Origin of the sequence: Sagittula salina (genome assembly GCF_017813235.1) — a bacterium.
GTDB classification, from domain to species: domain Bacteria; phylum Pseudomonadota; class Alphaproteobacteria; order Rhodobacterales; family Rhodobacteraceae; genus Sagittula; species Sagittula salina.
In genome coordinates, this window is record NZ_JAGISH010000004.1 from 100,747 (window position 1) to 157,374 (window position 56,628).

The 56,628-nt window shown below is 66.7% G+C and carries 52 protein-coding genes and 2 tRNA genes; 25 read left to right on the forward strand and 29 right to left on the reverse strand.

What is annotated here, in order from left to right; translation table 11 throughout:
* The first annotated feature begins 98 nt into the window (after window positions 1-98).
* The 3 genes from J5474_RS08730 (at window position 99) to J5474_RS08740 (ending at window position 3,153) form a co-directional block, all read left to right on the forward strand.
* Complete coding sequence (locus J5474_RS08730; RefSeq protein WP_209360505.1) at window positions 99-1,352, forward strand: mandelate racemase/muconate lactonizing enzyme family protein; 1,254 nt, start codon at window positions 99-101, stop codon at window positions 1,350-1,352.
* Between the two features lie 63 nt (window positions 1,353-1,415).
* Window positions 1,416-1,748: an ArsR/SmtB family transcription factor gene (locus tag J5474_RS08735; RefSeq protein WP_209360507.1), complete on the forward strand. Its 333-nt coding sequence runs from the start codon at window positions 1,416-1,418 to the stop codon at window positions 1,746-1,748.
* The gene (locus J5474_RS08740; RefSeq protein WP_209360509.1) at window positions 1,735-3,153 is read left to right on the forward strand and encodes an amidase; all 1,419 of its coding nucleotides are present in this window, start codon (window positions 1,735-1,737) and stop codon (window positions 3,151-3,153) included. The genes J5474_RS08735 and J5474_RS08740 overlap by 14 nt, the downstream gene beginning before the upstream one ends.
* A 237-nt stretch (window positions 3,154-3,390) precedes the next feature.
* Here J5474_RS08740 and J5474_RS08745 read toward each other — a convergent pair whose 3' ends face one another.
* Window positions 3,391-5,271, reverse strand: coding sequence for an acyl-CoA synthetase (locus J5474_RS08745; RefSeq protein WP_209360511.1), 1,881 nt, complete (start codon window positions 5,269-5,271; stop codon window positions 3,391-3,393).
* Window positions 5,272-5,411: 140 nt separating this feature from the next.
* Between J5474_RS08745 and J5474_RS08750 the strand changes: the two genes are divergently transcribed.
* The 3 genes from J5474_RS08750 to J5474_RS08760 all read left to right on the forward strand — a co-directional run bounded on the left by J5474_RS08750 (window position 5,412) and on the right by J5474_RS08760 (window position 7,710).
* On the forward strand, window positions 5,412-5,711 hold the full coding sequence (locus J5474_RS08750) for a DnaJ family domain-containing protein (RefSeq protein ID WP_209360724.1): 300 nt from the start codon (window positions 5,412-5,414) through the stop codon (window positions 5,709-5,711).
* A gap of 70 nt (window positions 5,712-5,781) precedes the next feature.
* On the forward strand, window positions 5,782-6,978 hold the full coding sequence (locus tag J5474_RS08755) for a class I SAM-dependent methyltransferase (RefSeq protein WP_209360513.1): 1,197 nt from the start codon (window positions 5,782-5,784) through the stop codon (window positions 6,976-6,978).
* 63 nt (window positions 6,979-7,041) lie between these two features.
* Window positions 7,042-7,710 carry an SOS response-associated peptidase gene (locus tag J5474_RS08760; RefSeq protein ID WP_209360515.1) on the forward strand — a complete coding sequence of 223 codons (669 nt, stop codon included), beginning with the start codon at window positions 7,042-7,044 and terminating at the stop codon, window positions 7,708-7,710.
* A gap of 83 nt (window positions 7,711-7,793) precedes the next feature.
* On the opposite strand, the gene J5474_RS08765 is transcribed toward J5474_RS08760, so the two are convergent.
* The 3 genes from J5474_RS08765 to J5474_RS08775 all read right to left on the reverse strand — a co-directional run bounded on the left by J5474_RS08765 (window position 7,794) and on the right by J5474_RS08775 (window position 11,981).
* On the reverse strand, window positions 7,794-9,542 hold the full coding sequence (locus J5474_RS08765; protein WP_209360517.1) for a hypothetical protein: 1,749 nt from the start codon (window positions 9,540-9,542) through the stop codon (window positions 7,794-7,796).
* Window positions 9,543-9,655: 113 nt separating this feature from the next.
* The gene (locus J5474_RS08770; RefSeq protein ID WP_209360519.1) at window positions 9,656-10,909 is read right to left on the reverse strand and encodes an NAD(P)/FAD-dependent oxidoreductase; all 1,254 of its coding nucleotides are present in this window, start codon (window positions 10,907-10,909) and stop codon (window positions 9,656-9,658) included.
* Window positions 10,910-10,913: 4 nt separating this feature from the next.
* Window positions 10,914-11,981, reverse strand: a complete 1,068-nt coding sequence (locus J5474_RS08775) for a methylglyoxal synthase (RefSeq protein WP_209360521.1) — start codon at window positions 11,979-11,981, stop codon at window positions 10,914-10,916.
* A 274-nt stretch (window positions 11,982-12,255) separates the two neighbouring features.
* Between J5474_RS08775 and J5474_RS08780 the strand changes: the two genes are divergently transcribed.
* Both J5474_RS08780 and J5474_RS08785 read left to right on the forward strand, forming a co-directional pair.
* Window positions 12,256-12,329, forward strand: a tRNA-Gly gene (locus J5474_RS08780).
* A gap of 215 nt (window positions 12,330-12,544) precedes the next feature.
* Entirely contained in the window at window positions 12,545-14,341 is a 1,797-nt protein-coding gene (locus tag J5474_RS08785; protein WP_209360523.1) for an ABC transporter transmembrane domain-containing protein, read from the forward strand.
* Between the two features lie 373 nt (window positions 14,342-14,714).
* On the opposite strand, the gene J5474_RS08790 is transcribed toward J5474_RS08785, so the two are convergent.
* Window positions 14,715-16,274, reverse strand: a complete 1,560-nt coding sequence (locus J5474_RS08790) for a bifunctional metallophosphatase/5'-nucleotidase (RefSeq protein ID WP_209360525.1) — start codon at window positions 16,272-16,274, stop codon at window positions 14,715-14,717.
* Between the two features lie 224 nt (window positions 16,275-16,498).
* Between J5474_RS08790 and J5474_RS08795 the strand changes: the two genes are divergently transcribed.
* The 3 genes from J5474_RS08795 to arsC are packed head-to-tail and all read left to right on the forward strand — an operon-like array spanning window position 16,499 to window position 18,256.
* Complete coding sequence (locus J5474_RS08795) at window positions 16,499-16,837, forward strand: DUF952 domain-containing protein (RefSeq protein WP_209360527.1); 339 nt, start codon at window positions 16,499-16,501, stop codon at window positions 16,835-16,837.
* Window positions 16,838-16,859: 22 nt separating this feature from the next.
* A complete protein-coding gene (locus J5474_RS08800; RefSeq protein WP_209360529.1) occupies window positions 16,860-17,918 on the forward strand; it encodes a quinone-dependent dihydroorotate dehydrogenase in 1,059 nt (352 codons plus the stop codon).
* On the forward strand, window positions 17,918-18,256 hold the full coding sequence (gene arsC, locus J5474_RS08805) for an arsenate reductase (glutaredoxin) (RefSeq protein ID WP_209360531.1): 339 nt from the start codon (window positions 17,918-17,920) through the stop codon (window positions 18,254-18,256). Before J5474_RS08800 ends, arsC begins: the two co-directional genes overlap by 1 nt.
* Before the next feature lie 414 nt (window positions 18,257-18,670).
* Here the strand turns inward: arsC and J5474_RS08815 are convergent, their stop codons facing one another.
* A complete protein-coding gene (locus tag J5474_RS08815; RefSeq protein ID WP_209360533.1) occupies window positions 18,671-19,573 on the reverse strand; it encodes a DMT family transporter in 903 nt (300 codons plus the stop codon).
* A 51-nt stretch (window positions 19,574-19,624) separates the two neighbouring features.
* Window positions 19,625-20,563, reverse strand: a complete 939-nt coding sequence (locus J5474_RS08820) for a fatty acid desaturase (RefSeq protein ID WP_425342873.1) — start codon at window positions 20,561-20,563, stop codon at window positions 19,625-19,627.
* 129 nt (window positions 20,564-20,692) lie between these two features.
* Between J5474_RS08820 and J5474_RS08825 the strand changes: the two genes are divergently transcribed.
* Window positions 20,693-21,547 carry a helix-turn-helix domain-containing protein gene (locus J5474_RS08825; RefSeq protein ID WP_209360535.1) on the forward strand — a complete coding sequence of 285 codons (855 nt, stop codon included), beginning with the start codon at window positions 20,693-20,695 and terminating at the stop codon, window positions 21,545-21,547.
* Window positions 21,548-21,680: 133 nt separating this feature from the next.
* Here the strand turns inward: J5474_RS08825 and J5474_RS08830 are convergent, their stop codons facing one another.
* From J5474_RS08830 to tolQ, 13 genes are all read right to left on the reverse strand, one after another.
* Complete coding sequence (locus tag J5474_RS08830; protein ID WP_209360537.1) at window positions 21,681-22,118, reverse strand: hypothetical protein; 438 nt, start codon at window positions 22,116-22,118, stop codon at window positions 21,681-21,683.
* Window positions 22,119-22,889: 771 nt separating this feature from the next.
* On the reverse strand, window positions 22,890-23,807 hold the full coding sequence (gene folD, locus J5474_RS08835; protein ID WP_209360539.1) for a bifunctional methylenetetrahydrofolate dehydrogenase/methenyltetrahydrofolate cyclohydrolase FolD: 918 nt from the start codon (window positions 23,805-23,807) through the stop codon (window positions 22,890-22,892).
* 205 nt (window positions 23,808-24,012) lie between these two features.
* The gene (locus tag J5474_RS08840) at window positions 24,013-25,689 is read right to left on the reverse strand and encodes a formate--tetrahydrofolate ligase (RefSeq protein ID WP_209360541.1); all 1,677 of its coding nucleotides are present in this window, start codon (window positions 25,687-25,689) and stop codon (window positions 24,013-24,015) included.
* Window positions 25,690-25,845: 156 nt separating this feature from the next.
* On the reverse strand, window positions 25,846-26,427 hold the full coding sequence (locus J5474_RS08845) for an MOSC domain-containing protein (RefSeq protein WP_209360543.1): 582 nt from the start codon (window positions 26,425-26,427) through the stop codon (window positions 25,846-25,848).
* Between the two features lie 16 nt (window positions 26,428-26,443).
* A complete protein-coding gene (locus tag J5474_RS08850; protein ID WP_245216356.1) occupies window positions 26,444-27,202 on the reverse strand; it encodes a methyltransferase domain-containing protein in 759 nt (252 codons plus the stop codon).
* A gap of 28 nt (window positions 27,203-27,230) precedes the next feature.
* Window positions 27,231-29,147, reverse strand: coding sequence for an ATP-dependent zinc metalloprotease FtsH (gene ftsH / locus J5474_RS08855; protein ID WP_209360545.1), 1,917 nt, complete (start codon window positions 29,145-29,147; stop codon window positions 27,231-27,233).
* Window positions 29,148-29,226: 79 nt separating this feature from the next.
* Entirely contained in the window at window positions 29,227-30,480 is a 1,254-nt protein-coding gene (gene tilS, locus J5474_RS08860; protein WP_342454018.1) for a tRNA lysidine(34) synthetase TilS, read from the reverse strand.
* A 203-nt stretch (window positions 30,481-30,683) separates the two neighbouring features.
* Window positions 30,684-31,508 carry a tol-pal system protein YbgF gene (ybgF, locus tag J5474_RS08865; RefSeq protein WP_209360547.1) on the reverse strand — a complete coding sequence of 275 codons (825 nt, stop codon included), beginning with the start codon at window positions 31,506-31,508 and terminating at the stop codon, window positions 30,684-30,686.
* 4 nt (window positions 31,509-31,512) lie between these two features.
* Window positions 31,513-32,046 carry a peptidoglycan-associated lipoprotein Pal gene (gene pal, locus J5474_RS08870; protein WP_209360548.1) on the reverse strand — a complete coding sequence of 178 codons (534 nt, stop codon included), beginning with the start codon at window positions 32,044-32,046 and terminating at the stop codon, window positions 31,513-31,515.
* Window positions 32,047-32,150: 104 nt separating this feature from the next.
* Entirely contained in the window at window positions 32,151-33,473 is a 1,323-nt protein-coding gene (gene tolB, locus J5474_RS08875; RefSeq protein ID WP_425342874.1) for a Tol-Pal system beta propeller repeat protein TolB, read from the reverse strand.
* A 241-nt stretch (window positions 33,474-33,714) separates the two neighbouring features.
* Entirely contained in the window at window positions 33,715-34,944 is a 1,230-nt protein-coding gene (locus J5474_RS08880; protein WP_209360550.1) for a cell envelope biogenesis protein TolA, read from the reverse strand.
* 9 nt (window positions 34,945-34,953) lie between these two features.
* Window positions 34,954-35,439: a protein TolR gene (gene tolR / locus J5474_RS08885; RefSeq protein ID WP_209360551.1), complete on the reverse strand. Its 486-nt coding sequence runs from the start codon at window positions 35,437-35,439 to the stop codon at window positions 34,954-34,956.
* A gap of 3 nt (window positions 35,440-35,442) precedes the next feature.
* Window positions 35,443-36,138, reverse strand: coding sequence for a protein TolQ (tolQ, locus tag J5474_RS08890; RefSeq protein ID WP_209360552.1), 696 nt, complete (start codon window positions 36,136-36,138; stop codon window positions 35,443-35,445).
* Window positions 36,139-36,443: 305 nt separating this feature from the next.
* On the opposite strand from tolQ, the gene J5474_RS23110 reads away from it, so the two are divergent.
* The gene (locus J5474_RS23110) at window positions 36,444-37,838 is read left to right on the forward strand and encodes a GGDEF domain-containing protein (protein ID WP_209360553.1); all 1,395 of its coding nucleotides are present in this window, start codon (window positions 36,444-36,446) and stop codon (window positions 37,836-37,838) included.
* A gap of 27 nt (window positions 37,839-37,865) precedes the next feature.
* Here J5474_RS23110 and ybgC read toward each other — a convergent pair whose 3' ends face one another.
* Window positions 37,866-38,279, reverse strand: coding sequence for a tol-pal system-associated acyl-CoA thioesterase (gene ybgC / locus J5474_RS08900; RefSeq protein ID WP_245216357.1), 414 nt, complete (start codon window positions 38,277-38,279; stop codon window positions 37,866-37,868).
* A 420-nt stretch (window positions 38,280-38,699) separates the two neighbouring features.
* Between ybgC and J5474_RS08905 the strand changes: the two genes are divergently transcribed.
* Window positions 38,700-39,914, forward strand: a complete 1,215-nt coding sequence (locus J5474_RS08905) for a TIGR03862 family flavoprotein (RefSeq protein WP_209360554.1) — start codon at window positions 38,700-38,702, stop codon at window positions 39,912-39,914.
* A gap of 1 nt (window position 39,915) precedes the next feature.
* Here J5474_RS08905 and J5474_RS08910 read toward each other — a convergent pair whose 3' ends face one another.
* The 3 genes from J5474_RS08910 to dgcN all read right to left on the reverse strand — a co-directional run bounded on the left by J5474_RS08910 (window position 39,916) and on the right by dgcN (window position 43,192).
* Entirely contained in the window at window positions 39,916-40,779 is an 864-nt protein-coding gene (locus tag J5474_RS08910; protein ID WP_209360555.1) for a D-amino-acid transaminase, read from the reverse strand.
* Window positions 40,780-41,066: 287 nt separating this feature from the next.
* On the reverse strand, window positions 41,067-42,029 hold the full coding sequence (dgcA, locus tag J5474_RS08915) for an N-acetyl-D-Glu racemase DgcA (RefSeq protein ID WP_209360556.1): 963 nt from the start codon (window positions 42,027-42,029) through the stop codon (window positions 41,067-41,069).
* Between the two features lie 161 nt (window positions 42,030-42,190).
* Window positions 42,191-43,192, reverse strand: a complete 1,002-nt coding sequence (gene dgcN, locus J5474_RS08920; RefSeq protein WP_209360557.1) for an N-acetyltransferase DgcN — start codon at window positions 43,190-43,192, stop codon at window positions 42,191-42,193.
* A 257-nt stretch (window positions 43,193-43,449) separates the two neighbouring features.
* On the opposite strand from dgcN, the gene J5474_RS08925 reads away from it, so the two are divergent.
* The 8 genes from J5474_RS08925 to J5474_RS08960 all read left to right on the forward strand — a co-directional run bounded on the left by J5474_RS08925 (window position 43,450) and on the right by J5474_RS08960 (window position 50,499).
* Entirely contained in the window at window positions 43,450-44,409 is a 960-nt protein-coding gene (locus tag J5474_RS08925; RefSeq protein WP_209360558.1) for an L-malyl-CoA/beta-methylmalyl-CoA lyase, read from the forward strand.
* A 196-nt stretch (window positions 44,410-44,605) separates the two neighbouring features.
* Window positions 44,606-45,994: a class I SAM-dependent methyltransferase gene (locus J5474_RS08930; protein ID WP_209360559.1), complete on the forward strand. Its 1,389-nt coding sequence runs from the start codon at window positions 44,606-44,608 to the stop codon at window positions 45,992-45,994.
* A gap of 43 nt (window positions 45,995-46,037) precedes the next feature.
* On the forward strand, window positions 46,038-47,420 hold the full coding sequence (locus J5474_RS08935; RefSeq protein ID WP_209360560.1) for a class I SAM-dependent methyltransferase: 1,383 nt from the start codon (window positions 46,038-46,040) through the stop codon (window positions 47,418-47,420).
* Between the two features lie 134 nt (window positions 47,421-47,554).
* Window positions 47,555-48,151: a LysE family translocator gene (locus tag J5474_RS08940; RefSeq protein WP_209360561.1), complete on the forward strand. Its 597-nt coding sequence runs from the start codon at window positions 47,555-47,557 to the stop codon at window positions 48,149-48,151.
* Between the two features lie 122 nt (window positions 48,152-48,273).
* The gene (locus J5474_RS08945) at window positions 48,274-49,236 is read left to right on the forward strand and encodes an acetyl-CoA carboxylase carboxyltransferase subunit alpha (RefSeq protein WP_209360562.1); all 963 of its coding nucleotides are present in this window, start codon (window positions 48,274-48,276) and stop codon (window positions 49,234-49,236) included.
* Window positions 49,237-49,346: 110 nt separating this feature from the next.
* Window positions 49,347-49,688, forward strand: coding sequence for a spore germination protein GerW family protein (locus J5474_RS08950; RefSeq protein ID WP_209360563.1), 342 nt, complete (start codon window positions 49,347-49,349; stop codon window positions 49,686-49,688).
* Window positions 49,688-50,227 (forward strand): DUF2953 domain-containing protein, encoded by a 540-nt coding sequence (locus J5474_RS08955; protein ID WP_209360564.1) that lies wholly within the window; start codon window positions 49,688-49,690, stop codon window positions 50,225-50,227. Before J5474_RS08950 ends, J5474_RS08955 begins: the two co-directional genes overlap by 1 nt.
* A complete protein-coding gene (locus tag J5474_RS08960) occupies window positions 50,224-50,499 on the forward strand; it encodes a hypothetical protein (RefSeq protein WP_209360565.1) in 276 nt (91 codons plus the stop codon). The genes J5474_RS08955 and J5474_RS08960 overlap by 4 nt, the downstream gene beginning before the upstream one ends.
* Before the next feature lie 8 nt (window positions 50,500-50,507).
* Here J5474_RS08960 and J5474_RS08965 read toward each other — a convergent pair whose 3' ends face one another.
* Together J5474_RS08965 and J5474_RS08970 are read right to left on the reverse strand one after the other, a co-directional pair.
* Complete coding sequence (locus J5474_RS08965) at window positions 50,508-51,158, reverse strand: GntR family transcriptional regulator (RefSeq protein ID WP_209360566.1); 651 nt, start codon at window positions 51,156-51,158, stop codon at window positions 50,508-50,510.
* Window positions 51,159-51,248: 90 nt separating this feature from the next.
* Window positions 51,249-51,953: a M48 family metallopeptidase gene (locus J5474_RS08970; RefSeq protein WP_209360567.1), complete on the reverse strand. Its 705-nt coding sequence runs from the start codon at window positions 51,951-51,953 to the stop codon at window positions 51,249-51,251.
* Window positions 51,954-52,062: 109 nt separating this feature from the next.
* Here J5474_RS08970 and J5474_RS08975 point away from each other — a divergent pair, with 109 nt between their 5' ends.
* Window positions 52,063-52,383, forward strand: a complete 321-nt coding sequence (locus tag J5474_RS08975) for a TIGR02300 family protein (RefSeq protein WP_209360568.1) — start codon at window positions 52,063-52,065, stop codon at window positions 52,381-52,383.
* Window positions 52,384-52,625: 242 nt separating this feature from the next.
* A tRNA-Ala gene (locus J5474_RS08980) sits at window positions 52,626-52,701 on the forward strand.
* 217 nt (window positions 52,702-52,918) lie between these two features.
* Here the strand turns inward: J5474_RS08980 and J5474_RS22760 are convergent.
* Both J5474_RS22760 and amrB read right to left on the reverse strand, forming a co-directional pair.
* Entirely contained in the window at window positions 52,919-53,272 is a 354-nt protein-coding gene (locus tag J5474_RS22760; protein WP_245216358.1) for a hypothetical protein, read from the reverse strand.
* 158 nt (window positions 53,273-53,430) lie between these two features.
* Window positions 53,431-54,792 carry an AmmeMemoRadiSam system protein B gene (gene amrB / locus J5474_RS08990; RefSeq protein WP_209360569.1) on the reverse strand — a complete coding sequence of 454 codons (1,362 nt, stop codon included), beginning with the start codon at window positions 54,790-54,792 and terminating at the stop codon, window positions 53,431-53,433.
* A 54-nt stretch (window positions 54,793-54,846) separates the two neighbouring features.
* Between amrB and amrS the strand changes: the two genes are divergently transcribed.
* Complete coding sequence (amrS, locus tag J5474_RS08995; RefSeq protein WP_209360570.1) at window positions 54,847-55,650, forward strand: AmmeMemoRadiSam system radical SAM enzyme; 804 nt, start codon at window positions 54,847-54,849, stop codon at window positions 55,648-55,650.
* Window positions 55,651-55,975: 325 nt separating this feature from the next.
* Here the strand turns inward: amrS and J5474_RS09000 are convergent, their stop codons facing one another.
* Entirely contained in the window at window positions 55,976-56,269 is a 294-nt protein-coding gene (locus J5474_RS09000; protein ID WP_209360571.1) for a hypothetical protein, read from the reverse strand.
* Between the last annotated feature and the right edge of the window lie 359 nt (window positions 56,270-56,628).

Here is a 56,628-nt window from a genome sequence, read left to right on the forward strand (position 1 = left end):
CCCCCCCCCCCCCCCCCCCCCCCCCCCCCCCCCCCCCCCCCCCCCCCCCCCCCGGTCGGGTCGCACGGCGACCCGAAACCCCTGACGGAGCCCCTGGCATGATCCTGCAAGACCTCGACATCATCGTGACCGCACCGCCCTACCCCGGTTGGGGCGGGCGCTACTGGATTCTCGTGAAACTCACCACAGCCTGCGGCATCACCGGCTGGGGCGAATGCTACGCCGCCTCGGTCGGGCCAAAGGCCATGACCGCCGTGATCGAGGACGTCTTCCAGCGCCATCTCGAAGGCGAGAACCCCGAAAACGTCGAACGCGCCTTCCGCCGCGCCTATTCTTCCGGCTTCACCCAGCGCCCCGATCTGACCGTCATGGGCGCCTTCTCGGGGCTGGAGATCGCCTGCTGGGACATCCTTGGCAAGGCCCGCGACCGGCCGGTGCACGCGCTCATGGGCGGGCTGATGACCGAACGCTTGCGCGCCTATACCTACCTCTATCCCCTGCCCCACCACCGGATGTCCGAATTCTGGACCTCCCCCGAACAGGCGGCCGAATCCGCGCTCGACTGCGTGGCGCGCGGCTACACGGCGGTGAAATTCGACCCCGCTGGCCCCTACACCATGCGCGGCGGCCACCAGCCCGCCATGGCCGATATCGCCCTCTCCGTGGCCTTCTGCAAGACCATCCGCGAGGCCGTGGGCCCGAAGGCCGACCTGCTCTTCGGCACCCACGGCCAGTTCACCACCGCCGGCGCGATCCGCCTCGGTCAGGCCCTCGAGCCCTACAACCCGCTGTGGTTCGAAGAACCGATCCCGCCGGACAACCTGCTGGAATATGCCGCGGTGGCGCAGGCCGTGCGCATCCCCGTGGCCACCGGCGAACGCCTCTGCACCCGCTCCGAATTCGCCACCGTGCTGCGTTCCGGCGGGGCAAGGATCCTGCAACCGGCGCTGGGGCGCGTCGGCGGCCTCTGGGAGGCGCGCAAACTCGCCGCGCTGGCGGAATCCTTCAACGCCGAAATCGCGCCCCATCTCTACGCGGGCCCGGTGGAATGGGCCGCCAATATCCAGCTTGCCGCCTGCATCCCCAACATCCTCATGGCCGAAACCATCGAGACTCCCTTCCATGCGCGGCTCATCCGGCACGCCATCACGGTGGAGGGCGGCTTTGTCACGCCCCCCACCGCCCCTGGCCTTGGCATCGACGTCGACGAGGCGCTGGCGCGCGCGCACCGCTATACGGGCGACGACCTGCACCTGCAGATGCGGGACGCGCCCTGCAACTATCACGGCGCGAATGCGTTTCAGGGGGGTGCCCCCGCCGCCGACACGCCCCCGGAACCGGGCGATTCGTGATCTCGCCTTTTGCCGAAGACCCCCCTATAGTCTGCCCAATCAATGAGGCAGTGAGACTGACTTATGGACCACAAAGCCCCCCCGGCCCCGCCGGAAGAAATGGAATCCAACGCCCAGAACGCCGCCGCCTTTCTCAAGACGCTGGCCCATGAAGGCCGTCTGATGATCCTCTGCCACCTCGGCGGGGGCGAGAAATCCGTGGGCGAACTGGAATCCCTGCTCGGTATCCGGCAGGCCGCCGTCTCGCAGATGCTCGCCCGCCTGCGCGAAGAGGGCCTCGTCATCACCCGCCGCGAGGGCAAGACGATCTACTACAGCCTCGCCAACGACAACACGAGCCGCGTCATCGGCCTGCTCTACGAAATGTTCTGCTCGGGTCCGGATGCCACCTGCTGAGCGCGGCTTTTCCGGCCCGGACCTCTGCGCCCTGACGGCGGTGGAGGCGGTTACCCTGCTGAAACGCCGCGCCGTCTCGCCCCGAGAACTGGTCGAGGCCAGCCTGACCCGCATCGCCACGACCTCCCCCGCGATCAACGCCATGGTCACGCCCTGCGCCGACCGCGCTCTGAACGCCGCCTCCAAGGCCACGCCCGACAGCCTGCTCGCGGGCCTGCCCATCGGCATCAAGGACCTCACTCCGGTTGCGGGCGTCCGCACCACATGGGGCACGCCCGCCCACGCCGACCATATCCCCGCCGCCTCCGACCCGCTGGTCACGCGGCTGGAAGCGCGCGGCGCCGTGGTGATGGGCAAGACCAACACCCCCGAAATGGGCGCCGGCGGCAATACCTTCAACGCCGTCTTCGGCGCCACCCGCAACCCGTGGGACACGCGGCTGAACGCGGGCGGCTCCTCGGGCGGCGCGGCGGCGGGGCTGGCCACAGGAGAGGTCTGGCTCAGCCACGGCTCCGACCTTGGCGGCTCGCTGCGCACCCCCGCGAGCTATTGCGGCATCGTCGGCCTGCGCCCCAGCCCCGGCCTTGTCGCCTCCGGCCCCGGCGTGGATGCCTTCGACCGCATGGGAGTCGAAGGTCCCATGGCCCGCACCGTCGCGGACGTGGCGCTCTTTCTCGATGCCATGGCGGGGTTCGAGGCCAGCTGTCCGCTCTCCCACCCCGGCGGCGCCTTCCTCGCCGCGCTCGACACCGACCCCGGCCCGATCCGCATCGCCTTCTCCCCCGATCTGGACCGGCTTCCCGTCACCGCAGAGATCGCCGGTGTTCACGCAACCGCCCTCGCCCGCGTCGCGGCCCCCGACCTCACCGTCGAGGAGATCGCCCCAACCTTCCCGGGCCGTGACCACGCCTTCCGCACCTTCCGCGCCCTCGGCATGTGGACAAAATCGAAACTCACCCCGGTCCGCGTCTCCGACCGCTTCAAACCCACGCTGAAGGCGAATATCGCCGAAGGCGCCGTCCTCACTCCCGATGACATCGCCACGGCGACCATCACCCGCACCCGGCTCTTCGCCACCATGCAGGCGCTCTTCGCCCAACACGATGTGCTCGCCTGCCCGGTCACCGGCCTCGCCCCCCTGCCGGTCGCTGTCGAATACCCGACCGAGATCGCCGGCACGCCGACGCGCGATTACCTCGACTGGCTCTCCTTCGCGTTCCTCGCGACGTTAACCGGCCTGCCCGCGCTGTCGCTGCCGGTTGGCTTCACCCCGGCGGGACTCCCGGTCGGCCTGCAACTCATCGGCCCCCCGCGCGGCGAAGCGCGCCTCCTGCAGGTGGCGCAGCGCCTCCAACAGGCTCTGGGCCTGCCAGGGACGCCAATCGACCCCAATCGCCAACACTGAACCGCGAACACCCGGCGCGCCTCTGCGACGCCAGAAAATGCTGCAAAGCCTTCGACCGCGACTGTCCACAATGGCAAAAGCGCGCGCCTTCAAGACCCGCGCCGCCCTTGCTTCTTTGGTTCGAAAATACCTCGTTGGGGGCTTGGGGGAAGCAGCGCTTCCCCCAATTTCCGCGCGCGCCGCAGGCGCGCGCGGATCGCCCTGGCACAGCCGGGGCGAAACCATTCGCCTAAAGCCTCAGGCCGCCGTTTCCCAGGGCCGGGTGAAGTCCCCAAGCACCTGCCCGACCGCGCCCTCGGACGCCCCCTCCAGAACCACCTGCGCCACCAGCCCGCGCGACTTGTCGTCCGCGACCGCGACCACCCGTGCCGACAGGCCGGCCTGCTCCAGCGCCGCGTTATAGACGCGCGTGATGGCGTGCTTGCGCAGGTCGGGCTTGAACACCTTGCCCACGGCGGTCTTCGGCAATTCAGGCAGGATCGTCATGTGCTTGGGGTGTGCCGCGCGTTCGTGCACATGCACCCTGGCGAAATCCATCAGTTCCTCTTCCGTCACTGACGCGCCGTCCACGAGCTCCACAAAGGCACAGGGCAGCTCGCCGGAATGCGCGTCCGGCTGGCCGATGGCCCCCGCGAAGGCCACCGCCGGATGCGCCAGCAGCGCCTCCTCGATCTCGGCCGGGTCGATATTGTGCCCGCCCCGGATGATCAGATCCTTCGCCCGGCCCGTGATCCACAGGTAACCATCGGCGTCGAGCTTGCCCAGATCGCCGGTCCGCAGGTAGCGGTCAAAGTGGAACAGGTCGGCGTTGCGCGGCGTCTCCGTATAGGTTCTGCCCGCATAGACACCGGGGTTCGACACGCAGATCTCGCCGATCTCGTCCACCGCACAATCCACCGGTTGTCCGTCCTTGACCTTCAGGATGCGCACGTCCGTATAGGGGAAGGGGATGCCGACGGAGCCGACCTTCTTCTCCCCTGCGGGCGGGTTGACCGACACCAGACAGGTCGCCTCCGTCAGGCCGTAACCCTCGCAGATGGTCACGCCGCAGGCGCTTTCGAACCGCTTGAACAGCTCCATCGGCATCGGCGCGGAGCCGGAGAACGCCGTCTTCACCGTCGAGATATCCGCATCCACCTTGCGCTGCATCAGCGCCGAAACAGCCGTCGGCACGGTGATGACAAAGGTCGTCTTCCAGCGTTCGCAAAGCTTCCAGAAGTTGTCAAAGACCCCCTCCCCGCGATAGCCCGCAGGCGTCGGGAAAACCACATGTGCCCCCGAACAGATGATCGCCATCAGGATGACGTGGCAGGCAAAGACATGGAACAGCGGCAGCGGACACATCACGCTGTCGTTCTCGTCGAACAGTAGCGTACCGCCCAGCCAGCCGTTGTACATCACCCCGGAATAAAGGTGCTGCGCCACCTTCGGCATCCCCGTGGTGCCGCCGGTATGGAAATAGGCCGCGACGCGATCCTCCGTGCTGTCGGCAAAGGTCAGCGTGGTCGGCTGCTTCTTCGTTTCCTTGCGAAAGCAGCGGTAGTCGGCGTGCGGTTCGCCCTCTGCCTTGGGACGGATCAGCGGCACGATCCATTTCTTCGGCGGCGTCAGGTAGCGGTTGAGGTCGACCTCCAGCACCGTGTGCACGGCGGGCGCGTGGCGCACCGCCTCGCGGACCTTCTGCGGCACATCGGTCTTCGGAAAGGGCTTCAGAGTCACAACCACCTTGGCGCCGGTTTCGCGCAGGATGGCGGCGATCTGTTCCGGCTCCAGCAACGGGTTGATCGGGTTGACGATCCCCGCGACCATGCCGCCCAGCAACGTCGTCACCGTCTCCATGCAGTTGGGCAGCACGTAGGCCACCACGTCATCCTCGCCCACGCCAAGCGCGCGGAACAGGTTCGCGGCCTGCGCCGTGCGGTCGCGCAACTGCGCCCAGGTCAGCGTCTCCGCCTTGTCCTGCGGCCCCGAAAGCAACTGGTAGCTGGTCGCGGCGCGGTCCGGAAAGCGCTCCGCCGTCCGCGTGAGTTGCCCCCAAAGCGTGCTGGGCACATCCCGTTCGCTCCACGGCATTTCCGTCTCGATGTTCCTGCGATCCTGCTGCGTGGCGAAATCCATGCCGCGTCCTCCCTCTGTCTCCGCGTCCAGTCTTGGCCGCCCCGTCCCTGCCGCGCAAGGTCAGAGAACGCAACGTGAGCGTCGGCGTGACGCAGCGTTTCCACCTTCCCCCGGCCCGGGCGGCATGGCACCTTCATAGCATGGACCACCCGCTGATCGACCTTATCAACGCAAAAATCCGGGCCGCCGAGGCCGAGGGCGCCTTTGACGATCTGCCCGGAGCGGGCAAACCGCTGCCGACCTGCGACGATCCGGAGAACGCGGTTCTGACCCGCATCCTGAAGGACAACGGCGCCGTGCCGGAGGCCGTGAGCCTCTCCAGGAACCTCGCCCGCCTGCGTGCCGAACTGCTGGAAACCGCCGACCGCACCCGCCGCCGGACGCTCCTGCAGGACATGGCAATGCTGGAAACCCGGCTGGAGATCGCCAGACGCCGCTAGCGCCGCGCCTCTGGCCATCCCCGCCGCATTGCGGCACAGATGGCATCAACAAGGGCACGTGGGGGCAGGCATGGTCACGGTCAAGGAACAGTACGAACATTTCCCCTATCCCGCGCGCGACCCGGCCGCAGAGGCCAGGCGACTGATCTCCGGCTCGCCCTCGCGCCCCTCGGAGATGGATCACTTTCTCTGGGGCGGGGCGCGCGACTGGTCGCAACGCCTGCGCGTGCTGATCGCCGGGGGCGGCACCGGCGACGCGCTGATCCAGCTGGCGCAACTGATGACGAACGCCGGCGCGCCCTATGACATGACCTACGTCGACCTCTCCGCCGCCTCGCGCGACATCGCGGAGGCGCGGGCCCGCGCGCGCGGCCTGACGGGAATCACCTTTGTTACCGGCTCACTGCTGGATGCGGCATCTCTCGGGCCGTTCGACTACATCGACTGCTGCGGTGTGCTGCACCACCTGCCCGATCCCGACGCGGGCTTTGCCGCGCTGCGCGCCGCGCTCGCGCCGGGCGGCGGCATGGGCTTCATGGTCTACGCGCCTTACGGGCGGTCCGGGGTCTATCCGCTACAGGAAGCCTTTGGCGCGCTCTTTGACGGCCTGCCCCCCGGCGACCGCCTGACCCGAGCGCGGCAGATCGTCGAGGGCCTGCCCAAAGGACATCCCTTCGCCGCCAACACCACGCTGATGGATCACGAACAAAGCGACGCGGGCTTCTATGACCTGCTGCTGCATTCGCAGGACACCCCCTACGACGTGGCCCGCCTGCTCGACACCTGCGCGCGCACCGGCTGGCACCTGCAGGGCTTCGTGCTGCCGGGGCTTTATGACCTTTCGCGCATCACCGACGTGCCCGCGGGCATGGCCCCGGAAACAGCCTTGGCGGTGGCCGAGAGACTGCGCGGCACGATCCGCAAACACGTGGGCTACCTCACGCCCTCGGACGAGAACCGCGCGCTGCCGAAACCCTCGCAGGCCAGCCTTGTACCGCGTTTTCAGCTGCCGAACCTGCCCCGCGTGGCGCAGATGATCGCGCAGGGCAAACCGCTGCCCGCCTCGCTGCCCGAACTCGACATCCGCATCACGCTCCCGCGCGAGGCCGCGCCGCTGATCGCCGCCGCCGACGGGCGCCGGAGCCTTGCGCAGATCGCCGAAGCGGCGGGGCTGGACCCGCTGCGCATGGGCGCGCTCTGGGGCAAGGTCGACCGCGAATTCACCGCATGGGGGCTTTTGCACTATACGCGCTTCGGCCTGCCCTGAGCAGCCCTCTGGCCCTCGTCGCCCGGCGCGTTAAACTTCCCCGGAACAACCAGAGGTTTCCCCATGTGTGGCCGTTTCGCCGTCACCCTGCCGCCCGCCGCCATGGCGCAGCTGTTCAGGGCCGCGCCCGCCAACGACCTGCCGCCGGTGCCGAACTACAACGTCTGTCCCACCACGCAGATCCATGTCGTACAGGAGGCCGAAGGCCGGCGGCTGGTCGCCATGCGCTGGGGCTTCATCCCGCATTGGTACAAGACCCCGGGCGATGGCCCTCTGCTGATCAACGCCCGCGCCGAGACCATCGCCGAAAAACCCGCCTTCCGTGTCGCCAGCCGTGCGCGGCGCTGCCTGATCCCGGCTGCGGGCTTCTACGAATGGACCAAGGACGCGGCGGGCAACCGCCTGCCATGGTACATCAGCCGCAGCGATGGCGACCCGCTGGTCATGGCGGGCGTCTGGCAGGACTGGGAGCACGACGGCGCCACGCTGCGCACCTGCGCCATCGTCACCTGCGGCGCCAACACACCGATGACGCGCATCCATCACCGGATGCCTGTGGTCCTGGAAACCCGCGACTGGGGCAAGTGGCTGGGCGAAGAAGGCCATGGCGCCGCCACCCTCATGGTCCCCGCCCCGGACGCCGCGCTGCGGTTCCACCGCGTCGCCACTACAGTGAACTCCAACCGTGCCTCCGGCCCGGAACTGATCGACGAGGTGATTGAAACTCCCTGACCGGGGGCGCGGGCGTCGACCCGGAAACAGGAGTATTTTCACCAAGGAGAAACAAGTTGGCGGGCCAGTCCGCGCCGAGGTTCTCAGCCCAGCAGTGCCAGCAGCGGCAGCAGACCGAGCATCCACATTCCACCCAGATCGCCGCCGTCTTCGTCGCCGGAGCCGTCCGCCTCCTCGTCGCCGGGTCCGCGGGCCGCGCGGGCGGGGGGCGCCGCATCGGGAGAGAACCCCGCGTCGCTCCCGCCGGAATCGCTGACGCCTGCCACCATGCCCTCCATTTCTGGCACGGCCTGACCGGTTGCGGCGAAGGTCTCCGCGAAATCCGCCGTCGGTGTCACGTCGCTCAGCCGTACCTGCATGATCTCGCCGGGCGCCAGCACCGTTTCGATCAGGCCGGCGGCGTGCAGGTCCTCCGGGTCGGGGTGCTCTACCATCGCGGGGCTGCCGGTATTGCCCGGCTGCGCGCCGCGCACCACATTCAGGGTCGTGATCTCCATTTCGCCAAAACGGTCCACGAGGTTCGAGATATCGACCTCCGCATCCACCACCCCGTTGCGCAGGTTGGAGGTGAAGTAGAACAGCATGTCCCGCCCGTCAGCAAAGGCATGCACGTCCATTTCGCGCGTGTGCAGTTCCGTGTCGCGGTCGTCCCCGGCATCGAAATCCAGCATCCGCATTCCGGGCAGGTTCTCCGACATCATGGAGAACATCTCGCCCGGTGCGGTGGGATTGTCGAACTCCCGCCCCAGCGCCAGCGCGGAGTCGGTGTTCTGGATCAGCGGCCAGACCTGCGCCGCGTCCACATCCATGCGCATGAATTCCTCGACCTGTTCCAACATCTCCTGAGCCTGAAACAGCCCGTAGTCCCGCGTCGCGTCGAAGGCGTCGGTATTCGCCTTCGCGTTCCACTCCGTGACGTGGATCTCCAGCGTCGGGTCCACCGCCTGCCAGTGCTCTTCGATCTGTTCCAGCTGGAACCAGCGCGAATGGTCCACCACCGGCGCGCGCGAATAGACATGCGCCACCACTCCGTCGGTGGCGGCCATGGCATCGTCGTCGAAATGCGACAGAAGGATCTCGTTGTTGATCTCCGTCCAGTCCATGCCGCCGTTGGGAAAGATCACGTCATCGCCCAGCGTCAGCCCATAGGCGGCGTTCAGCTCGGCCACCGCTTCGGACGGCGCCATGCTGTCGTATTGCGCGGAAATTTCGGAGCGGCCGAAATTCGTCCCGACCTGCACCAGCACATCGATTTCCGCCGCTTCCGGGTGCCGCGCCGCGATGTCGTTGAGCGTGCGGTCGATCACCTGCGCCATCTCGGCGGCGAGGCGGCCGTATTCGGCGGCGTTCATCTCTCCCGAACCCCAGTATTCGTTGCCGATCTCGAAGGCGGCGACCGTGCCCTCCCCGTAGTGGCCCGTGACCACGTCGCGCACGAAGTCCTGCAGTACCTCCCGGTCCACCGCCGGCATCCGGTCGCCGTTGTCGTCGAGGACGTCGTTCGACAGCTGGTCGCGTGTCGGGATCACGATGCTGACCGCGTGGCCGGTGCCGGCGGAATATTGCATCATCTCCGACAGGGGGATGAAATCCTCCATCCGCCCGGTGTCCGGGTCCCGCGCCGACGTCGCGTCAGGATCGCGCAGAGAGAACATGTTCTCTGTCAGCGACCCGCCCGGATAGCGCAGCGTGGTGACGCCCAGCGCCTCGATCGCATGGTCATAGCTGGCCGGGCCGGTCATGTGCGCGCGCGGGGCAAGGATGTTCCCCCCGAACAGATCGTGCGTTGCCGCAGACCCGAAAGCCTGGGCAGAGCTGGTCAGGATAAGCATTGGCGTCCGCTCGCTGGTTTGATCGCGGGCAAGACTGATGCCAAAACGGAAACGATTCCCTTAAGGGCTGCGGGAATATCTTTATATTACTTATTATTAACCACGATTCCGGCTCAGGCGAACCGAGCCGGATCGTAGGGCGACAGGTCGATGTCGGGCCTTCGTCCTGAGACGATCTGCGCCAGCAGTTGCCCGGTCCTTGGCCCCGCCGTCAGCCCGAGGTGGTCGTGCCCGAAGCCCGCGAAGGCACCCGCCACCCCCGGCACCGCGCCGATCATCGGCAGCGAATCGACCATGCTCGGACGGTGGCCCATCCATTCCACGCGTCGCGCCCACGTCAGCCCCGGCATGGCGCGGCGGATATTTTCCTCCAGCAGGCGAAAGGGTGCGGGCGACGGCGGCGCGTCCAACCCGCCAAATTCCACGATCCCCGCCAGTCGCAGGCGTCCCTCCATCGGCGTGGCGACGAACCGGCCGCTGGCGACCATGGCGGGCGCGCGCGGCATGACCGAGGGCTCCCAGAGGTCGAGGTGATAGCCCCGCTCGCTCTCCATCGGCACCCTCAGCCCCAGCTCCTCCGCCAGCGGTTTCGACCACGCGCCTGCCGCCAGCACCACGGCATCGCAGCGCAGCGTCTCGCCCGAGATGCGCAACCCCGTCACGCGACCCCGATCGCTGACGCCGTCGCTATCCAGCACGACGCCCGTGACATCGCCCCGCAGCACCTGCCCGCCGCGCGCCGCCACATGCGTGGCCAGCGTTTTTACGTAGGCGCCGGGATCGCTGATCCGGCCATGATCGCGCATCCGCGCGGCGCAGGTGACAGCGGGACCAAAGGCCGGCTCCGCCGCGCGCAGCTCCGCCTGATCCAGCACCTCCCAGTCAAAGCCCGCCGCCCGCCGCGCCGCCCAATAGCCTGCATCCGCGCGGTAATCCTCAATCCCGTCATAGACATACAGGTAATCCGACGGCAGGACGAAACGCTCTGCCCCGGTGCCCGCTGCCAGCGCCTGATGGTCGGACAGGCTGTCCCCGATCAGCGGCAGGATCGCCCGCGCGCGGCGCGCAACGCCCGCCTCCGTCGCCTGCGCCATATAACGGACCAGCCATGGCAGCAGGCGCGGCAGGTGGTGCCATTTCAGGTAGACCGGCTGGCGTGGGTCCAGCAGCATGGCGGGCGCCTTCCGCCACAGTCCCGGCACGGGCACAGGCACCACGGAGGCCCGCGCCAGCACACCCGCATTGCCGTGGCTCGCACCCTCGCCCGGCCCGCTGCGGTCCACCAGAACCACCGCATGCCCCGCGCGCTGCAACCAGATCGCCGTGGATACCCCAACGATCCCCGCTCCGACGATGGCGACCCGCACGGCCCTACCCCGCCGTCAGCCCGTCCAGCAGCGCATCCGCCGCCGAGGGCGACAGTGCCAGCGGCACGTCGTGGTAGATCGCCAGCCGGGTCAGCGCCTGCAGGTCGGCATCGCCCGCGTGCCGGTCCGAGGGGTCGGCGAAGAAGATCACCGCGTCCAGCTCCCCCGTGGCGATGAGCGCGCCCAGTTGCTGGTCGCCACCCAACGCGCCGCGTTGCAGCCGCTGAACCGTCAGCGCGGGCGCGGCCTCCGACACCAGCCGCCCGGTGCCGCCGGTGCAGATCACCCGATGACCGGCCAGCGCCTTCGCGTGCCGCAACACCCAGGCCCTCAGATGCGCCTTGCGGTTGTCATGCGCCACCAGCGCGATGCGGCGCGGCGCATGCGACAGCCGCCGCGCCCGGCCGGTCATCTCCATGATCGACCGCACCTGCCCGACAAAGCCCTCACCCTCCGCCGGAAACACCCCGTCCAACGCCGCCGTGCCCACGGTGAAGCCCGCCGCGCCTGCCTCCGCCACCGCGCGCACCCGCGCCTCCGAATCGATCGACCCCGCCATGATGACCGGCTTTTCCACCGCGGCGCAGACCGCGCGCATCAGCCCCGGCACATCGCCGTCGAAACGATAGGCCAGCAGGTCCAGCCCGTGCACGTGCTCCAGATCCGTCAGCGCGCGCGCGGTTTCGACGATGGTGGTCTCCGGCCCCTCCAGCACCGATGGATGCCCGGTGATCCGCCCCGGAAACGGGAAGTAACGCAGGGGATGGGCGCGGGTGATCTCTGTCACCGCGCGGGCTCGGGTGCCGCCCAGCAGGCAATCCACGTCCAGCCCGACGGCCGCGCGGGCAGAGGCCAGTTCCGTCTCCGCATCAAGGCTGACCACCTCCAGATAGCTTCGCCCTCCGGCGGCCCGGATCGCCTGCGCCAGCCCGCGCAGATCCTCGAAAGGCAGGCCGACGTCCTTGAAACCGATATGCCGCACGCCGCCCTCCAGCGCCTCCTCCAGACGCGCGCGGGCGTCCGGGATCGTGCGGTCGTTCGACGTCAGCATCAGGATGAAATCAAAGGCCAATATCCACTCCCTCCAGCGGCGAGACGGGGGCGGGACGGCAACCGCCCCTCTGGGCCGTCACCAATGCGTCCGCTCTGGCGGGCAGCATGCGGCAGGCGCCGCCGATGGTCCACAGCAGAAAGCCACCGCCCGCCACGTGCTGCACCGGGCAGGGTCAGGGCCGAAACTCCAGCCAAAAGACCCATATCCCAGCGACCGACCGCATTTCCCGGCAGCATTTCGTCAGGGGCGGCTTGACCGGGGCCGAGGCATCGCTTAATCACCCCTCACCCGAGCGGGTATAGCTTAATGGTAAAGCCCCTGCCTTCCAAGCAGGCTATCTCGGTTCGATCCCGTGTACCCGCTCCAATTTCCCCGCACCGCCCACCGGATCGCAGCCGGGCCATACCGCAGACGGGCCATACCGCAGACGGGCCAGAACACAGACGGGCCTAACTGCAGGCATGACGGTGCCCGAACTCCCGCAGGCTTGACCCGCCGCGTCCTTTGGACGCTTGACCCCCGGTCGCTGCCTGTCCAAAACGACCCCCGCGCGGAGGTCCGCGCAAAGGACAGGAGACCCCATGGCCCGCAGACCCGTGACCGACACCGGCGAAGAGCGCGAGAAGTCGAAGAACGTCGGCGCCCTGCGCGCGCTCTGGCCGTTTGTCCGGCCATACCGGGGGCTCATGCTGGCCGCCATCGGCGCGCTGATCCTCACCGCCTGCACCTCGCTCGTGCTGCCACTGGCGGTGCGCCGCGTGGTCGACAACTTCAACACCACCGATGGCGCGCTGCTCGACCAGTATTTCGGCGCCGCACTGGCCATCGCGGGCGTGCTGGCCGTGGGCACCGCGCTGCGCTACGCGCTGGTGACGCGACTGGGCGAACGCGTGGTGGCCGACATCCGCACGGCGGTCTTCGACCGGGTCATCGGCCTGTCGCCCGTCTTCTACGAACGGATCATGACCGGCGAGGTGCTGTCCCGCATCACCACCGACACCACGCTGATCCTCTCGGTCATCGGCTCGTCGATCTCCATCGCGCTCAGGAACATGCTGCTGTTTTCCGGCGGGATCGTGCTGATGCTTTTCACCTCGCCCAAACTGACCGGGCTGGTGCTGCTGATCGTGCCGCTGGTGGTGGTGCCGATCCTCGTGCTGGGGCGCCGGATGCGCGTGCTCAGCCGCGAGAATCAGGACTGGATCGCCGCCTCCTCCGGTAACGCCTCCGAGGCGCTGCTGAGCGTGCAGACCGTTCAGGCCTACACGCATGAGGCAATCGCCTCCCATACCTTCGCGGACGTGACAGAAAAAAGCTTTGTCGCCGCCAAGAAACGCATCTGGACGCGCGCGGCGCTGACCATGATCGTGATCTTCCTCGTGTTCACCGGCATCGTCGGCGTGCTCTGGATCGGCGCTTGGGACGTGCGCGCGGGTGACATGTCGGCGGGCGTGCTGATCCAGTTCGTCATCTATTCGGTCATGGTCGCCGGCGCCGTGGGCGCCCTGTCGGAAACCTTCTCCGAACTGCAACGCGCGGCGGGGGCGACCGAACGACTGGTGGAACTGCTGCAGGCCGAGGACACCGTGCGCGACCCCGCGCAGCCGCAGACTCTGCCCGCCCCGGTGCGGGGCGAGATCGCCTTTGACGACGTGCATTTCGCCTACCCGGCACGGCCCGGTGTCTCGGCGCTCGACGGCGTGTCGCTGCACATCGCGCCGGGCGAAACCGTGGCGCTGGTCGGCCCTTCGGGGGCGGGCAAGACGACAATCATCCAGCTGCTGCAACGCTTCTACGACCCGGCCAGCGGGCAGGTGACGCTCGACGGCATGCCGCTGACCGCCATGGCACGGACCGATTTCCGCCGATACCTCGCGCTGGTGCCACAGGACCCGGTGATCTTTGCCGCCTCGGCACGCGACAACATCCGCTTTGGCCGCCCCGAGGCAACCGATGCGGAGGTCGAGGCCGCCGCCCGCGCCGCCGCCGCTCATGACTTCCTCTCGGCGCTGCCCGACGGCTACGACAGCTGGCTGGGCGAACGCGGCGTGATGCTCTCGGGCGGGCAGAAGCAGCGCGTGGCCATCGCCCGCGCCATCCTGCGCGATGCGCCGGTCCTGCTGCTGGACGAAGCGACTTCGGCGCTGGACGCAGAGTCGGAACGGCTCGTGCAACAGGCCGTCGACCGGCTGGCCGAGGGTCGCACGACGATCATCGTCGCGCACCGCCTTGCCACCGTGAAGAAGGCGGACCGCATCGTGGTCATGGATCATGGCCGTATCGTTGCGCAGGGGACCCATGACGCGCTGGTGGCCGAAGGCGGGCTCTACGCGCGCCTCGCCCGCCTGCAATTCACCGACGGTATCGCCGCCGAATAGACGGGCGCAGGCCACAGTCCCCGACCACCACCCGTCACCTGCAACGCGAACACCACGCACACACATCAACGGGCCACACCGTCGGGGGGGCTTCGCCCCCGGCGCGGCCGCGCCTCCCCGGAGTATTACCGCCAAGGGGATACACGCGGCGGCACGCCCCCTCGGACCTCGCCCCGGCGTTCTCCACACTCCGAGGCGCCCACCCCTGCTTCTCCGTGGTGAAAATACTCCGGGGGGCGGCGCTTCGCAGAAGCGGCGGGGGGCGGAGCCCCCTCCCGGTCGCCGCCGCAGGCGGCGAAACCACGAAACCGAAAGGCCCTCCCCCGGAGGGAAGGGCCCGTCAGCAAGCCAGCGATAAGCCTTACTGGAAGCCTTACTGGCCCATCATCTTGATGCGGCCGTCGGTGTAGGGCTTGTAGGGGCCCTGCGCCGCCAGGTACTCCGCCGTCACGTCCGCGAGGTCCGGGCCGAAGTCGTAGGCGTTCTCCGCCTCCACGAACATCTTGTAACCGTCGCCGCCGTTGCGCACGTAGTTGTTGGACACCGCGCCGTAGATCTTTTCCGGGTCCAGCGCCTCGCCGCCGATCATCACGTCCGACACGCGGCTGCCCACCTCGGCCGACGGATCGACCGCAAAGGTCATGCCCGCCACCTGCGGGAACCGGCCGCCGCCGTCCTCGATCTGGCTCACGCCGTTCTCAAGCGCTTCCTTGATCACCGCGCCCTTCACCTGGAAGGTCGAGAGCGTGTTCTGGAACGGCAGCACCGTCAGCACCTCGCCCATGGTCACCTCGCCCGCGTCGATCGAGGCGCGCAGACCGCCACCATTGGCGATGGCCACGTCGATGCCCTGATCCTTCACCCGGTCCAGCATGGCATCGGCCACGAGGTTGCCCATCGGGCATTCCATGGCGCGGCAGACGTCGCGCGACCCTTCGATCGCCTCGGAGGTCTCGGCCACCACCTTGTTGCGGATCTCGTCGAGCGGCGCCGCCGCCTCGGTGATGCGCGCCTTGGTGCCCTCTTCCTCGGCAACGTTTGCATCCAGCAGGATCGGCTCGCCCTTGGCCTCCACGACCTTGCCCTCGTCGTCGAAGGTCACGTTCAGCTCACCCAGGAACTTGCCGTAGGCATAGGCCTGCACGATCGCCGTATCGCCGACCATCACCGGGTACGGCCCCTTGGCGCCCTCGATGGTGTTCGACAGCAGCGAATTGTCATGCCCGCCCACGATCACATCGACGCCGGTGGTCTTCTCCGCCACCGCCTTGTCGACGTTCAGACCCGAGTGCGACAGCACGATGATCTTGTTCACGCCCTCTTCGGCCAGCTTGTCGACCTCGGCCTGCACGGCCTCCGACGGATCGGTGAAGATGATGTTCTTGCCGGGCGATGCCAGTTCGTCGGTGTCCTGCGGCGTCAGGCCGATCAGGCCGATCTTCTCGCCTCCCTTCTCGATCACGGTGGACTTCATCAGAACGTCCGCCAGCAGCGGCTCGCCCGACACGTCGGCGTTCGACATCAGGATCGGAAAGTTCAGCGCATCCATGAAACCGCGCAGCACCTCGGGGCCATCGTCGAATTCGTGGTTGCCCACGGTCATCGCGTCATAGCCCATCTGGTTCATCATCTCGGCGGCGAGCTTGCCCTTGTAGTAGGTGTAGAACAGCGTGCCCTGGAACTGGTCGCCGCCGTCCACGAGAATGTGGTTGTTGGTGCGGGCCTTGGCCTCCGTGATCGCCGTCTGCAGACGCGCCGACCCACCAAAGCACTCACCGGCGGTGTTGTCGTCGGCAGAGCAGCCCGAATCATATTTGGAGATCGGCTCGAACCGCGCGTGGAAATCGTTCGTGTGCAGGATCGTCAGGGAATAATCTGCCTGTGCTGCGCCCGCGATCAGGGCGGCGGCGGCCGTTGTCATAAGGAAACGCATGGGAACCTCTCTGTCGGTCTGTTGTCTGTTATCGCATCAGGAGACACCGCGATTCGTGCGGAGTCAAAGCCTGATCCAGCGTTAAGCACGCCCGAATGACGGGCCGGTGACGGCGCAGGCGCGGGGCTGCGCCAAAAAAATGCATCACCTTGCGTCAGGCGTCCCCTCACGCAGCAACGCCAGAGGGATTGACCGGAACCGCTTTCCCCGGCATCCCCCCTGCCATGCACATCTACAAGATCCTTCGCACCTCCGAATGGGAGGACCTGCGCGCCCGGGGCGAGACTCAGGGCGCGCCGATCGACATCACTGACGGCTACATCCACTTCTCCACCGCCGAACAGGCGCGGGAAACGGCAGCAAAACATTTCGCCGGCGCCGAGGGGCTCTACCTCGCCGCTCTCGATCCCGACCGCATGGGCGATGCGCTGAAGTGGGAACCCTCCCGTGGCGGCGCGCTTTTTCCGCACCTTTACGGCCCGCTGCGGCTGAAGGACGTGGCATGGTGCCAACCGTTGCCGCTGGTGGATGGTGTCCACCGCTTCCCCGACGGCTTCGCCTGATCGCGTGGAAAGGAACCCGTCCATGACCCTGACCGAACGCATTGGCCTCGCCGCGCTGCACCGGCTGGACCCGGAAACCGCCCATGGCCTTGCGCTGACTGCGCTGCGCATGGGCCTTGCCCCGCTGCCCGGCCTTGTCACCACCGACCGGTTGCGCACCACCGTGGCGGGTCTGCGGCTGGCGAACCCGGTGGGGCTCGCGGCGGGCTTCGACAAGAACGCCGAATGCCTCGCCCCGCTCTCGCGCGCGGGTTTCGGATTCGTCGAGGTCGGCGCCATCACGCCGCGCCCGCAGCCCGGCAATCCCAGGCCACGCCTGTTTCGCCTGACAGAGGACCGCGCCGCGATCAACCGTTTCGGTTTCAACAACGACGGGATGGAGACCGCCGCGGCGCGGCTTTCCCGCCGCCCGCGTGACATGGTTCTGGGCCTGAACCTCGGCGCGAACAAGGACGCTGCCGACCGTGCCGCCGATTTTGCCACCGTGCTGACCCGCTGCGGCGCGCATCTCGACTTTGCCACGGTCAACGTCTCCTCCCCAAACACCGAAAAGCTTCGCGACCTGCAAGGGAAGGCCGCGCTTTCCGCGCTTCTGTCGGGTGTCATGACGGCCCGCGATGCCCTGCCGAAACGCATTCCCATCTTTCTCAAGATCGCGCCCGACCTCGATACCCGCGGGCTCGAGGACGTGGCCGAGGCTGCGCTGTCAACCGGCGTCTCCGGCATCATCGCCACAAATACGACGATCTCCCGCGAGGGGCTGCACTCTGCGCAGAAGGTCGAAACCGGCGGCCTCTCCGGTGCGCCGCTCTTCGAGAAATCCACCCGCACGCTGGCGCGGCTTTCGCTGCTGACGCATGGCCGCCTGCCGCTGATCGGCGTCGGTGGTGTCGGCTCCGCCGAACAGGCCTACGCCAAGATCCGCGCCGGGGCCTCTGCCGTGCAGCTTTATACCGCGCTGATCTATCAGGGCCTCAGCCTTGGCGCCGAAATCGCGCGCGGCCTAGATGCGCTGCTGGCGCGCGATGGCTTTGCCACCGTCGCGCAGGCGGTGGGCACCGGACGGGAGGACTGGCTGTGATGATCCTCTGGCACAATCCGCGCTGCTCCAAATCGCGCGCGGCCCTCGCCCTGCTGGAGGCGCGCGGCGTCGCCTTCGAGACCCGGCGCTATCTCGAAGACGCGCCATCGCTCGAAGACCTCCGCATGCTGCACTCCCGTCTCGGCGTGCCCGCCATCCAGATGATGCGCAGCGGCGAGGCGGCGTTCCGCGAGATGGGCCTGACAAGGGACATGGCCGACGCCGACCTTCTCGCCGCCATGGCGCGGGAACCGCGCCTGATCGAACGCCCGGTGCTGATCGCGGACGGACGCGCCGTCATCGGCCGCCCCCCGGAACGGGTGCTGGACCTCCTCTAAGCTCCAGTGGTCCGCCGCCCGACGTTCGCGCACCGGACCGTCATGCGGCCGCGCCGCGCGCGCGCCGTTCGTCCCGTCTTCCCCTGTCCGCCCTGTCTTCCCCTTTCTGCCCTGTCCGCCCTGTCCGCCCTGTCTGCCCTGTCTGCCCTGTCTGCCCTGTCTGCCCTGTCTGCCCTGTCTGCCCTGTCTGCCCTGTCTGCCCTGTCTGCCGAAGCGGCCCCACTGCCCCGCCGTCCGTAAACCCGCGTCCCCGATCCACCACAGCGTGGCCGTGCGAAACGCTCCCCCGCGCAGGGCACCGGCTCCCGCGCCCCTCGCGGGAAAGATCCCGCGCCCCCACCCGAACTGCCTCCCGAACTGCCTCCCGAACCGCCGGGCGGCCGCAGCGCGATCAGGGACAAACGTCCGACGGCCTCAGGTTGCCAGCACAAGCGTCACCACGGAGCCGGTGAGCACGGCGATGCCCAGCAACTCGCGCGGGGTGACTGTCTCGCGGAACCACAGCACGGAGGCGGCAAGGCTCAGAATCAGTTCCACCTGCCCCACGGCATAGACGTAGGCTGCTGTCTGCAGGGTGAAGGCGGTGAACCAGCTCATCGTTCCCGCCGCCGAGGTCACCCCCAGCCAGACCGCCGTGCGCCGTGCAGTCCACGCGCGCGTGATCTCTCCGGGGTCGCGCCAGCGCAGCCAGGCCGCCATCGCCAGCGCCTGCCCGGTCGTCACGCAGGCCAGCGCCACCGCTGCGCGCAGCAGCGGATCGTCCGTGCCAACCTCCAGCGTCGCGGCGCGATACCCCACCCCCGCCACCGCAAAGAAAAAGCCCGAGCCAAGCCCCAGCACCACCGCCCGGCTGCGCAGCTGCGCCCAGACAGATCCCCCGATCCCCGGCGTGCGCGACAGCAGCAGCACGCCGATCAGCCCGACCCCGATCCCCACCCAGCCCAGCCGGGAAACCCTTTCGCCCAGCAGCACCAGCCCCAGCAGCGCGGTCTGGATCACCTCGGTCTTCTTCAGCGTGATGCCGACGGCAAAGTTCCTCTCACGGAAGGCCAGCACCACCAGTACCGTGGCAAGGATCTGCCCCAACCCGCCGAACACAGCCCAGCCCCAGAAGCCCGGCCCGACCTCCGGCAGCGCCGCGCCCGTCCACCACAGATACGCCCCCAGCACCGCCAGCCCCGCCGGACTGGCATAGGCAAAGCGGGCAAAGGTGCTGCCGGTCGCGCTCAGCTGCCCCTGCGCCAGCCCCTTCTGCACCATGAAGCGCACCGTCTGAAAGGTGGCGGCGCTGAGCGTGGCGATGATCCAGAGTTCCATGCCGCCGTCATGCGCCGCACCCCGGCGACTGTCCAGCCCCCGGATCCGCGTTCAACGCGGCCAGAGCGGGTGCGGCACCGGGTCCTTCGCCGTGAGCAGGTAGCGCCGCAGCACCTCCCCGTAGGAGCGGTAGCGATACCCGCCATTGCGGGACAGATAGCGCGCGCGATTGCCGCGATACAGCTCCGGCAGCCGATACCACGGCACCGCCGCGTGCATGTGGTGCACAACATGCAGGTTGTTGTTCAGGAAGATCAACGCCAGCACGCCGCGATCCTCGATCACCACCGTGCGCCCGCGCGCGTCCTCATGCGCGCGATGCTCAAGAAAGGTGCGGATCTTCAGCACTGCCAGCGCGGCATAGACCGACAGGCCAAAGGCCCACCCCGGCATCTGCCCCACGGCAGCCACCCACCACAGCACCACCGCCACCGCAGGCAGGTGCTGCGCATAGCCCAGCAGCACCCGCCTGTCGCCCGCCCGCATCCGCCGCAGGTCCGCCAGTGTGAAGGCCACCGTTCCCAAGGCCGGGCCGATCAGCATCCGCCCCGCCAGCGTGTTGTTCACGCGCAGCACCGCGCGCCACCAGCCCGGCAAGGCCCGCCAGATCTTCGGATCGCAATAATTGCTTTCGGGGTCATCATAGGGGTCCGTCAGGATCGAATCGCGGTGATGCGCCAGATGCGTGTCCTTGAACCGCAAATAGGGCACCACCAGAGTCAGCGCCGGAAAGACCAGCGCCGCATTCGCCCACCGCGATCGAAACGGATGCCCGTGCAGCGCCTCATGCGTCAGCGAGGAATGCAGCGCGGTGGAAAACGTCACCATCGCCATGCCCAGCGGCAGCCAGACCTCCGCCGCTGCCGTCGTCCCCAGCATCCACAACCCGTAGCACACCGCCAGCAGGCACAGCGTCGGCCATTCCACCCCGCGCATCCACCGCGCCCCAAGATAGGACAGTCGTCCTGTCCCGTTTTCCCGCCTATGCATTCCGGTCCCTTTGCTGCAATCCTTACCATACCCTAGAGAAACCCAAAGGCAGCGGCCATTCCGAGAACAGTTCACAAAATCCGCATAAGGTGATAATAATCACTATATGACGCAGTTCCTCCCCAACCGATGAACACCGACAAACGCACCCGCGCCGCGCTGTTCCGCACCCGCCTCCGCGCTGCGATGGAGGACGCAGGCAGCAACCAGACAGCGCTGGCCCGTGCCGTCGGCGTGGACCGCTCCACGCTTTCGCAGCTCTTGCGCGACAGCGGACCGCGCCTGCCCAATGCCCACCTGACGGCCGCCTGCGCGCAGGCGCTGGGGGTTTCCTCGGACTGGCTGCTGGGGCTTTCCGACCGGCCCGAACGCGCCGCCGACCTGCTGGCCAACGCCATGACCCTGACCGAGGCACCGCGCGCATTGGTCGACGAACAGATCTTTGCCTGGCATCAGGAGGCCGAGGGCTACAAGATCCGCTATGTGCCCCCCGCCCTGCCCGACATGCTGAAAACCCGCGACGTGCTGGCGTGGGAATACGAACTGCACCTCGGGCGCACCACCGAACAGGCGATCAACGCCTCCACCGACCGTCTGAACTGGATGCGCGCCTCGCAATCGGATTACGAAATCGCCCTGCCCCTGTCAGAACTTCAGGCCTTTGCCGAGGGCTCGGGCTACTACACCGGCCTGCCCGCCGCGATGCGCCGCACACAGCTGGACCTGATGGCCGAACTGACCGAAACGCTCTACCCCCGCCTGCGGGTGACGCTCTACGATCCGCGACGGCTCTATTCCGCGCCACTGACGGTGTTCGGCCCGCTGCTCGCTGTGCTCTACCTTGGCCGCAACTATCTGGCGTTCCGCGACAGCGACCGGCTGGCGGTCTTCACCGCGCATTTCGACCACCTCGTAAAAGAGGCCGAGATCACCGCCCGCGCCCTGCCCACCCACCTGCGCGCGCTGCGCAACACCGTGCGTTAGAGTCTCTGTGGCGCCGGACCGGGCCTCCGGATCGGGCCACAGGACCGGGCCTCCGGATCGGGCCACAAGATCGAGCCACAGGATCGAGCCTCTGGGTCGGCATCGCCGGGCGGCCGACCAGGGTCGCAGGCGGTCAGTGCAGCGTGACAAACGACGTATCCGGCATCATCGCCACCGCGCGGGCAAAGATGCGGATCGTGCTGTCGGTCGACCCCAGGCGCAGGCAGACGCAGGTGACGTCATCGACGCCGAAGTCCTGCGCGATCTTCGCCAGCTTCGGGTGCGCGGGCTCCAGCCAGAGCCTGTCGATGGCTTCGGCGGCGATGACGCCGAAATTCATCTCCATCTCCAGCCCGTAGCATTCGAGGAACTCCACGATCGTGACGGGTTCGCTGGGACGCGGCTGCTCGTCGGACCATTCGACCACCAGCCGTACCACGTCGCGGTGCCCCGGTTCGGTACGGTCGATGTAGATCTCCAGCAGCCAGGCGTCGTGCCAGGCGATTTCGGTGAGACTGTCGAGCCCGAAGGCATCGGCGGCGCTATCGGCGAGGTGGTCTTCGGCATCCATGTCTTTAGCAGATCACCCTTCGCCGCCGGGTGCAATCGCCAAGACCGCCCGCCCGGCCGGAACGTCGCGGCCCGCCCCGGTTCCGCTGCGGTTCAGCAGCGCGGGCGGGTTCGGGGTAATGCTGGGTCAGCTCTGGGGCAGCTCTGGGTCAGCTCTGGGCCAGAGCGAGGCCAGAGCGAGGCCAGAGCGAGGCCAGAGCGGATCCAATTCGGAACCGGGTCGGTAACGATGCATTCGGGCCCAGGGGCTGGCCCCGGCTGCGGGGCCGGATCAGTCCACCCCATCGGCCCAAATGGCAGAGCCAAAGGCTTTTCGCCTTGCTGCGCAAGGCGACCGGCGCGCCCTACGGGCGCGATCAGGACACCGAGCATGGTCAGGACAGAAAGTTAATTATTATTTGCCAAAGAGAAGCGGAAGAGATCCCGTGCCCCGCCTCCTTTCCTCTATTTGTCGGTGGCCCGCGATTTCCGGCGTTTTCACGCCGCGGCGCGCCCGACGACAGGCACCCGTCCAGATGGCCGGTATCGGCAAACTGCCTGTTCGTATCGTGCGAAAAACGCCTCCGCCCACATGGTTTCGCCGCGCTGCGCAAGACTTTGGAATTCGGTTCAGAACCGTCGATGAAAGGGCGCACACGGGGCCCCAGGCGTTAACAAATCGTGATCAGAATTTCCCAATGCCTTGATTCTATTTCCATAAAGGAGTGTCCCACGCTGGGACACCCCCAGGTTTGACAGGCCCGATCCGGATCCCAATGGCCCGGTCAGAGGTTCAGGCCGTGAGCCCCTCCGGCTCAGGCAGGCCATTGGCGCGGCAGCAGGCGGTGACCGTGTTGGCCAGGAGGCAGGCGATCGTCATCGGCCCCACTCCACCCGGAACCGGCGTGATCGCCCCGGCCACGGCGGCGCAGCTCTCGAAATGACAGTCTCCCACGAGGCGGGTCTTCACGCTGCCGTCCTCGTTGGTGCCCTTCTCCGGCGCGCCGATCCGGTTGATGCCGACGTCGATGACCGTGGCGCCCGGTTTGATCCAGTCGCCCGGCACCATCTCCGGACGACCCACCGCCGCCACCACGATATCGGCCCTCCGCACCACCTGCGGCAGGTCCTTCGTCCGGGAATGCGCGATGGTCACCGTGCAGCTGTCTCCCAGCAGGAGCTGCGCCATCGGCTTGCCGACGATGTTCGATCGCCCGATCACCACCGCATCCATCCCCGAGAGGCTGCCATGATGGTCACGCAGCATCATCAAGCAACCCAACGGCGTACAGGGGACCATGCTCTTCTGCCCGGTCCCGAGGAGACCGACGTTCGAAATGTGGAACCCGTCCACATCCTTCTCCGGATCGATCGCGTTGATCACCAGATCCTCGTCCAGATGCTTTGGCAACGGAAGCTGAACGAGGATGCCATGCACGTCGCGGTCCGCATTGAGCCGCTTGATCAGCGCCAGAAGTTCCGCCTCGGCGGTGTCCGCGTCCAGACGGTGCTCGTAGGAGTTCATGCCGACTTCGGCGGTCATCTTCCCCTTCGAGCGCACATAAACCTGGCTGGCCGGGTCTTCGCCCACCAGCACCACCGCCAGCCCCGGCGTCAGCCCATGCTCTTCCTTCAGCCGCGCCACGTGTTCCGCCACTTCGCCGCGCACAGTTGCCGCAAAGGCCTTGCCATCGATGATCTTCGCCGTCATTCGCCGTTTTCCTTTTCCATTCCGTATGGCGGCGAAAGCAACCCGTCGCCTTGAACCTCTGCCGCTTCTCGTTGGCCGAAATACTTGATCCTGCCTACCCGCCCGACGCGACCGTTTCCATGCCAGGCGCGAGCGATGGGACGGTGGGCGGGGCGACTTCGTAGAAGAGCGCCGTCCCGCCGTTTCCGATAGGCCCCGGATGACCTCAGAAAAGCCCTTCGATCAAACCTTGCTCGTTCAGGCGGATCGCTTCGGCTGCCGGAACGCGTGGCAGGCCCGGCATGGTCATGATCTCGCCGCAGACCACCACGACAAAGCCCGCCCCCGCCGACAGCCGAACCTCCCGCACGGGGATGTCGAAACCCATGGGCGCGCCGCGCTGGCCCGGATCGGTCGAGAAGGAATATTGCGTCTTCGCCATGCAGACTGGCAGGTGGCCATAGCCCTGTTCCTCCCAGTCCTTCAACTGGGCCCTGACCTTCGCATCCATCACCACGCCGTCGGCACGGTAGATTTCGCGGCAGACAGTCTCGATCTTCTCGGCAAGGCCCAGGTCATCGCCATATAGCGGCGCGTAGTTGGCAGATCCGCCCTCGCAGAGGTCCACCACCTTGCGCGCCGTTGCTTCGATGCCGGCACCGCCCTCGGCCCAGTGCGTGTTCAGGATCGCCTCGACGCCCATTTCGGCGCAGTAGTCCATCACAGCCTGCACTTCGGCTTCGGTGTCGGTGACGAAGTGGTTGATCCCCACCACCGCCGGGACACCGAACTTCTTCATGTTCTCGATGTGCCGGCCAAGGTTCGGGCAGCCGTCTCTTACCGCGGCGACGTTCTCCGCTCCGAGGTCGGCCTTGGCGACACCGCCGTTCATCTTCATCGCGCGCACGGTGGCGACGATCACCACCGCGTCGGGCTTCAGCCCGGCCTTGCGGCACTTGATGTCCATGAACTTTTCGGCACCGAGGTCCGCGCCAAAGCCCGCTTCGGTCACCACGTAGTCGCACAGCTTCAGCGCCGTGGTCGTAGCGATGACCGAATTGCAGCCATGTGCGATATTGGCAAACGGCCCGCCGTGTACGAAGGCCGGGTTGTTTTCCAGTGTCTGCACAAGGTTGGGCTGCATCGCGTCCTTCAACAGCACCGTCATGGCGCCTTCGGCCTTGATGTCGCGGCAGAACACCGGCGTCTTGTCGCGGCGATAGGCGACGATCATGTTTCCCAGCCGCTTTTCCAGGTCCTTCAGATCGCGTGCCAGACAGAGGATCGCCATGACCTCGGATGCCACGGTTATGTCAAAACCGTCCTCGCGTGGGTAGCCGTTCGCCACACCGCCCAGCGACGACGTGATCTGCCGCAGCGAGCGGTCATTCATGTCCACCACGCGGCGCCAGGTCACGCGGCGCTGGTCGATCTCGCAACCATTGCCCCAGTAGATGTGGTTGTCGATCATCGCCGACAGCAGCGAATGGGCCGAAGTGATCGCGTGGAAGTCACCGGTGAAATGGAGGTTCATCTCCTCCATCGGCACGACCTGCGCGTAGCCGCCGCCGGCGGCTCCGCCTTTCATTCCGAAGTTCGGGCCGAGACTGGCCTCGCGGATGCAGATCATGGCGCGTTTGCCGATGCGGTTCAGACCGTCGCCCAGCCCCACGGTGGTCGTGGTCTTGCCCTCTCCGGCGGGGGTCGGGTTGATCGCGGTGACGAGGATCAGCTTCCCGTCCGGGCGGTCCTGCACGGAGTCGATGAAGGCTTGGCCGATCTTCGCCTTGTCGTGGCCGTAGGGCAGCAGGTGTTCGGCCGGGATACCCAACCTGTCCCCGATCTGCTGGATCGGCTGCTTCTTCGCCTCACGGGCAATCTCGATGTCGCTCTTGTAGGCCAATGCCACCTCCCTCTTGGCGCGTGTTCCGTGCGCCCGTGCATAACGGGGCACGGGGTGGCCTGTCACCGCAATACCGACCTTCTGCGACATCATCGCGGCGCCGGCCCCCGTGGGGGCTACCGGGACCGGCCCGTTCCCAAGCGCGGCGGGTCGCTGTCAGGGCTTCCACTTGCGCTGGTCGGGGATGTGCAGGGTGAGGGTGTCGCCGACGCGGATCGCGCCCTCGCGCGTGACCCAGCCCGTGACGCCCCGGCGGCCCTTCGCGGCGGTCTTGAAGCCCTTCGCGGGCTCTCCGACCACCTGTTTCAGGCTTCGTGCGGGAAACTGGCAGGGGCGATTTTGCATGTCCACGACGATTGTGGCGCCCGAAGGTGCCTGAAGACGCGAGGACGGCGGAACATGCGAGAAATCCGGCAATCCGCGCACGACCACATTGGCGCCCATGCGCGCGGGATCGACGGCGTCGATGCCCATTTCCTCCGCGATCACCTCCAGTTCCTCCACGCTCACGATGCTCAACTGGCGTTCATTCCCGATTTCCGTGCCTTTGGGGTACTGCGCCGTCACGCGCGAGCACGAAGGACGGGTCCGCCCGCCGTGAACCGATCCCTCCACCCCGTCAAAGCGCAGCGTCAGTTCGTTGCGGACCTCTGACAGCAGTTCCTTGCGGTCCTCGCTGGTGACGGTCCCCAGCCAGACGATTTCGCAGGTCCAGTCGGTGGGTTTCAGGGCAGGCATGGCGGTCTCCGGCTTGTCAGTCTTGGCGCGTCACCGTGAAGAACATCCGCCGCAAAGGGAAGAGCACGGAGCCATCTTCGGACGCAGGGTAGGCGCTGGCGATGACGTCTTCGTAGGCGTCAATCAGGCGAGTCTGCTCGGCCTGCGTCAGGGCCTGCAGGATGGGGCGGGCATAGGTCGCCTCGGTGAAGCGGCGGACGGGGTTGCCCTCATCGCAGGCGGGAAGGATCTGGTAATACTCCGTCTCCCATAGCGACAGCGCCCCCAGCGGCGCCAGCAGGTGGTAGTAACCCGCCGGACGCAGCACATCGGGCAGGCCGTCGGGCAGCGGGCCACAGAGTTCTTCCGCCAGAACGCGCCACATCCGGTGCGACGGCGCGTTGTTCTGGTGCGGGACCTGCACGGCCAGTGTGCCGCCGGGGGCGAGCGAATCCACCAGACGGGGCAGAATGGTTACATGATCGGGCACCCATTGCAGGGCGGCGTTGGAGAAGATCAGCGCCGGGGTTTCCTGCGGTGCCCATTCGGTGATGTCGGCCTGAACCAACGTGTCATACTGCCCCTCTGCCTTTGCCAACATCTCGGCGGAGGCATCGATGCCCACCAGCTGGCGGGCGGGAAACAGGCTGCGCAGCGGCGCCGCCACCGCGCCGGAGCCGCAGCCAAGGTCAGCCACGCAGCCTTGGGGCAGATCCGGCAGCGCCCGCAGCAGATCCATCGCCGGGCGCAAACGATGACCCCGGAACCGTGCATAGGTTCCGGGGTCCCAGGTCATGTGTGTCGCATCCACCATACTGCCGATGTCAGGCCGAGGGTTCCGGTTCCAGACCGCCTTCGCCCGCTGCCTTCTTCGGCTTGGTCTTCGGGATGGCGGTCAGGCTCGGCGTTTCCTCGACCGCGCCCGAACCCCCGTCCCCGTCGGGGGACTGCGGCGGCTCGCCGCGCACGACACGTTCGATCTCCTCGCCGGTCAGGGTCTCGTACTCCAGCAGACCCTTTGCCAGCCGTTCCCAATCGCCCTTGCGATCAGACAGGATCTGGTAAGCCCGCTGGTATGCGTCCTCGATGAAACGCCGGACCTCGGTTTCGATCAGTTCTTTCGTGTGGGCGGAAACCGACAGCCCCGCCGTGTTGCCAGAGTACCCCTCGGCAGCCTCGCGGTAATCCACGTTGCCGACCTTGTCGGACATGCCCCACTGCAGGACCATGGCACGCGCCAGCGCGGACGCCTGCTGGATGTCACCGGCCGGGCCGTTGGAGACATTTTCCTCGCCGTACTTGATGATCTCGGCGGCCTTGCCCGCCATGGTCATCGCCAGCTTTTCCTCGCACTCGGACTTGTGCCAGTTCAGGCGGTCGATCTCAGGCAGGGAAACCACCATGCCCAACGCGCCGCCGCGCGGGATGATCGTCGCCTTGTAGACCGGATCACACTGCGGCAGCGTCAGACCGACGATGGCGTGGCCGGCTTCGTGGAACGCCGTCTTTTCCTTCTGATCATCGGTCAACACCATGGAGCGGCGCTCCGCACCCATCATGACCTTGTCCTTGGCGCTTTCGAAATCTTCCATCGTGACAAAACGCCGACCATAGCGCGCCGCCATCAGCGCCGCCTCGTTCACGAGGTTGGCGAGGTCTGCCCCCGAGAAGCCCGGCGTGCCGCGCGCGATGATGCGCAGGTCGACGTCGGGGCCCAGCGGGGTTTTCTTCGCATGAACGCCAAGGATTTTCTCCCGGCCCTTGATGTCCGGGTTGCCCACGGTCACCTGGCGGTCAAAGCGGCCGGGACGCAGCAGCGCGGGGTCCAGAACGTCGCGACGGTTGGTGGCGGCGATGATGATGACACCCTCGTTCGCCTCGAAGCCATCCATTTCCACCAGCAGCTGGTTCAGCGTCTGCTCGCGCTCGTCGTTGCCGCCGCCGTAGCCCTGACCACGGGCACGACCCACGGCGTCAATCTCGTCGATGAAAACGATGCAGGGCGCGTTCTTCTTTGCCTGCTCGAACATGTCACGGACGCGGCTCGCACCGACACCCACGAACATCTCCACGAAATCCGAACCGGAGATGGTGAAGAACGGCACGCCGGCCTCGCCCGCGACAGAGCGCGCCAACAGCGTCTTGCCGGTGCCCGGAGGACCGACCAGCAACGCACCCTTCGGAATCTTGCCGCCGAGGCGCGAGAACTTCTGAGGGTTGCGCAGGAATTCCACGATCTCCTCGAGTTCTTCCTTTGCCTCGTCGATGCCCGCCACATCATCGAATGTCACGCGGCCGTGCTTTTCGGTCAGCAGCTTGGCCTTCGACTTGCCAAAGCCCATGGCGCCGCCTTTGCCGCCGCCCTGCATCCGGTTCATGAAGTAGATCCAGACCCCGATCAGCAGGAGGAAGGGAAGCAGATTCAGCAGAAAGACCTGAAAACCTGAGCTTTCCTGCGATTTTGCAGTGACGGGAACGTCCTTCGACACGAGCAGGTCGGTGACCTCGGCATCGGTGGGCTTGATCGTCACCATGTCCTTCTGGTCCGTGGTGCGGTAGCGCACCTGTTCCCCGTCGATCACGACGCTGGCGACATCGCCAGATTCCACGGCGTCGACGAATTCGGTGTAGCTGGTCTCCCGGCTCTGCAGGGTCGAGGTTCCACCCGAGAACAGGTTGAAAAGCGCCAGGATCAGCAGGAACAGGACGACCCAAAAGGCGATGTTGCGAGCGTTGCCCAAGACGGCGACTCCTTAATCAGGGAAGGCTTTGGCGCGGGGCCAGTGGTTGCCGCTTAACATAGACATATGTACGCCCGGTTCAATGCGTCATCAGGAACTGCCGGAAGGTCAGCGACCGGGCGCCCATCGGCAGGAACTCGAGCGTGACCTTCGGACCGAAGCCAAGCGCCGGACAGGCCCGCAGCATGTCGCCCTCCCAGACAGAAGGCAGCGCGCGGGCGGCGCGATGCGGATGGCGGGCGCGGGCGTCCCCGGGTAGCTGGCACCAGCCGTCTTCCCCCAGTTTGCGCAGCCCACGCAGATCGCAGGACCAGAGCGCGGGGCGGTCCTGCGGGCCGCGCTCCAGGCAGGTGGCGTTGGCCTTGAACTCCCCGAAGATACGGATATCGCTGCGTTCGGCCACGGCCTCGCAACCGTGCAGCGTCCCGCCGCCGCCAGACAACAGCCGGTCAAGCAGCGGCTCCAGCGCGGTGATGCGCGGACGCAGCGGGTTGCCGGAAACCCACATCAGCGCGGCGGCCAGCAGGCGCAACTGGGTGTCGCGCTCCAGCGCGGCGAAACGGCCGCGCGAAAACAGGATCTCGCCCGTGGGCACGCCGCAGCCCTGCCCCTCGCGCCCGGCCTCCTCCCACGCCTGCGCGGCGCGCGCCGCCAGCGCCCTGCGGGCCCGTGCCATACGCTGCGCGGCGCCGGACAGCACGTCGGCGCCCAGCCCTTCGTCCGCAAGCACGGACAACAACCGCCGCATCCGCGCCCGGTCAAAGCTGGGATCGTCGTTTGTGGGATCGTCGGCCCAGCGGCCCTTCAGAACTGTCAGATAGTGGCGCAGTTCCTCGCGCCCCATATCGAGGCAGGGGCGCACGACCTCGAAGCCATGCACGCGCCGGCGTGGCGCCATGGCAGCCAGCCCTTCGACCCCGGCGCCGCGCGCCAGCCGCATCAGGAAACCCTCGGCCACGTCATCGCGCGTATGGGCAAAGAGAACGTGCCGGAGCGACCCGCGCCAGCCGTCGATCAACCGCAGCCGCGCCTCTCGCGCCGCCTGCATCTTGTTGCCTTTGCCGTCCCAATTCCAGCGCAGCGTTTCATGCGGCCAGCCCAGGGTTGCGCATTCCTCCGCGACCATGGCCGCCTCTTCCGCCGCCTCGGGGCGAAAGCCGTGATCCACAGTCACGACCTGCAGGTTCACGCCCCAACGTTTTGTCCAATTGTGGGCGAGCGTGAGCATCGCCATGGAGTCGCCGCCACCCGAGACCGCAAGTCCGATCTCCGACGGAAAAGAGGGCCCCAATAGGGCCCCCATGCTGTCGGCGAAACGCTGGTCGAGGTCCACGACGGCCCTGCCCCTTCATCCTGACCCAAAACCCTCGGGGGCGCCTTCCGGGCCGAGGGCGGAGCCCCCCTTTCCGTTGACACCCACGCGATGGGGAACAATGTCCCCACCCTCTTAGCAGGACGTGGTTACTGACACCTTACAGACATCGCTGCCGTCTGTCCGGTGCCTGGCCCGCACGTCACTGGCACATCAGCGGCAAATTATTGGCAGGCAAACCCGCGACGGCTCTCTTCTGCCGCCTGCACGTACTCGGAGCCGGGGTAGCGCGTGCCTACCTCGGCCAGCGTCACGCAAGCCTCAGGGGTGGAGCCCAGTTCGCCCAATTTCGCGCCCAGCCGATACAGCGCCTCGGGCGCGACCTTGCTGTCAGGGAAACCGGAATAGGCATCGAGGTAACGCCGTGCCGCTTCGCGCGTATCACCCGCGCCTTCCAGCGCCTTGCCCTCGCCAACCAGGGCGGCGGGCTCCAGCGGCCCCTGCGGGTAGGTCTCGCGGAAGACAGCGAACAGGTCCGCCGCGCGGGCGAAGTCGCCGCTCTCCAGCGCCTCTTGTGCGCTGCGGAAATCCGCCTCCTCGCTCACCGCAAGCTCGCCCTCGTAGGGCAGTGCGTCGGTGCCGGAGGACGACGCCGGTGCGGGAGACAGATCGGCCGAAGCCTGCTCGCCACCCAGCGGCGGAATCTGCCCCACCTTGGAGAGGTCGCAGCCCGGTTCCAACTCGCACACGCGGAACTGAAGGTCGCCCAGCCGGTTGGCTCCGTCCTCGGCCACGCGACCGACGCGGAACTCCAGCTCCTCGGTCTTCGCGGTGATACGGGAAAGCTCGGACTCCAGCGCGTTCAGCCGTTGCAGCACGTCACCGGAGACGGTCACCTGCGAGCCGCCCGTGGTTGACAACTCCCGCTTCAGCTTTGACAGCTCTACCTGCAGCACCGTCAGATCCTGCTGCACGTCGGCCAGCGTTTCCGCCCGCACCGGCAGCGCCAGGGCCCCCAGCGCCGCCACGATCATCCACGCTCCCCGCATCGGCTCAGCTCGTCAGACCGCCGGCCGCCAGCACGGTCACCGCGCGACGGTTCTTGGCGTAGCAGGCTTCGGCGGAGCAGATTTCCAGCGGGCGTTCCTTGCCGTAGGAGACCTGGTTCAAACGGTTGGCGGAAACACCTTTGGAAATCAGGTACTCCTTCACGGCGTTTGCCCGGCGGCCGCCAAGAGCAATGTTGTACTCGCGGGTGCCCTGCTCGTCCGCGTGGCCTTCGATCACTGCCATGTAGTCGGAGTTGGTCAACAGCCACTGCGCCTGACCATCCAGCGTGGCGCGGGCCTCGGGGCTCAGCGTCGACTGGTCGACGGCAAAGAGCACGCGGTCGCCGACGCGTTGCTGGAAGTAGGCCGAGGAGGTCGGGTCATCGACGCTGCCCGGTAACACGCCAGAGGTCACACCGGCGTTGTTCATGCTGGCATCGTTGCCGCTGCCGCTACCATTGCCAAAGCGATTGGCGTTGGTACAAGCCCCGGCGGCCAGTGCCGCCATCAGCATCAGGGCCTTGGGAAGGTGTTTCATCACTGTCATCCTGCTCTTTCGCGCGTTTGTTGCGCATATGTTGTTGCGGCGATCCTATCACACACAACGGGACATGGGAATCGGGGGAATCGGGCCGCGGCGCCTTATTGCAGCGGTCCCCAGCTGGGATCGGACGCCCCGGCGGGCGTGCGCACACGCCGCAGATTGCGGCCCGAGATATCGACGGAATAAAGCGCCGATGCCCCCTGCGCGCCCTGCGTTTCGCGGGTGAACATGATGACGCGGCCATTGGGCGCCCAGGTCGGACCCTCGTCGAGGAAGGAGGCGGTCAGCAGCCGTTCTTCGGACCCGTCGACGTTCATCACACCGATGTGGAAACGACCCTTGTTCTGCTTGGTGAACGCGATGCGGTCGCCCCGCGGAGACCAGACCGGCGTGCCGTAGCGACCTTCGCCAAAGGAGATGCGCGCCGCCTCGCCACCGCCCGCCGACATGACATACAACTGCTGCGATCCGGAGCGATCACTCTCGAACACGATGCGGGAGCCATCCGGAGAGAAGGACGGCGCGGTTTCAATCGCGGGGCTGTCGGTCAGACGACGGGTTGCGCCACTGGCAACGTCCATCGCCCAGATGTCGGTGTTCGACCCCTGGGTCATCGAGTAAACCACCATCCGCCCGTCAGGGGAGAAGCGCGGCGCAAAGCTCATCTCGCCGCCCGTGGTTTCGATGATGCGGCTCTGGACCGCGCCGACATCGAGGATGTGGATGCGCGGGAAACCTGTAACGTAGGAAGTATAAAGCACCTGGTTGCCGTTCGGCGAAAAGCGCGGGGCCAGCACGATGGAGGCGCTGTCGGTCAGGTACTGAACGTTCGCACCGTCGTAGTCCATCACGCCAAGGCGCTTCTGCCGTTGATCCTTTGGCCCCGTTTCGGAGACAAAGACAACGCGGCTGTCAAAATAGGGCTGTTCGCCCGTCAGGCGGGAATAGACCTGATCGGCGACCTTGTGCCCCAGTCGCCGCCAGCCATCGGCGGAGGAGGCGAACTGCATCCCCTCACCCAGTTCGCGCTCTGCGAACACGTCCCAAGCGCGGAATTTCACCACCACGCGGCCAGCACTATCGGTGCTGACAGCGCCGGTAATCAATGCCTGCGCGTTGACCGCCTTCCAGTCGGCGAACTGCACCGGCGCAGCAAAGGTGGACACGCGCGAGATATGCGCGTCGCGGGGGATTTCACGGAAAAGGCCGGTGTTGACGAGGTCCTCGGCCACCACGCGGCTGATGTCCTGCGCGTATTGCTCCGCCCCCGGTGTTTCCGCCACGAAGGCGGGGATCGCGATGGGCATCGGCTCCACGATGCCGCGGTCGATTTCAAGCCGCAAAGGCCCCTGTGCCATAGCGGGCACCGCCGCCAAAAGCCCAAGCACCATCATCAGCCACATCATGGCTCGTCTCGTCATGGAACCCCTCCTAGGGACCTGCCCAGCAACTGCCGCGCGGATCTGCCGTCCGCATACGATTTTCAATACAGCGCATTTGATGCACCTGAAACACCCTTCAAGCGCCATTTCAGCGGGGAATTGCCGAAATCGCAGGCCCGGGGTGCGGTTTTTTCCGGTTTTGTGACGGTCCGGACCCCGCAAGGCCCGACCGGTTGCGAAATCGTGATCGCCGGCGGGGACAATCATGACGGCGAAGCGCTCAGCGCAGCCGCATGTCCTCCGGGTTGAAGGTGATCTCTACCTCCTTCCACTGGTCGTACTTCTCCGCCGGCAGCGTGTAGCCGTCGTTCTGGCAGCGCAGAACGGCGCGCCGCGCGGACTGGAAGGCAGTTTCGACAGCCTGGCCGCTGCCGCCTTCGGACCCGATCAGGCGCACGGTGCCCGCCACCCGGCCCTGCCGGTCAAGCTCGAACGCGATGGTCACCGTCACGTCCGCCGCCTGACTGCCGACGTCCACAAGCCAGCAGGCCTGAACGGCGAGCCGCAGCCCGTCCCTTTCCCCCGCTGTCAGGGGAGGCCCCTGCGGCGCGTCGGCACCCGCGCCCGCGTTGCCCAGTTCCTCGGCAAGCGCCGCGGCAAGCAGGTCGTCGGCGCTCTCCGGCGCGGGCTTCTGCGGCGTCTCGGCGGGCGTGTCCCTGGGCGGCTCGGCGGCCTGTTCCGCTGTCTTCTCGGGTGGCGTCTCTGGCGTTTTTTCGGCGGGCTTCGCGGATGCGGCCTGCGGCGGACGCGTCTTTGGCCGCATGGATGAGGCGGGCGCAAGCGAACCGGAGGGTTCCTCCGCCTCGGTCACGATCTCCGTCGTGGTCTCTGGCGGGGCGGTCGCCTCCTCCGTTTCCTCTGCCACATCGGGCGATGTGGCATCGGGGCTGGCGGCCTGCTGGGTCTCCTCTGCTGTCATGGCCTCGGGGTCCGGCGGGGCCACGGGCGTATCCGCGACGCGTGGCGCAGGGCGGGGCGTCGGGCGCGTCGTGGCATCCGGTGCCAGCACGCGCGGCTGAGGCTCCGGCGCAGGCGGCGCCGGGATCGGATCGGGCTGCGGTTCGGGGATCGGCGTTGGCACAGGGTCCGGCTCGGGCTCCGGCGCAGGGTCCGGCTGCGGCGCAGGTTCGGGAGCAGGTGCCGGGGCAGGCGCCGGGGCAGGCTCTGGGGTCGGGTCCGGCTCAGGCTCGGGGGCGGGTTCTGGCACGGGGGCCGGTTCCGGTGCGGGGGCAGGTTCCGGCTCTGCCACGGGTTCCGGCTCCGATGCCGGTTCCAGCGCGGTCGTATCGGTGGGCCGTGGAGTCGAGAGGGCCGCGAACTCGGCTTCCGACAGCACGGTGACATCCGCCACCGACATTTCTGGCAGAGGCGCACTGAAGATATCCCCCAGCAGGAGCCAGAGGAGGACGAGGATGTGAGCCCCGGCCGAGATATAGAGGGGACGGTTCAACGAAGGACCTCAGTTCCCGTCCGCAGCCGGACGATCCAGTGCGGGCCCGCCAACGTCGGTCACCAGACCGATGGAGGAGAATCCCCCGGCGTTCAGAGCGCCCATGACCTGCGCCACCTGTTCATAAGGCACCGTGCCGTCGGCGCGCAGGTAGACCCGATCGTCAGAGCGTTCGGCGGCGATGGCGCGCAGCCGGTTCACGAGGTCCTCGCGCTCGACCGCCGTCGACATGATCATCACCGTGCCGTCGGCGGACAGTGTCACCGAAAGCGGTTCTTCGGTGTCTTGCGGAAGCGCCTGTGCGGCGGTCTTGGGCAGTTCGACCGGCACGCCCACCGTCAGCATCGGGGCCGCGACCATGAAGATGATGAGCAGCACCAGCATCACGTCCACGAAGGGCGTGACGTTGATTTCGGACATGGCCGCCGAGGATCGGCGCGACCTGCGTCGCCGTTTACCGCCGCCGCCGCTGCCCTTGATGACACCCGCGCCCATGGCTCAGGAATCCAGCTGGCGCGAAAGGATGGTGGAAAACTCGTCCGCGAAGGCCTCGTAGTTGCCCACGATACGGTCGGAGTCGGCGCTGAACTTGTTGTAGAAGATAACCGCCGGGATTGCCGCGAGCAGGCCGAGCGCGGTGGCGAGCAGCGCCTCGGCGATGCCGGGCGCCACAACGACCAGCGAGGTGTTCTGCGACTGCGCGATCTGGACAAAGGCGTGCATGATGCCGAAGACAGTCCCGAAAAGCCCGATGAACGGCGAAGTGGAGCCGATGGTCGCCAGCACGGGCAGGCCCTTTTGCAGGGCGTCGGCCTCCTTTGTGATGGCCACGTCCATGGAACGGTCGATGCGGCTCTGGGCGTTGGCGATCAGCCCGCCGTCCTCGCGGTGCGAGCGGCGCCATTCGATCATGCCAGCCGCAAACACCCGCGCGGAGCGGCCTGCGGGTTCGGTCCCCATCTGGTCGAACAATTCGTCCAGCGGCTCGCCCGACCAGAACATGCGGTCAAAGGCGGCGGCCTCGCGGCGGGCCTTGCGATAGCTGACGAATTTTTCGAGGATGATCGCCCACGACCAGACGGAGGCTGCGATGAGCGCCATCATCACGAGTTTCACGGTCAGGGTCGCGCGCGCGAACAAGGCGAAAAACGAGAAATCGATGCCCTGCGCGAGGGTGGCCACGTCTGCTTCCATAGAACCTGCTCTTTGCTGTCGGCCCGTTTCGGTGGGCTCGTTACCCCTGATCTACCCGATTTGCGGTGTAAACACCATATTCGTGGAGGACTGGCGCGGAAACGCTTCTGCATGAGCAAAACGCCGCTTACAGGCGCCACGACATGCCGTATGATGTCGTCGCCATCCAGAAGTTCATCGAAAAAGTGGATAAATATTGAGCAGGACCTCTATTCTTGTCCTTGTTAACCCTTTGCTAACCAAGCTTGCTTAGGCATCAAGCGAAACTGTTTCAGCTCCACTACTATAGGGATATTCATATACCCGTGCCTGCTCCGCGCCACCTTTCAGCGCGTCACGCGCCCAACCCGGCGATCCGGCGCGCAGAGCATTTGCGCCGCACCGGGCTGTGGGCTACGGCAATCGCCATCGTTCTGATCGCGCTGGATTACTTCACCGATTGGCAGGTCCTGCTGTCGCCGATCGATCACTCCGTGCGCACCAATCCCTTTACTCTCGTTGCGGTCGGTCTCGCCGCTGTCGCGCTCTTGCGTCAGCGACCGATGCAGGCGCCCACCGGGTTTGTAACGGGCTGCTGGCTTGGCGTGCTGGGCATCGCGGCATTGTTCCCGCTCAGCGGACCGGTGACGCACGCAATCTCGCCGGACGGAAATCTCGGCCGCACCGGGTGGAACACCGCGCTGGCGCTGGCGCTGATCGCGGCCGGGCAGCTGGCGCATCGCCTCCACCCGCGTCAGGCCACGCACCTCATTCTCGCCGCCATCGTTCCCGCTCTTGTTGCGCTGAATGGCATCGCCCTGGGCGCAGCAGAATTTCACGGGGAAATGTCGATGACCTCGGCCCTTGCGCTCGGCGGGCTCTGGCTGGCGTCGCTTCGACGTATCGCGCGGGAGCGCCCCCTGCGGCTCATCCTGCCCGACAACCGCCCCGGGCGGCTTCTGCGACGGCAGGTCGGCCTGTGGCTGGCCATGGATCTCGGGCTGCTTCTGGTACTGCGCGCCTTCGAACTGCAAGGCGCGGCGGTCTACCCGGCCGTCCACTCGTTTCAGATGTTGCTGACCTGGATGCTGTCCTTCTATTTCTCGATGGAGTTCGCGGGCCTTCTCGACACGGCGCAACGTGGCCAGACCCGGCTGCGCGGCGAGGCAGAGCGCGATCACCTGACCGGGCTCGCCACGCGCCGTGCGGCAGAGCGGCATTACCGCCAGATCAGCGCCAGGGCACAGCGTTTCACCGTTGTCCTGATCGACATCGACAATTTCAAGCGGATCAACGACCGATACGGCCACGCCTGCGGCGACGAAGCTCTGGCGGCCATGGCGGAAACGATCCGGGCCAGACTGCGCGTTTCCGATTTCGCCGCGCGTTGGGGCGGGGAGGAATTCCTTGTTTTTCTGCACGGGGTGCCGACCGATTCAGGCACGCTTTGGGCAGCGGACCTGCAAGACGCGCTCGACCGGCGCGGATCGCTGGTGCCGGGGCTGCCGATGCTGACGGTCTCCGTCGGGATTACGGCGCATTACGGCGCCCCCACCCCGCCGCTTGATCAACTGGTGCGGCACGCGGACGAGGCGCTTTATGCCGCCAAGGAGGACGGCCGAGACTGCGCGTGGTTCGCGGATCCGGAGGACGGCTATCGCTTGCGCCGTACCACCCCGCGCCCGGCCGCCAAACTCTCGCCCGCCACCGTCAGTGCCTGAACTGAAAAGCCCGCGGGCGGCGGCCGCTCAGTGCACCCGCCGGCGCAATGCCGCAGGCAGGCGCGTCGGATGTCCGTCCAGCGTGGCGCAGACCGCCGTGACTTCGGCACGGAACACAACCTCTTCGCCGCGCAGCACCTCCTGAGCCATGATGAGCCGCACGCCGGTCATGCTCTTGACCGTGGTCCGGATTTCCAGGACGTCGTCGTATTTCGCCGCGTGCAGGTAGTCGGCCTCGATCCGCCGCACGACAAAGACGATACCATCCTCCTCTCGCATGGCGTTCTGGTCCAGCCCCTGTTCGCGGACCCAGTCGCTGCGGGCGCGCTCGATGTATTTCAGGTAGTTGGCGTGGTAGACGATCCCCGCCATGTCGGTGTCTTCGTAGTAGACCCGGACAGTGAAGACATGCATGGCCTGCTCCTTCTTCCTGCGTGCCATCTTTTCTTGCCCGCCTCGACGGGGACAAGTCCACCCCCGGCACCCTGCCTGCGTCAACGACGCTTGCGCCATCCGCCCGCACTGCGCGGCGGCAATCAGGCACCCTCTTTGCAGCCCAAGCAAGATAACCCGCTATCTCGGGATACGCCCGCACCGCCTCCACGGTGTTCAGGGCGCGCACCGGCCATAACTCTGTAGAGCGCCCGTAGCGGATCTGGTGCAGCAAGGCCACCGGGCCGCCCTGACCGCCCTTCGGTCGGGGGATCGAGTGATGCAGACTCTGGCGCGCATGGGCGGGATGGGGCGAGACGGGGCGAGACGGGGCTCGGGCAGATCGGGCTGGCCTCTCGATCCTAGCCTTGTTTCCGCGCGGCTACTGCGGCAAACATCGCCCCGCCCAATGCAGGACCCGTGCACGCCATGCCTCATGACCCAAGCGCCGCGCCGACGCGCGTCCAGCCCGCGCCCGGCGCCATGGTCATCGGTGGCGGTCCGGCCGGGCTGATGGCAGCCGAGATGCTGCTGGCGGCCGGTCACCCGGTGACCCTGGCGGAAGCGAAGCCCTCGATCGGGCGCAAACTGCTGATGGCGGGGAAGTCGGGGCTGAACCTGACCAAGATGGAGCCCTTCGACCAATTCCTCGACGCCTATCCCAATCCCGGCCCGCTGCGCCCCATGCTGGAACGGTTTGGACCGGAGACGGTGCGCGACTGGGCGGAGGCGCTGGGGCAGCCATGCTTTACCGGTTCTAGCGGGCGGCTGTTTCCCGAGGCGATGAAGGCTTCGCCACTGCTGCGCGCGTGGCTCGATCGGCTCGATGCGATGGGGCTCGCGCGGCATACCCGCTGGCGCTGGACCGGCTGGGAGTGCGACGCGCTGCGCTTTGACACGCCAGAGGGAGAACGCGTACTCAGACCCGGCGCCACGGTTCTTGCCCTTGGCGGCGGGAGTTGGGCGCGGCTCGGGTCGGACGGCATCTGGGCCGATCTGTTCCGCGCGCGGGGACTGGAGATCACGCCCTTCCTGCCCTCCAATGCCGGACTGCTGGTGGACTGGTCGGAGCACATGACCCGCCACTTCGGCGCGCCCCTGAAGAACGTCACCTTCCGGGCGGGGCAGATGGAAAACCGGGGCGAGGCGGTGATCTCCGCTCGTGGGCTGGAGGGCGGCGGACTCTACCCGCTCGCCCCTGCGCTGCGCGACGGCCATGCCCTGGTCGTCGACCTTTTGCCGGATATAGCCGTCGAGACGCTGGCCGAGCGCCTGTCCAAACCGCGCGGCAAGACGAGCCGGTCCAACGCCCTGCGCAAGGCGCTGAGCCTCACCCCGGCCGCGCAGGCATTGCTGATGGAAATGGCGCGTCCGCTGCCCCACGATCCCCAAACCCTGGCATCCATCGTGAAGACACTGCCAATCCGCCACGCCGGTTTGCGCCCGCTGGACGAAGCGATCTCTACCGCTGGCGGCGTGCCGATGGCAGCACTCGATGGGCTGATGCTGAAAGCCCTCCCCGGCACCTTCTGCGCCGGAGAGATGCTGGATTGGGACGCGCCCACCGGGGGCTACCTGCTGACGGCCTGCCTTGCAACAGGTCGTCAGGCGGGGCTTGACGCCGCCGCCTGGCTGGAACGCTGACTCAGATCGCCGCCTTGCGGCTTTCTTCCAGGTAGATCTCGCGCAGGCGCAGCGCGCGCGGCCCGGGGGCGCCGTCGCCCAGCGCCGCACCGTCGATTTCCACCACCGGCATGACAAAGGTAGAGGCCGAGGTGATAAAGGCCTCATCCGCCGCCTGCGCCTCTGCGATGGTAAAGTTGCGCTCTTCCACCTCCATCTGCGCCTCTGCCGCGAAACGCAGCACGGCGGCTCGAGTGATCCCGTGCAGAATGTCGTTCGACAACGCGCGGGTAACGATCTTGTTGCCCTTGATGAAATAGGCATTGTTGGAGGTGCCCTCGGTCACGAAACCGTCCTCGACCATCCACGCATCATCGACGCCGGCCTTCTTGGCCATCATCTTGCCCATGGAGGGATAGAGCAGTTGCACCGTCTTGATGTCGCGGCGGCCCCAGCGGACATCCTCGATGGAAATGACCTTGATCCCCTTCTTCGCGGCCGGGCTGTCCGCGAGGCCGGGCTTGTTCTGGGTAAAGAGCACCAGCGTCGGCTTCACCTCTTCGGGGTCGGGAAAGACAAAATCACGGTCGGCGGCGGCCCCGCGCGTGACCTGCAGGTAGACCATGCCCTCCTCGATGCCGTTGATTTCCACCAGCTTGCGGTGGATCTCCAGCAGCTCCTCCGTCGTGCAGGGGGCCTGCATGTCGAGTTCCTTCAGCGACCGTGCCAACCGCGCCGCGTGGCCGTCGAAGTCGATCAGCTTGCCGTCCAGAACGGATGTCACCTCGTAGACGCCATCCCCCATCAGGAAAGCGCGGTCGAAGATGGAAACCTTGGCTTCGGTTTCGGGCAGGTACTCTCCGTTCACGTAAACTGTGCGGGTCATGTCAGTCGTCCTCCGGCATCGAGTGCGGCGCCGCGTCCTTCGGCGGCATCGCGGGTCCTGCAACCCGGATGGGACGAAGCGTGCGCAGCGTCAAGGCCTCCGAAAGAGGAAGGTCAGGAAATTCGGTGCGGGCACCCTCATGCCGTGGGAGAAAGGGCAAATGGACGGCGGCGGCGCGGGAAGCCATGTACCCGCGCCCGGAAGGGTTTGCCGGGCGCGCTGCGGCTCGCTGCGCTTAGCACGTTCGGCGCTGAAGACCGTCCCCCGAAAAGTCTTCCGGGCGCGCCTCATCCCCAAAGACCGCGCTCTGGCGGGTGCACTCCCTGAGCATCGTAAACAAGGGGAACCGAACGATCCTCCGCCAGCAGAAGCGGTCCGTCGAGGTCCACCACCTCTGCCCCTTGCGCCACCAGCACCGCCGGTGCCATGGCCAGCGAAGAGCCGACCATGCAGCCCACCATCACGCCATGACCCTCGGCGCGGGCAGCATCCCGCAGCGCGAGCGCCTCCGTCAGCCCGCCGGTTTTGTCGAGCTTGATGTTCACCATGTCGTACTTGCCCTTCAGCCCGCTCAGGGACGCCCGGTCGTGGCAGCTTTCGTCGGCACAAAGCGGCACCGGTCGTTCCAGCCCGATCAGTGCCTCGTCCGCTCCGGCAGGCAGGGGCTGCTCAACCAAAGCCACGCCCAGACGCAAAAGATGCGGGCAGAGTTCAGCATAGACCCGCGCCGACCAGCCCTCGTTGGCATCCACGATGATCTTCGCCTCCGGCGCGCCGCGCCGCACCGCCTCCAGCCGGGGCATGTCGTCCGGTGTGCCAAGCTTGATCTTCAGCACAGGGCGCATCGCGTGCCGCCGCGCCGCCGCCTCCATCCGCTCCGGCGTATCCAGTGACAGGGTAAAGGCCGTCACCTCCGGCCCCGGTGCCGCCAGACCGGCCAGTTCCCAGACGCGCCGTCCCGACGCCTTCGCCTCCAGATCCCAAAGCGCGCAATCGACCGCGTTTCGTGCTGCACCCGCAGGCAAGGCCTCCTGCAAAGCCGAACGCGAAACGCCCTCCGGAAGCGCTCCTATCTCTTCGGCTACGCTCTCCAGCGTCTCGCCATAACGCGCATAGGGCACGCATTCGCCACGACCCGTCACGCCACCGCGTGTCACGGAAACCGTCAATACCTGCGCCTCCGTCCGCGATCCCCGCGAAATGGTAAAAGCTTCCGCCAACCGGAACACGTCCCGCGTTATCTCGATCATGGCACGCCCCTTCTGCTTTTTCTTGGTCCAAATACTCACCGCCCGGCCCGCCGCACAAGCATCCGCCCGGACAGTAACCCCGTGACGGCACGGCGGCGGGGCGACATCCGCAGGAAGAGCGCCCGACCCGCCCTGCAGCCCGGCCCGCCGCCCGTACAGCCTCAGTAGGCCCCCAGCGCCTCGGCCAGCCTTGCCGCGCCGTGGCGGAACGGGTCCACGGTCGGCAGGCCCAGCCGCGCCTCGACCTCGGCACAGTAGTTCGCGGCTTCTGCTTCGCTCATGTGTTGCGTATTGATCGACACCCCCACCACACGGCAGTCGGGATTCGCCACCCTTGCCATCTGCAGGGAAAGGTCGCGCAGGTCCTCCAGCGAGGGCAACGCGTAGCCCGGCAGGCCGCGCATGTGCGTGCGGGTGGGTTCGTGGCACAGGATCAGCGCGTCCGGCTGGCCACCGTGGATCAATGCCAGCGTCACCCCGGAAAAGGAGACGTGGAACAAGCTGCCCTGCCCCTCGATAATGCCCCAGTGGTCCGCGTCGTTCGGCGGCGTCAGCCACTCGATCGAACCCGCCATGAAGTCCGCGATCACCGCGTCCAGCGGCACGCCATCGCCGGTGATCAGGATGCCGGTCTGGCCGGTGGCGTGGAAGGTGCTCTTCATCCCCTTCTCCCGCATTGCCTTGTCCAGTGCCAGCGCCGTGTACATCTTGCCGACCGAGCAATCCGTTCCGACCGCCAGCACGCGCTTGCCCGACCGCTTCACGCCGTCCGCGACGGGATAGTCCACCTCGGGAACGCGCACGTCGTGCAGGCTGCGCCCCGTGGCCTGCGCCACCGCCACGAGGTCGGGCTCGTCGTGCAGCAGGTTGTGCAGCCCGGAGGCCAGATCGAACCCCTCCTCCAACGCCTCGACCAGCACTTTCTTCCACGCCTTTGAGATCACGCCGCCGCGGTTCGCGACGCCGATTACCAGTGTCTTTGCGCCTGCGGCCTTCGCTTCGGCCAGCGTCATGTCGGGCAGCTTCAGGTCGGCCTTGCAGCCTTCCATCCGGTACTGGCCAACGCAGTTCTCCGGACGCCAGTCACGGATGCCTTGCGCGACCTTGGCGGCCAGCGCGTCGGGCGCATCGCCCAGAAACAGCAGGTAAGGGGTCTGGATCATAGTAGTCTCCCGTCGTCAGGCTTTGTCTGCTTTGTCCCGATTCTGCGCCTGCATCACGCGAAGAGGGTTGCAAATGCACGGATCGCTCGCGCGGCTGCACACATTTCTCTCGTATTTCCGAACAATTGGTGGAGAATCTTGCGCCCGCTCGCCGAGCGTCGACGCTCTGGCTGCGCATTTCGCTTGCGCAGCATTGGGCAATTTAATAACCCACATACCGACGCAAACGAAATTTCCTTACGCGAAGGAGAAGACCCATGTCGTTCCGGCTCCAGCCCCCCTCCCCCGCCGTGCCCAACCGCTGTCAGTTGTTCGGCCCAGCGTCGCGCACTGCACTGTTCGAGAAGATGGCCGCCTCGGCCGCGGACGTGATCAATCTGGACCTCGAGGATTCGGTCGCGCCCTCCGACAAGGACAGCGCCCGGGCCAACGCGATCCAGGCGATCAACGACATCGATTGGGGGCAAAAGACGCTTTCCATCCGGATCAACGGGCTGGATACACCGTGGTGGTACCGCGATGTGGTCGACATTCTGGAACAATCCGGCGACCGGCTCGACCGCATCATGATCCCGAAAGTCGGCTGCGCCGGGGACATCTACGCCGTCGACGCGCTTGTCACCGCCATCGAGCGCGCCAAGGGCCGCACACGGCCGCTCCGCTTCGAGGTCATCATCGAATCCGCCGCCGGGATCGCCCACGTCGAGGAGATCGCCGCTGCCTCCCCCCGCATGGAGGCGATGAGCCTCGGTGCCGCCGACTTCGCCGCCTCCATGGGCATGGCCACCACCGGAATCGGCGGGACGCAGGAAAACTATTACATGCTGCACGCGGGCCAGAAGCACTGGTCCGACCCGTGGCATTGGGCGCAGGCCGCCATCGTCGCCGCCTGCCGCACGCACGGGGTGCTGCCGGTGGACGGGCCTTTTGGCGACTTCTCCGACGACGAAGGGTTCCGCGCGCAGGCGCTGCGGTCCGCCACGTTGGGTATGGTCGGCAAGTGGGCCATTCACCCCAAGCAGATCGCGCTGGCCAACGAGGTCTTCACCCCGACCGAAGCGGCCATCGCCGACGCTCGCGCCATTCTGGAGGCGATGGAAGCCGCCAAGGCCCGCGGCGAAGGGGCCACGACCTACAAGGGCAAGCTGATCGACATCGCGTCGATGAAGCAAGCCGAGGTAATCGTGAAACAGGCCGACCTGATCGCAGGCATGTAGGCGGCGCCCCGGTCGGGCAGGGTCGTGACATGACAAAATAAGGAACGGGGCGCCAATGGTGCCCCGTTCTCGCGTTCAGGGTTCGCGGCGAGCAGGTCCGCAAAAGCCGCCTTGCCCTTGGGGCATCTTTTCCCCACCTTGGAGGTGATTGATTAACCTTGTTCAGGGCGGCGCAGCGCCGCACGGGGGACGCGCGATGTCCGAGTGGAACCGGGGCTACCCCACAGACAGCGTCTATATCGACGCGATCCAGCCCGCGATTTCGCCGTGGCGCTGGCAGCAGGCGCTGCGATTTGCCGGCCGCGACGGGCCGGACCCGACGGCACCGTTTCGCTTTCTTGAACTGGGCTGCGGTACGGCCACCACGTTGATTGCGCTCGCCGCTGCCTACCCGCAGGGCCGCTTTTCCGGTTACGACTTCATGCCCGAGCCGGTGCACATGGCCAGGGAAATCATCACACAAGCCGGCCTGCCGAACGTCGCGGTGATCGAAGCCAGCTTCGATGAGATGGCCGCCGCCGCGCCCGAGGCGCCTTACGACTACGCCTTTGCGCACGGGGTCTGGTCATGGGTGCCAGAGGCAGTTCGGGCGGAGCTGGTATCGGTACTGGGCCGCTGGCTTGCCCCGGGCGCGCTGGTCTATATGGGTTACAACACCGCCGCCGGATGGTCCGCCTCCGAACCGATCCGCCAGATCTTTCGCCTGACGCCGCAGGGGCCGCCGCATGACCGCTTCGGCCCAGCCCGCGCCGCCGTCACCGCGTGGCTGGAACGCAGCGGCGACCGCCAGCCCATGGTCCGCAACCATTGGGCCACGATGCGGGACAGCTCCGACGGGTTCATCGCGCATGAGCTTGGCAACCCGCATGGCACCGGCCTCTGGATGGAGGACGTCGCCGCCGCGCTGGACGGGGCAAAGCTGCGCTACGCGGGACCATCGGTCCTGGCGGAGCACCTCGATGCGCCGTTCCTGGCCGAAGAAGACATGGCGTTGCTGCGCCATGCCGATGCCGACGGCTGGGTGGAGACCGCGCGCGACCTGCTGCACGGACGCTACTTCCGCAAGGATCTGTATCACCGGGGCGCGCCCGCGATGGGCTTTGCCGCCATGATGGGCGCGATGCGCGCGCTGCGCGTGATCCCGTGGGACATGGAGGTGCGCATGGCCACCCACATGGGCGTCTGGCGCCGTCAGCGCCAGCACCTGCCGGACGATCTGGCGGACCGCATCCGGGGGCTTGCGTCGGAAGGCGGCAGTTTCGGAGCGGTGATGGAGGGGCTGGAGGCCGAGGTCGGTATGCCGGAGGCGCAGGCCTTTCAGATCGCCCTTCTCGCTCTGATATCCGGCCACCTGCTGGACATTCGATCCGATACTGAGATCGCGGCCGCGCAGGCCGGTTGCGACCGGCTGAATGCGGTGTTGCTGGAGCGCGGCCGCTACGGACAGCTGGCCGGGCTGGTTTCGCCCGTCACCGGAACCTGCCTGCAATTCCCCGAGGACACGCACCGCGAGGCACTGGCAGGACGCGGCAACGCACCCGCGCTGTTCGAGCGGCTCGAACGCCTCGGCATCGCGTTTGGCTGACTGCACGCAACGCCCCACGAAACGCCCGCACAGGAGCACCCCCATGTCAGACTGGTCCCAGGGCTACCCCACCGACAGCGCCTACATCGACGCAATCCAGGTGGAGATCAACCCGTGGCGCTGGCAGCAGTCCATGCTCTTTTCCGGACGCGCCTGCCCGTCGCCCAGGGCGCCTTTCCGGTTCCTCGAACTGGGCTGCGGCTCTGCCATGACGCTGATCGCGCTGGCCTGCAGCTATCCGCAAGCGAAATTCACCGGCTACGATTTCATGCCCGAGCATATCGTCACGGCAAACCGGTTGATCCGGGAAATCGGGCTGACGAACATCGAGGTGCGCGAGGGCGCCTTTGCCGAGATGATCGCGGAGGGCCCCGGAGAGAAATACGACTTCGCTGCCGCTCACGGGGTCTGGAGCTGGGTGCCGCCGGAGGTGCGGTCCGACATCGTCACGGTACTGAACGGCTGGCTGGGCACCGGGGCGGTGACCTATTTCGGCTACAACGCCGCCGCGGGCTGGGCCGCCGCCGGGCCGATCCGGCAGATCTTCCGGCGCGTGCCACGTGGCCGGGGCGAGCGGCCTTTTGCGGCGGCACGGGCGGCGGTGGACCTCTGGCTGGAGCAGATGGGCGACATGGCTCCGCAGGCTGCGGTGCTCTGGCAGAAACTCAAAGATGCGCCGGATCATTTCCTCGCTCATGAGATCGGATCGGAGTTCGGCACCGGGATCTGGATGGAAGATCTGGCAGAACCCCTGGGAGAGGCAAAGATGACCTATGCCGGGCCCGCCGTCCTGGCAGAACACATGGACGCGCTCTTTCTAGAGGATGAGGGCGTGGAAATGCTGCGCCGCGCGGTTGATGAAGGCTGGGGCGAAACCGCGCGCGACCTGCTGCATCGCCGGACCTTTCGCAACGACCTGTACCACCGCGGCGCGCCTACGGTGTCCGGCACGACCATGTTGGAGAAGATGCGCGCGCTGCGGCTGATCGCATGGGACGAGGCGTTGAACATCGGCACCCACCCGAGCGTCTTCGACCAACTGAAACGCGGCGTGGACGAGCGGGTGCTGCTGGGGTTTCAGGAACTCTGCGCCGGGGATGGCGCGCCTTTCGGCGCCTGCATGGAAGCCGTCGACGCACCGCCGATGGCGGCCTTTCAGGCGGTGATGACGGCGCTGGTGTCCGGCGGGCTGATGGATCTGCGCCCAAAGGCGGACGTGGAGGCCGCGCAGGAGACCTGTGACCGCTTCAACGCCGCAATGATGGCGCGGCTGCGGCGTGGCGGCCACGTCCCCGGTTTCGCCGCTCCGGGCTACGGCGGCTGCGTTCAGTTTTCCCGCCCCGAGCAACGCGCGGTCCTGCTGGGGGAAACCGAAGACGAGATCTTCCACGCGCGGTTGGAAAAGCTGGGCGTTCGGGTCAGGTGAGGCAGGTACCAGTCCGTGCGTGGTCCGCTCTACGAGATACCGCGAATGGCGCCCCGGTATTCAGCATAATGCAATGCCATCCGCCGCATCTGATTGCGTCTTACGGGGCGCGGCGGGATGCGGTATGGCGCGGCATGACGCACGATCTTCTGCTTGCCCTCGCGGGCTTTGCCGCCGCCACGCTGTTCACGCCAGGCCCGAACAACCTGATGCTCGTCACTTCCGGTGCCAACTTCGGTTTGCGGCGGTCCATGCCGCACCTGTCGGGCGTGGCACTCGGGTTTCCGCTCATGATCCTGCCCGTTGGGCTGGGCGCGATGCGCGCCTTCGAAGCCTTCCCTCCGCTCTACACCATCCTGAAGGCCGCCGCCGTGGTCTACATGCTCTACCTCGCGTGGAAGATCGCCACCGCCGGAGCGGTAGGACAGGCAGACGCCGGGGCGCAGCCGCTGAGCTTCGTTCAGGCGGCAGCCTTCCAGTGGGTCAATCCAAAAGGGTGGTCGATGGCGCTGGGTGCGATCACGCTCTACGCGCCGGGGCATGACGTTGCCGGGGTGCTGTGGATCGCCGTCACCTTCCTCGCTCTGGGAACGCTCTCGGCTTTGACCTGGACGGGTTTCGGAACGGGGATCCGGCGCTGGCTGGCCGACCCGGTTCGGCTGACGTGGTTCAACCGAGGCATGGCATTGTTGCTGGTTGCAGCGATGGTGCCGGTTCTCGGCGCGCTCTAGGCGACTGCGGCGCGCCCGCTCCCGCCAGCACAAGGCTGCCCTTCGGCGCATGTTTTGTTGCAACTCGGCGCGGCGCGGGCCATATAGCCGCCAAAAGAAGCAAACCGTACAGAGGTGTCCCGATGGCCCATTACCTCGATTTCGAGAAGCCGCTGGCAGAGATCGAAGGCAAGGCAGAAGAACTGCGTGCCATGGCGCGTACGAACGCCGAGATGGACATCGAGGCGGAGGCCAAGGCGCTGGACCGCAAGGCCGAGCAGCTGCTGACCGACCTCTATTCCAAGCTCAGCCCCTGGCGGAAATGCCAGGTCGCGCGCCACCCCGAGCGCCCGCATTGCCGGGACTACATCGACGCGCTGTTCACCGAGTACACACCGCTGGCCGGAGACCGCAATTTTGCCGATGACAACGCGGTGATGGGCGGACTGGCGCGTTTCAACGACACCCCGGTCGTGGTGATCGGCCACGAGAAAGGCCACGACACGACGTCCCGGATCGAACACAACTTCGGCATGGCGCGTCCCGAAGGCTACCGCAAGGCGGTGCGCCTGATGGACATGGCGGATCGTTTCGGCCTGCCGGTGGTGACGCTGATCGACACGCCCGGCGCCTACCCGGGCAAGGGCGCCGAGGAACGCGGCCAGTCGGAGGCCATCGCGCGGTCGACGGAAAAGTGCCTGCAGATCAAGGTACCGCTGGTGGCCGTTGTCACCGGCGAAGGTGGCTCCGGCGGGGCGGTGGCCTTTGCCACGGCGAACCGCGTGGCGATGCTGGAGCATTCCGTCTACTCGGTGATCTCCCCCGAGGGATGCGCGTCAATCCTTTGGAAGGACGGCGGCCGCATGAAGGAAGCGGCCGAAGCACTGCGGCTGACGGCGCAGGACCTGCAGACACTGGGCGTCTGCGACCGGATCATCAAGGAACCCAAGGGCGGCGCGCACCGCGACCGCGCGGCGGCCATCGCAGAGGTCGGTCGCGCCATTGCCGCCATGCTCGACGAGCTGGACGGATCAAAGGGCGCGGAACTGGTGCAGGCGCGGCGCGCGAAGTTCCTGAACATGGGCGCACGCGGGCTGGCCGCCTGATTTCTCTCCGGCGCGGGTCCGGTCTGCGCTGGATCAAGGCACCGCATTCTCCAGTCTGCCACCCTGCCCGTGCCGGAGCCTGTTTTCCGGCGCGGCCAAGGAGCAGGATCATGCAAGATGTCGAAGCACTTCTGAAAAGCACTGTCGCGGAACTCGACCGCCTCTTGAGCGCACGAACCGTGCTGGGCGACCCCATCGAACGCGACGGCGCCACGGTGGTTCCCATCGTCAGTTTTGGCTTCGGGTTCGGTGCGGGCGGTCAGAATGGCGGCACCGGGGCGGGCGGCGGCACCGGTGCGGGCGGCGGTATCCGGCCCGTGGGCGCGGTCATCATTGACGCCAACGGCGCACGGGTGGAAGCGATGAAGGGCACCACGTCCTCCATCGTGGAGACGGTGGCGCGAGTCGCCACACGGGCGCTTGACCGGCGCGGCGGTCAGCCAGAGGCGTGATGACGCTGGTCTGGGTCGGGCTCGCGGTTCTGGCCGTCCTTCTGGGACTGCTTGCCCTGCCCGTCCGGCTATCGGTCAACCTGTCCCTGCAGGTGCCACGAGATTGGAATGCAGAGATCCGCTTCAGGATTCTGGCCCCGCTTCTGCCGTGGATCAGAGTGAAGCCGGGCACCCGGAAAGCCTTGCCCGACGCGCCTCGGGGCACAGGCTGGCGCCCTTCCACGGCCCAGCGGCACCGGATGCTGCGGGCCGTCCCCCAACTGGTCGCCAAACTACTTTCCTGTGTCCATATCGACAGGCTCTTGCTGGATATCGTCTTCGGCACGGGAGACCCTGCGACCACCGGAGAGACATTTGGCGCGCTGGCACCATTCCTCTACGGCACGCCCCGTCCGGCTGGCTGGAACGCTGCCGTGCGCCCCGATTTCGACAATGCGCGGCTGGAGGGCAGCGCGGCCTGTGAGTTGCGCCTGCGTCCCCTGGCCCTTGCGGGTCCGCTTCTGGGCTTCGTATGGTCCGTGTTCGGGGCGGGACGATGAGCATTCGTCTGGACCGACCACAGATAGTCGGCGGAAGCGCCGTCGCCGCCATCGTCCGGCAAGAGATCGAAGCACATGCTGTGCATGGCACGATCTGGGGCCACGGCGCGGTGGTGCCGTTGGGCTTCCTCTGTCTCGTCGAAGGGGATGAGGCCGCCTTCGACGGCGGCGGCACCCCAATATCGCATGAGGCGGTGGAGGCGCTTTTGCCCGATGCTTGGGACCAGTTCCGCACCGCCGTCGCACTGGCGCAGCCACGGCAACCCGAATGAACCGCCGATCAGGTGCGGTCGGCAATCATCTTCAGCCCCTGCGTCACATCGGTGCGCACCGCCAGCCGCAGGCCCGGCTCGTCCCCGGCCTTCAGCGCGGCAATGATCAGCCGGTGGTAATGCGGCGGCTCGGAGCGACGCAGCCGGGTGTAGAGCGCACGCATCGTCGGCCCCAGTTGCAGCCAGACAGTTTCGCACATGGCGAGCATCGCCGGGGCCTGTGCCCGCAGGTACAGCGTGCGATGAAATTCCAGGTTCGAGCGGATGTAACCGACCGCGTCCCGGTTCGACACCACGTCGGCGATTGTCGCGTTGATGGTCTGCAAACGTTCGATCAGCGCCATATGCGCGCGCGGCAGCGCGCGAGAGGCGAGTTCCACCTCGATCAGGGCGCGCAGGGCGGCCAACTCCTCGATTCGTTCGTTGGACAGTTCCGGCGTCGCAACGCGGCCCGATGACGACATCGAGAGAGCGCCTTCGGCCACCAGTCGGTTCACCGCCTCGCGTGCGGGTGTCATCGAGCAGTCGAACTCCCGCCCGATGCCGCGGAGGGTCAAAGCATGGCCCGGCGCGATCTGCCCGTGCATGATCCTCGTCCGGAGGCCCCGATAGACCCGATCGTGGGCCGAGGTGGTGATATCCTTGATGACGGGCTGCATGGCTCTCTTGTGATCACGTTTGCGGGTCGGGTCAATGCCGGAAAACCGCCTGCCTCCGGGCGACAGACCCGGCTCCGGATCGCCGGGTCCTTATGTCTCTCCCGCCGCCTCGAACCGGTAGCGGTGCAGTTCGTTTCCATGTTCTTTCAACCACTTGCGTGGCGGGCGCCAATCCCCGTACAGACGCTCCACCTCATCCCAGAAGGCCCGGGAATGGTTCATGTGCCGCAGGTGCGCCACCTCGTGGGCAGCCACGTAGTCGAGCACTTCGGGATGGCCCAGCACCAGCCGCCACGAATACATCAGTGCGCCATCCGACGTGCAGGATCCCCAGCGCGACCGTGTATCGCGTAGCGTCAGCCGCGTGTAGGGCCGCCCGAGACGCGCAGCATAGAGGTCGGACGCCCGGGCGAGGCGGTCGCGGGCAAGCGTCTTGAGAAACCCTGAAAGTCGCGCCGACACGCGGTCCGGGTCGCCCGGGACCTGCACCTGCCCGTCAAGCAGCCGGACAGAGCGGCCCGCGCCGGAGACGACCTCGTGCAGGGCGCCTTCGATCGGCAAGCGGGCGCCCAGCCCGATCTCCACCGGCGCGCACTGCGCCGAGAGGTGACGGCGCAGCCACGCCTCCTTTGACCGCAGAAAGGCCGCGCCCTCGCGCTCCGGCACTGCGCGCGGCAGGGTCAATGTCACCCGCCCGTCCAGTTGGGAGATTCGCAACGACAGGCGACGTGCGCGCGCAGAGCGGCGTACGGTCACGGCGATCTCGGGGTTGCCAGCCAGCCTGATCTGCCCCATATGAGCCACTCTCCCCCCAAAGGCTTTGACTTAATTCCGGTCTTATGGCAGGGGGCAAAGATTGTCGACGGGGGCCGCGCCCGGTCCCGCCATCCAAGAGGGGATCACCATGCCGAAGGAAGAATGGGGCACAAAGCGCGTCTGCCCGACCACCGGCAAGCGCTTTTATGACCTGAACCGTACGCCGATCGTCAGCCCCTACACGGGCGAGGTCGTCAATCTCGAGACCGGCAAGCGCAGCCTTATCGCTGCTGACGCAGCCGACGCCGCCAACAAGGCCAAGCGCAAGGACAGCGAAGAGTCGGATATTCTCGACGACGATGATGTCGAAGTCGATCTGGACGACGACGAGGTTCTCGAAGACGAGGACGACGACGACAACGTTTCGCTCGACGATCTCAAGGATGTCGCGAGCGACGACGACGAGTAACAATTCAGGGGCCCGATCCGATGCAGGACGGGCCTCTTTCACATCCCGGACCCGGCTCTGGCCAGGGGGCCGGGGCAGGTCACGGAGGGGTCGGCAAGTGCTGCAAAAAATCCGGGCGTCGGGCACATTTTCCGCTTGATCCCCCGGGCAGCAGCGCGTAATCACCCCCGCACGGCGCCGGTGGTGCCGCCCAGGGATGACGCCTCCGACACCGCAAGGCAGGGAGGCAAAGACCGAAAATCGGGGCCTTAGCTCAGCTGGGAGAGCGCTACAATGGCATTGTAGAGGTCAGGGGTTCGATCCCCCTAGGCTCCACCATCCCTCCACTCTCGGAGGACGAAAGAGACCCGCCGCGTGCGGGTCTTTTCGTTTTGCGGTCACGGCTCAGGCATCAGCCCCTTACCGAAGGCTTTCGGCGCGGGCCGCCCCTCCTGCAACAGATGCTGCAGGACATGCGCCACCATCAGCGCGTCACCCAGCGCATCGTGTCCCCGCGCGCCCGCCACCTCCAGCCCGAAGTAGGGGGAGGCAAGGGTTAGCTGCGAGTCCGGTGGAGGTCATCGAGCGGCATCCCGGCCGCCAGCAGCAGATTGCAGGCGTTGCCAAAACGGCTGGCAGGCAGTGGCGGTGCGCGCCCCGCTACGTGACAGCTGATGGCAAGCATGTTGAATTCGTCCTTGCCCCGCGACCACAGACGGTCGCTGCCGGCAAAATCCTTCACCTGCGCAAGTGCGTCCGCCAGCGACAGACCCTCGGTGTCGATTATCCCGTCGGTGGCCCCGATCGGCCGGGTGAACAGCGGGTGGAGCGGGAACTCTGCCGCCCTGCCGATTTCGCGGTACGACGTGAAGGCGCAGCGTTGCGCCGATGTCCCCCCACGCCGGGTCAAAGCGGACCAGGCCGATCTGCACAACGAACGGGTCCGGGTCGGCCGGGCCGCACCAGGACCGTTGCGGCGCCCCCGGCGCCGTCAGAGATTCGCAGTCGAAAATCACACAGACCATCGCACTCTCTCCCGTGGCGCGCCCTCCCGTGTGGCGGGCAAGCTCAGCCCTCGGAAAAACTTTCGGCGTGGAAACGGTCCACGGTCACGCTTTGAGACCAATGCGCGCTCGACAGACCTGCCTTAGTCTTCAACGTCTCGATGAAGGCGCGCGGCTGTGGCAGCTTCTCCCAGACCATCGGAAGGAAGGTGCCCGCATGAACCCCGTCGCGCAGGATCAGCCCGTCACGTCCCGGGACGAGCTGCGACTCGAGGTCCGCCTGATCGGTAAACCGCATCCTGCGTGCGGGCGACAGGACCGCGATCTTGATCGTCGTCCGCTCCAGTTCCCCGAACCGGATCGGGCGAAAACGCGGATCCTCCAGCGCCGCTCGCTGCACGTTCAGCGCCACATCCTCCGCCAGCGAGCACTGCGGCATAAGTGAGCCGATGCACCCGCGCAGACGGCCGTCCTGCTCCAGCGTGACAAAGCTCGTCCCCTGCCCCTGCAACTCCGGTGGGAAGCTTGCAACCTCGATGTCTGGCGGCCGGCCAGTTGCCAGGCGGGATTGCAGAACCTGCCGGGCGGCGCGCAGCAATTGCGCCCGGTGGCGCGCACTGATTGCCGTCGCGCTGCCCGGTGTCAGCGCCCACGCGCCATAGCCCACGGTACGCTTCGCGTCGCCGGTCGTGGTGTGCGAATTGGCAAGTCCGAGGCGAACCACCCGCGCACCTTGCGCGTGCTCCGAGGCGAGAAAACCGGTGATCGCCCGCGCACCGCACGCATCTTCCGGCATCAGCTTTGCCCCCTTCCCACCCTCCAGTCGTGCGGCGGTGGCGTTATCGCGCAGTTTCGCGCGGTCGAGGGGCAGAAAATGGCTGAGGTCGCTCGACAGGACGAAAAGCGTATTAGTCTGCTGCGCAAGCTGGTCGATGGCTGTTGCGACCTGACCGGTGTCGACACGGCCCAGCACAAGCGCCAGAACCGGCACCTCGGGAAAAAGCGCGTGCAGGAAGGGCAGCTGAACCTCCACCCCGTGCTCATGGTCGTGCGCCGCATCCTCTACCTTCGCCAGCGCCGCGCCGGTCAGAAGGTCGCGCCCCTGCAAATCCATCGGCACCATCCCGGTCGGGATGCGAAACGCGGCCTGAGAGGGGATGCCGATCCCGTCGAATACGTGGCGATGCGATGGTGAGAGCACGACAATACGCGCGGGGTCCGCCGCCCGCGCGGCCCCCAGTGCCCGCGCCATGAGTGCGCCGGAAAACGGATAGCCCGCGTGCGGCGAGATTACCGCCATCGGCACGGAGGGCACGGCAGGCGCCTCACGCAGCAGCGCGGCGACCTGGCTCGCCAGCGCCTGCGCGTCGCCGGGGTAGAAGCGACCGGCCACAGCGGGGTCTCGCCCGGTTGAAGTCATCGTCATCACGCTCTCCTTACGGTAAGATGGTCGCGCGAAACCTTCGGAAAGGGAACCCACATGGACAAGGCTTTGCCATGGCAGGAAGAAGCCCCCGACGGTCGACTGATCTGTACGCTCTGCCCGCGCGCCTGCACGCTGCGCGACGGGCAGCGCGGCATGTGCTTTGTGCGCAAGCGCGAGGGCGATGCCATCGTTCTGGAAACCTACGGTCGGTCCACCGGCTTCAGCATCGACCCGATCGAGAAGAAACCGCTCAACCATTTTCTGCCCGGCACGCCCGTGCTGTCCTTTGGGACGGCGGGCTGCAACCTCGCCTGCAAGTTTTGTCAGAACCACGAAATTTCCAAGAGCCGCGAGGTCGCGTCACTGAGCGTGCGCGCCACGCCCGAGATGATCGCCAAGGCGGCGCTGCGGGACGGCTGCGCTTCTGTCGCCTTCACCTACAACGATCCGGTGATCTTCTTCGAGTACGCACTGGACACAGCGAAGGCCTGCCACGAGGCGGGACTGAAAAGCGTGGCGGTGACGGCAGGCTATATCTCGCCCGCCCCGCGCCCCGCGTTCTTTGACGCCATGGACGCGGCCAACATCGACCTCAAGGGATTCTCCGAACGCTTTTACCGCGACCTCACCGGGGCCTCGCTGGCGCCTGTTCTGGACACGATTCGCTACGCCGTGCAGGAGGCGCGAACGTGGGTGGAACTGACCGTGTTGCTGATCCCCGGCGAAAACGACGGCCCGGCGGAACTGGAAGCGTTGTGCCAGTGGGTCGTTGAAACCTGCGGGCCGGACGTGCCGGTGCATTTCAGCGCCTTCCACCCGGATTTCCGTATGCTGGACCACAAACGCACCCCGGTCTAAACCCTGCTGCGCGCCCGCAAGACGGCGACGGCGGCGGGACTGCGGTACGTCTACGTCGGCAATGTGCACCACGAGGCCGCTCAGTCCACCTGGTGCCCCGGCTGTGGGGAAAAGGTCATCGGCCGCGACTGGTATGCCCTGACAGACTGGCGGCTGGACGACCGCGGCCATTGCACGGCCTGCGGCACGCGTATCGCGGGCGTCTTCGAAGGCCAGCCGGGCAACTGGGGTCGCAAACGTCAATCCGTGCGACTGAATTGCCCCCCTGAACACAGCGCGCCCCGATCGAGGCTGACCGGAGCGCGGTGACCCGAGGCGGCGCGGATCAGTTGTAAGTACAGGTCAGAACAGTGCGCTTCTTGCCGAGGAACGGCTTCACCGTGACAAAGCGCGTGCCCTTGTACGGGTCCTTGCAGGCCAGCCCGGAGTAATGCCCCTGAACGTAGGGTTCCCCGCCGGTGAAGCAGACGTTGTAGACAGCCAGACCCTTGCGGTACTTGTCGCAACCGGGGGTAGTCAAGTCCATCGGGCCATCGTAGGACTGATGGCCCGCGGATGCTGCGGTGGCCAGAGCGGAAAATGCGAATGCGGCTGCGCCGAGGAAAGTCATGATCTTCATTAGTAACCTCCAAAAATAAGTTGGTGATGGGAATTAAGACCGATTCTCGGCCGCCTGTCGCGCAAAAAAGGCGAAAATAAGGCGGAAGCCAATAGTATGCTGGATCGACGCACAGGCGACAAGCTGGGGAAGATAAGTCAAGGTCAGGGAAACCCGATCAAGGCGTTTGGGTTTCTCAAAACGTGTTGCCCGCATCCTCCTTTCCCGACGGTGAAAAGTCTGCAAATCGGCTTTAAAACATAGGCGGAGAAGGTATCTTTTCGAATACAGCATCCGCGACACAGGGCAATAAAACACGAATTGCTGCAAAGACGTTCTCGCAATTGAGAAAATGTTTCTTTGTCGGGATTATTTGAAGA

Bases quoted from the DNA above. Each gene is read 5' to 3' on its own strand.
- J5474_RS08730 (WP_209360505.1), top strand. From the start codon at position 99: ATGATCCTGCAAGACCTCGACATCATCGTGACCGCACCGCCCTACCCC.
- J5474_RS08735 (WP_209360507.1), top strand. From the start codon at position 1,416: ATGGACCACAAAGCCCCCCCGGCCCCGCCGGAAGAAATGGAATCCAAC.
- J5474_RS08740 (WP_209360509.1), top strand. From the start codon at position 1,735: ATGCCACCTGCTGAGCGCGGCTTTTCCGGCCCGGACCTCTGCGCCCTG.
- J5474_RS08745 (WP_209360511.1), bottom strand. From the start codon at position 5,271: ATGGATTTCGCCACGCAGCAGGATCGCAGGAACATCGAGACGGAAATG.
- J5474_RS08750 (WP_209360724.1), top strand. From the start codon at position 5,412: ATGGACCACCCGCTGATCGACCTTATCAACGCAAAAATCCGGGCCGCC.
- J5474_RS08755 (WP_209360513.1), top strand. From the start codon at position 5,782: ATGGTCACGGTCAAGGAACAGTACGAACATTTCCCCTATCCCGCGCGC.
- J5474_RS08760 (WP_209360515.1), top strand. From the start codon at position 7,042: ATGTGTGGCCGTTTCGCCGTCACCCTGCCGCCCGCCGCCATGGCGCAG.
- J5474_RS08765 (WP_209360517.1), bottom strand. From the start codon at position 9,542: ATGCTTATCCTGACCAGCTCTGCCCAGGCTTTCGGGTCTGCGGCAACG.
- J5474_RS08785 (WP_209360523.1), top strand. From the start codon at position 12,545: ATGGCCCGCAGACCCGTGACCGACACCGGCGAAGAGCGCGAGAAGTCG.
- J5474_RS08790 (WP_209360525.1), bottom strand. From the start codon at position 16,274: ATGCGTTTCCTTATGACAACGGCCGCCGCCGCCCTGATCGCGGGCGCA.
- J5474_RS08795 (WP_209360527.1), top strand. From the start codon at position 16,499: ATGCACATCTACAAGATCCTTCGCACCTCCGAATGGGAGGACCTGCGC.
- J5474_RS08800 (WP_209360529.1), top strand. From the start codon at position 16,860: ATGACCCTGACCGAACGCATTGGCCTCGCCGCGCTGCACCGGCTGGAC.
- arsC (WP_209360531.1), top strand. From the start codon at position 17,918: ATGATCCTCTGGCACAATCCGCGCTGCTCCAAATCGCGCGCGGCCCTC.
- J5474_RS08815 (WP_209360533.1), bottom strand. From the start codon at position 19,573: ATGGAACTCTGGATCATCGCCACGCTCAGCGCCGCCACCTTTCAGACG.
- J5474_RS08820 (WP_425342873.1), bottom strand. From the start codon at position 20,563: ATGCATAGGCGGGAAAACGGGACAGGACGACTGTCCTATCTTGGGGCG.
- J5474_RS08825 (WP_209360535.1), top strand. From the start codon at position 20,693: ATGAACACCGACAAACGCACCCGCGCCGCGCTGTTCCGCACCCGCCTC.
- J5474_RS08830 (WP_209360537.1), bottom strand. From the start codon at position 22,118: ATGGATGCCGAAGACCACCTCGCCGATAGCGCCGCCGATGCCTTCGGG.
- folD (WP_209360539.1), bottom strand. From the start codon at position 23,807: ATGACGGCGAAGATCATCGATGGCAAGGCCTTTGCGGCAACTGTGCGC.
- J5474_RS08845 (WP_209360543.1), bottom strand. From the start codon at position 26,427: ATGCCTGCCCTGAAACCCACCGACTGGACCTGCGAAATCGTCTGGCTG.
- J5474_RS08850 (WP_245216356.1), bottom strand. From the start codon at position 27,202: ATGACCTGGGACCCCGGAACCTATGCACGGTTCCGGGGTCATCGTTTG.
- ybgF (WP_209360547.1), bottom strand. From the start codon at position 31,508: ATGCGGGGAGCGTGGATGATCGTGGCGGCGCTGGGGGCCCTGGCGCTG.
- pal (WP_209360548.1), bottom strand. From the start codon at position 32,046: ATGAAACACCTTCCCAAGGCCCTGATGCTGATGGCGGCACTGGCCGCC.
- tolB (WP_425342874.1), bottom strand. From the start codon at position 33,473: ATGACGAGACGAGCCATGATGTGGCTGATGATGGTGCTTGGGCTTTTG.
- tolR (WP_209360551.1), bottom strand. From the start codon at position 35,439: ATGGGCGCGGGTGTCATCAAGGGCAGCGGCGGCGGCGGTAAACGGCGA.
- tolQ (WP_209360552.1), bottom strand. From the start codon at position 36,138: ATGGAAGCAGACGTGGCCACCCTCGCGCAGGGCATCGATTTCTCGTTT.
- ybgC (WP_245216357.1), bottom strand. From the start codon at position 38,279: ATGGCACGCAGGAAGAAGGAGCAGGCCATGCATGTCTTCACTGTCCGG.
- J5474_RS08905 (WP_209360554.1), top strand. From the start codon at position 38,700: ATGCCTCATGACCCAAGCGCCGCGCCGACGCGCGTCCAGCCCGCGCCC.
- J5474_RS08910 (WP_209360555.1), bottom strand. From the start codon at position 40,779: ATGACCCGCACAGTTTACGTGAACGGAGAGTACCTGCCCGAAACCGAA.
- dgcA (WP_209360556.1), bottom strand. From the start codon at position 42,029: ATGATCGAGATAACGCGGGACGTGTTCCGGTTGGCGGAAGCTTTTACC.
- dgcN (WP_209360557.1), bottom strand. From the start codon at position 43,192: ATGATCCAGACCCCTTACCTGCTGTTTCTGGGCGATGCGCCCGACGCG.
- J5474_RS08925 (WP_209360558.1), top strand. From the start codon at position 43,450: ATGTCGTTCCGGCTCCAGCCCCCCTCCCCCGCCGTGCCCAACCGCTGT.
- J5474_RS08930 (WP_209360559.1), top strand. From the start codon at position 44,606: ATGTCCGAGTGGAACCGGGGCTACCCCACAGACAGCGTCTATATCGAC.
- J5474_RS08935 (WP_209360560.1), top strand. From the start codon at position 46,038: ATGTCAGACTGGTCCCAGGGCTACCCCACCGACAGCGCCTACATCGAC.
- J5474_RS08940 (WP_209360561.1), top strand. From the start codon at position 47,555: ATGACGCACGATCTTCTGCTTGCCCTCGCGGGCTTTGCCGCCGCCACG.
- J5474_RS08945 (WP_209360562.1), top strand. From the start codon at position 48,274: ATGGCCCATTACCTCGATTTCGAGAAGCCGCTGGCAGAGATCGAAGGC.
- J5474_RS08950 (WP_209360563.1), top strand. From the start codon at position 49,347: ATGCAAGATGTCGAAGCACTTCTGAAAAGCACTGTCGCGGAACTCGAC.
- J5474_RS08955 (WP_209360564.1), top strand. From the start codon at position 49,688: ATGACGCTGGTCTGGGTCGGGCTCGCGGTTCTGGCCGTCCTTCTGGGA.
- J5474_RS08960 (WP_209360565.1), top strand. From the start codon at position 50,224: ATGAGCATTCGTCTGGACCGACCACAGATAGTCGGCGGAAGCGCCGTC.
- J5474_RS08965 (WP_209360566.1), bottom strand. From the start codon at position 51,158: ATGCAGCCCGTCATCAAGGATATCACCACCTCGGCCCACGATCGGGTC.
- J5474_RS08970 (WP_209360567.1), bottom strand. From the start codon at position 51,953: ATGGGGCAGATCAGGCTGGCTGGCAACCCCGAGATCGCCGTGACCGTA.
- J5474_RS08975 (WP_209360568.1), top strand. From the start codon at position 52,063: ATGCCGAAGGAAGAATGGGGCACAAAGCGCGTCTGCCCGACCACCGGC.
- amrB (WP_209360569.1), bottom strand. From the start codon at position 54,792: ATGACGATGACTTCAACCGGGCGAGACCCCGCTGTGGCCGGTCGCTTC.
- amrS (WP_209360570.1), top strand. From the start codon at position 54,847: ATGGACAAGGCTTTGCCATGGCAGGAAGAAGCCCCCGACGGTCGACTG.
- J5474_RS09000 (WP_209360571.1), bottom strand. From the start codon at position 56,269: ATGAAGATCATGACTTTCCTCGGCGCAGCCGCATTCGCATTTTCCGCT.